The sequence below is a fragment of the Lacrimispora sp. YZC11 genome, assembly GCF_057543815.1.
The window spans coordinates 1-57,671 of sequence record NZ_BAAJYQ010000018.1 but is presented as its reverse complement, the minus strand read 5'-3'; the positions used below and the strand labels follow the sequence as shown (position 1 = coordinate 57,671).

At 43.6% G+C, this 57,671-nt stretch carries 61 protein-coding genes and 1 rRNA gene (1 of these 62 running past the window's edge); 46 read left to right on the top strand and 16 right to left on the bottom strand.

All coding sequences use genetic code 11. The features are described from left to right. The 35 genes from AC27IJ_RS20765 to AC27IJ_RS20595 all read left to right on the top strand — a co-directional run. A protein-coding gene (locus AC27IJ_RS20765; protein ID WP_312447527.1) for a mannose-1-phosphate guanylyltransferase crosses the window boundary here: on the top strand, window positions 1-328 show its final stretch. 743 nt of this gene lie to the left of the window's left edge; only the last 328 of its 1,071 coding nucleotides appear in the window; its start codon lies beyond the left edge, outside the window; it ends in the stop codon at window positions 326-328. Between the two features lie 11 nt (window positions 329-339). Next, window positions 340-1,374, top strand: a complete 1,035-nt coding sequence (gene gmd / locus AC27IJ_RS20760) for a GDP-mannose 4,6-dehydratase (RefSeq protein WP_312447524.1) — start codon at window positions 340-342, stop codon at window positions 1,372-1,374. A 17-nt stretch (window positions 1,375-1,391) separates the two neighbouring features. Continuing rightward, entirely contained in the window at window positions 1,392-2,339 is a 948-nt protein-coding gene (locus tag AC27IJ_RS20755) for a GDP-mannose 4,6-dehydratase (protein WP_312447521.1), read from the top strand. A 19-nt stretch (window positions 2,340-2,358) separates the two neighbouring features. Continuing rightward, window positions 2,359-4,041 (top strand): phospho-sugar mutase, encoded by a 1,683-nt coding sequence (locus AC27IJ_RS20750; protein WP_487150636.1) that lies wholly within the window; start codon window positions 2,359-2,361, stop codon window positions 4,039-4,041. Window positions 4,042-4,631: 590 nt separating this feature from the next. Continuing rightward, window positions 4,632-5,033, top strand: a complete 402-nt coding sequence (gene flgB / locus AC27IJ_RS20745; protein ID WP_330695046.1) for a flagellar basal body rod protein FlgB — start codon at window positions 4,632-4,634, stop codon at window positions 5,031-5,033. A 17-nt stretch (window positions 5,034-5,050) separates the two neighbouring features. Further along, window positions 5,051-5,362, top strand: a complete 312-nt coding sequence (gene fliE, locus AC27IJ_RS20740; protein WP_312447516.1) for a flagellar hook-basal body complex protein FliE — start codon at window positions 5,051-5,053, stop codon at window positions 5,360-5,362. A 25-nt stretch (window positions 5,363-5,387) separates the two neighbouring features. Continuing rightward, window positions 5,388-6,989 (top strand): flagellar basal-body MS-ring/collar protein FliF, encoded by a 1,602-nt coding sequence (gene fliF, locus AC27IJ_RS20735; protein ID WP_312447513.1) that lies wholly within the window; start codon window positions 5,388-5,390, stop codon window positions 6,987-6,989. Further along, entirely contained in the window at window positions 6,979-7,983 is a 1,005-nt protein-coding gene (fliG, locus tag AC27IJ_RS20730; RefSeq protein ID WP_312447510.1) for a flagellar motor switch protein FliG, read from the top strand. Before fliF ends, fliG begins: the two co-directional genes overlap by 11 nt. Beyond that, entirely contained in the window at window positions 7,976-8,779 is an 804-nt protein-coding gene (locus tag AC27IJ_RS20725; protein ID WP_312447508.1) for a FliH/SctL family protein, read from the top strand. The genes fliG and AC27IJ_RS20725 overlap by 8 nt, the downstream gene beginning before the upstream one ends. A gap of 14 nt (window positions 8,780-8,793) precedes the next feature. Continuing rightward, window positions 8,794-10,095: a flagellar protein export ATPase FliI gene (gene fliI / locus AC27IJ_RS20720; RefSeq protein ID WP_312447505.1), complete on the top strand. Its 1,302-nt coding sequence runs from the start codon at window positions 8,794-8,796 to the stop codon at window positions 10,093-10,095. Window positions 10,096-10,117: 22 nt separating this feature from the next. Continuing rightward, on the top strand, window positions 10,118-10,567 hold the full coding sequence (gene fliJ, locus AC27IJ_RS20715; RefSeq protein WP_312447504.1) for a flagellar export protein FliJ: 450 nt from the start codon (window positions 10,118-10,120) through the stop codon (window positions 10,565-10,567). Between the two features lie 72 nt (window positions 10,568-10,639). Further along, window positions 10,640-11,905: a flagellar hook-length control protein FliK gene (locus tag AC27IJ_RS20710; RefSeq protein ID WP_312447501.1), complete on the top strand. Its 1,266-nt coding sequence runs from the start codon at window positions 10,640-10,642 to the stop codon at window positions 11,903-11,905. An 11-nt stretch (window positions 11,906-11,916) separates the two neighbouring features. After that, on the top strand, window positions 11,917-12,522 hold the full coding sequence (locus AC27IJ_RS20705; RefSeq protein WP_312447499.1) for a flagellar hook assembly protein FlgD: 606 nt from the start codon (window positions 11,917-11,919) through the stop codon (window positions 12,520-12,522). A gap of 19 nt (window positions 12,523-12,541) precedes the next feature. After that, window positions 12,542-12,916, top strand: a complete 375-nt coding sequence (locus AC27IJ_RS20700) for a TIGR02530 family flagellar biosynthesis protein (protein ID WP_312447497.1) — start codon at window positions 12,542-12,544, stop codon at window positions 12,914-12,916. 82 nt (window positions 12,917-12,998) lie between these two features. Beyond that, window positions 12,999-14,597, top strand: a complete 1,599-nt coding sequence (locus tag AC27IJ_RS20695) for a flagellar hook-basal body complex protein (RefSeq protein ID WP_312447495.1) — start codon at window positions 12,999-13,001, stop codon at window positions 14,595-14,597. A gap of 62 nt (window positions 14,598-14,659) precedes the next feature. Further along, window positions 14,660-14,863, top strand: coding sequence for a flagellar FlbD family protein (locus AC27IJ_RS20690; protein WP_312447493.1), 204 nt, complete (start codon window positions 14,660-14,662; stop codon window positions 14,861-14,863). A 33-nt stretch (window positions 14,864-14,896) separates the two neighbouring features. Then, window positions 14,897-15,703: a motility protein A gene (locus tag AC27IJ_RS20685; RefSeq protein WP_312447491.1), complete on the top strand. Its 807-nt coding sequence runs from the start codon at window positions 14,897-14,899 to the stop codon at window positions 15,701-15,703. 83 nt (window positions 15,704-15,786) lie between these two features. Next, window positions 15,787-16,554 carry an OmpA/MotB family protein gene (locus AC27IJ_RS20680; RefSeq protein ID WP_312447487.1) on the top strand — a complete coding sequence of 256 codons (768 nt, stop codon included), beginning with the start codon at window positions 15,787-15,789 and terminating at the stop codon, window positions 16,552-16,554. A gap of 23 nt (window positions 16,555-16,577) precedes the next feature. Then, the gene (locus tag AC27IJ_RS20675) at window positions 16,578-17,597 is read left to right on the top strand and encodes a flagellar motor switch protein FliM (RefSeq protein ID WP_312447485.1); all 1,020 of its coding nucleotides are present in this window, start codon (window positions 16,578-16,580) and stop codon (window positions 17,595-17,597) included. Between the two features lie 48 nt (window positions 17,598-17,645). After that, a complete protein-coding gene (locus tag AC27IJ_RS20670) occupies window positions 17,646-18,005 on the top strand; it encodes a response regulator (protein WP_054790120.1) in 360 nt (119 codons plus the stop codon). Window positions 18,006-18,028: 23 nt separating this feature from the next. Further along, the gene (flgC, locus tag AC27IJ_RS20665; RefSeq protein WP_312447481.1) at window positions 18,029-18,475 is read left to right on the top strand and encodes a flagellar basal body rod protein FlgC; all 447 of its coding nucleotides are present in this window, start codon (window positions 18,029-18,031) and stop codon (window positions 18,473-18,475) included. 49 nt (window positions 18,476-18,524) lie between these two features. Beyond that, the gene (gene fliN, locus AC27IJ_RS20660; protein WP_312447479.1) at window positions 18,525-19,808 is read left to right on the top strand and encodes a flagellar motor switch protein FliN; all 1,284 of its coding nucleotides are present in this window, start codon (window positions 18,525-18,527) and stop codon (window positions 19,806-19,808) included. A 26-nt stretch (window positions 19,809-19,834) separates the two neighbouring features. Further along, window positions 19,835-20,185, top strand: a complete 351-nt coding sequence (locus AC27IJ_RS20655; RefSeq protein WP_312447576.1) for a flagellar biosynthetic protein FliO — start codon at window positions 19,835-19,837, stop codon at window positions 20,183-20,185. Window positions 20,186-20,194: 9 nt separating this feature from the next. After that, complete coding sequence (gene fliP, locus AC27IJ_RS20650) at window positions 20,195-20,857, top strand: flagellar type III secretion system pore protein FliP (RefSeq protein WP_312447477.1); 663 nt, start codon at window positions 20,195-20,197, stop codon at window positions 20,855-20,857. 101 nt (window positions 20,858-20,958) lie between these two features. Next, window positions 20,959-21,219, top strand: a complete 261-nt coding sequence (locus AC27IJ_RS20645; protein WP_054741974.1) for a flagellar biosynthetic protein FliQ — start codon at window positions 20,959-20,961, stop codon at window positions 21,217-21,219. A gap of 74 nt (window positions 21,220-21,293) precedes the next feature. Then, entirely contained in the window at window positions 21,294-22,055 is a 762-nt protein-coding gene (fliR, locus tag AC27IJ_RS20640) for a flagellar biosynthetic protein FliR (RefSeq protein ID WP_312447472.1), read from the top strand. A 24-nt stretch (window positions 22,056-22,079) separates the two neighbouring features. Next, window positions 22,080-23,141 carry a flagellar biosynthesis protein FlhB gene (flhB, locus tag AC27IJ_RS20635; protein WP_312447470.1) on the top strand — a complete coding sequence of 354 codons (1,062 nt, stop codon included), beginning with the start codon at window positions 22,080-22,082 and terminating at the stop codon, window positions 23,139-23,141. Between the two features lie 40 nt (window positions 23,142-23,181). After that, entirely contained in the window at window positions 23,182-25,254 is a 2,073-nt protein-coding gene (flhA, locus tag AC27IJ_RS20630) for a flagellar biosynthesis protein FlhA (RefSeq protein ID WP_312447468.1), read from the top strand. Window positions 25,255-25,289: 35 nt separating this feature from the next. After that, on the top strand, window positions 25,290-26,063 hold the full coding sequence (locus AC27IJ_RS20625) for a sigma-70 family RNA polymerase sigma factor (protein WP_312447465.1): 774 nt from the start codon (window positions 25,290-25,292) through the stop codon (window positions 26,061-26,063). Between the two features lie 18 nt (window positions 26,064-26,081). Continuing rightward, complete coding sequence (locus tag AC27IJ_RS20620; protein ID WP_312447463.1) at window positions 26,082-26,885, top strand: flagellar hook-basal body protein; 804 nt, start codon at window positions 26,082-26,084, stop codon at window positions 26,883-26,885. A 13-nt stretch (window positions 26,886-26,898) separates the two neighbouring features. Continuing rightward, window positions 26,899-27,672, top strand: coding sequence for a flagellar hook-basal body protein (locus tag AC27IJ_RS20615; protein WP_312447461.1), 774 nt, complete (start codon window positions 26,899-26,901; stop codon window positions 27,670-27,672). A gap of 29 nt (window positions 27,673-27,701) precedes the next feature. Next, a complete protein-coding gene (locus tag AC27IJ_RS20610; RefSeq protein ID WP_312447459.1) occupies window positions 27,702-28,328 on the top strand; it encodes a chemotaxis protein CheC in 627 nt (208 codons plus the stop codon). Beyond that, window positions 28,321-28,803, top strand: coding sequence for a chemotaxis protein CheD (locus AC27IJ_RS20605; protein ID WP_312447457.1), 483 nt, complete (start codon window positions 28,321-28,323; stop codon window positions 28,801-28,803). Before AC27IJ_RS20610 ends, AC27IJ_RS20605 begins: the two co-directional genes overlap by 8 nt. Before the next feature lie 83 nt (window positions 28,804-28,886). Then, window positions 28,887-29,795 carry a chemotaxis protein gene (locus AC27IJ_RS20600; protein ID WP_312447455.1) on the top strand — a complete coding sequence of 303 codons (909 nt, stop codon included), beginning with the start codon at window positions 28,887-28,889 and terminating at the stop codon, window positions 29,793-29,795. 4 nt (window positions 29,796-29,799) lie between these two features. Further along, entirely contained in the window at window positions 29,800-31,080 is a 1,281-nt protein-coding gene (locus AC27IJ_RS20595) for an EAL and HDOD domain-containing protein (RefSeq protein ID WP_312447454.1), read from the top strand. Here the strand turns inward: AC27IJ_RS20595 and AC27IJ_RS20590 are convergent. Both AC27IJ_RS20590 and AC27IJ_RS20585 read right to left on the bottom strand, forming a co-directional pair. After that, window positions 31,077-31,712: a late competence development ComFB family protein gene (locus AC27IJ_RS20590; RefSeq protein ID WP_312447452.1), complete on the bottom strand. Its 636-nt coding sequence runs from the start codon at window positions 31,710-31,712 to the stop codon at window positions 31,077-31,079. The genes AC27IJ_RS20595 and AC27IJ_RS20590 overlap by 4 nt on opposite strands. A 22-nt stretch (window positions 31,713-31,734) precedes the next feature. Further along, the gene (locus AC27IJ_RS20585) at window positions 31,735-32,508 is read right to left on the bottom strand and encodes a ParA family protein (protein WP_312447450.1); all 774 of its coding nucleotides are present in this window, start codon (window positions 32,506-32,508) and stop codon (window positions 31,735-31,737) included. A gap of 140 nt (window positions 32,509-32,648) precedes the next feature. Between AC27IJ_RS20585 and fliD the strand changes: the two genes are divergently transcribed. The 3 genes from fliD to AC27IJ_RS20570 all read left to right on the top strand — a co-directional run bounded on the left by fliD (window position 32,649) and on the right by AC27IJ_RS20570 (window position 35,968). Continuing rightward, window positions 32,649-35,114, top strand: a complete 2,466-nt coding sequence (gene fliD, locus AC27IJ_RS20580) for a flagellar filament capping protein FliD (RefSeq protein ID WP_312447449.1) — start codon at window positions 32,649-32,651, stop codon at window positions 35,112-35,114. An 18-nt stretch (window positions 35,115-35,132) separates the two neighbouring features. Further along, on the top strand, window positions 35,133-35,501 hold the full coding sequence (fliS, locus tag AC27IJ_RS20575; protein ID WP_312447448.1) for a flagellar export chaperone FliS: 369 nt from the start codon (window positions 35,133-35,135) through the stop codon (window positions 35,499-35,501). Window positions 35,502-35,572: 71 nt separating this feature from the next. Further along, window positions 35,573-35,968, top strand: coding sequence for a hypothetical protein (locus AC27IJ_RS20570; protein ID WP_312447446.1), 396 nt, complete (start codon window positions 35,573-35,575; stop codon window positions 35,966-35,968). Between the two features lie 21 nt (window positions 35,969-35,989). On the opposite strand, the gene AC27IJ_RS20565 is transcribed toward AC27IJ_RS20570, so the two are convergent. Then, entirely contained in the window at window positions 35,990-36,706 is a 717-nt protein-coding gene (locus AC27IJ_RS20565; protein ID WP_312447445.1) for a C39 family peptidase, read from the bottom strand. A gap of 175 nt (window positions 36,707-36,881) precedes the next feature. On the opposite strand from AC27IJ_RS20565, the gene AC27IJ_RS20560 reads away from it, so the two are divergent. Next, on the top strand, window positions 36,882-38,174 hold the full coding sequence (locus tag AC27IJ_RS20560; RefSeq protein ID WP_312447444.1) for a nucleotidyltransferase domain-containing protein: 1,293 nt from the start codon (window positions 36,882-36,884) through the stop codon (window positions 38,172-38,174). Between the two features lie 2 nt (window positions 38,175-38,176). Here AC27IJ_RS20560 and AC27IJ_RS20555 read toward each other — a convergent pair whose 3' ends face one another. The 11 genes from AC27IJ_RS20555 to AC27IJ_RS20505 form a co-directional block, all read right to left on the bottom strand. Then, a complete protein-coding gene (locus tag AC27IJ_RS20555; protein ID WP_312447442.1) occupies window positions 38,177-38,428 on the bottom strand; it encodes a carbon storage regulator in 252 nt (83 codons plus the stop codon). Continuing rightward, window positions 38,403-38,876: a flagellar assembly protein FliW gene (fliW, locus tag AC27IJ_RS20550; protein ID WP_312447440.1), complete on the bottom strand. Its 474-nt coding sequence runs from the start codon at window positions 38,874-38,876 to the stop codon at window positions 38,403-38,405. The genes AC27IJ_RS20555 and fliW overlap by 26 nt, the downstream gene beginning before the upstream one ends. Before the next feature lie 21 nt (window positions 38,877-38,897). After that, complete coding sequence (locus tag AC27IJ_RS20545; protein WP_312447438.1) at window positions 38,898-39,506, bottom strand: DUF6470 family protein; 609 nt, start codon at window positions 39,504-39,506, stop codon at window positions 38,898-38,900. A gap of 21 nt (window positions 39,507-39,527) precedes the next feature. Further along, window positions 39,528-40,541 (bottom strand): flagellin N-terminal helical domain-containing protein, encoded by a 1,014-nt coding sequence (locus tag AC27IJ_RS20540; RefSeq protein ID WP_312447437.1) that lies wholly within the window; start codon window positions 40,539-40,541, stop codon window positions 39,528-39,530. A gap of 10 nt (window positions 40,542-40,551) precedes the next feature. Beyond that, entirely contained in the window at window positions 40,552-42,573 is a 2,022-nt protein-coding gene (flgK, locus tag AC27IJ_RS20535; RefSeq protein ID WP_312447436.1) for a flagellar hook-associated protein FlgK, read from the bottom strand. Continuing rightward, entirely contained in the window at window positions 42,570-42,998 is a 429-nt protein-coding gene (gene flgN / locus AC27IJ_RS20530) for a flagellar export chaperone FlgN (protein ID WP_312447433.1), read from the bottom strand. Before flgN ends, flgK begins: the two co-directional genes overlap by 4 nt. Next, window positions 42,991-43,314: a flagellar biosynthesis anti-sigma factor FlgM gene (locus AC27IJ_RS20525; protein ID WP_312447431.1), complete on the bottom strand. Its 324-nt coding sequence runs from the start codon at window positions 43,312-43,314 to the stop codon at window positions 42,991-42,993. The genes flgN and AC27IJ_RS20525 overlap by 8 nt, the downstream gene beginning before the upstream one ends. Window positions 43,315-43,544: 230 nt before the next feature. Then, window positions 43,545-44,591 carry a protein-glutamate methylesterase/protein-glutamine glutaminase gene (locus tag AC27IJ_RS20520; RefSeq protein WP_312447430.1) on the bottom strand — a complete coding sequence of 349 codons (1,047 nt, stop codon included), beginning with the start codon at window positions 44,589-44,591 and terminating at the stop codon, window positions 43,545-43,547. A gap of 162 nt (window positions 44,592-44,753) precedes the next feature. Continuing rightward, window positions 44,754-45,566, bottom strand: coding sequence for a CheR family methyltransferase (locus tag AC27IJ_RS20515; protein WP_487150623.1), 813 nt, complete (start codon window positions 45,564-45,566; stop codon window positions 44,754-44,756). A gap of 14 nt (window positions 45,567-45,580) precedes the next feature. Next, entirely contained in the window at window positions 45,581-46,051 is a 471-nt protein-coding gene (locus AC27IJ_RS20510; RefSeq protein WP_312447427.1) for a chemotaxis protein CheW, read from the bottom strand. 70 nt (window positions 46,052-46,121) lie between these two features. Next, window positions 46,122-48,263 (bottom strand): chemotaxis protein CheW, encoded by a 2,142-nt coding sequence (locus tag AC27IJ_RS20505; RefSeq protein WP_312447426.1) that lies wholly within the window; start codon window positions 48,261-48,263, stop codon window positions 46,122-46,124. Between the two features lie 125 nt (window positions 48,264-48,388). Between AC27IJ_RS20505 and AC27IJ_RS20500 the strand changes: the two genes are divergently transcribed. The 6 genes from AC27IJ_RS20500 to AC27IJ_RS20475 all read left to right on the top strand — a co-directional run bounded on the left by AC27IJ_RS20500 (window position 48,389) and on the right by AC27IJ_RS20475 (window position 54,166). Beyond that, window positions 48,389-49,810: a hypothetical protein gene (locus AC27IJ_RS20500; protein ID WP_312447425.1), complete on the top strand. Its 1,422-nt coding sequence runs from the start codon at window positions 48,389-48,391 to the stop codon at window positions 49,808-49,810. Next, window positions 49,797-50,144 carry an EscU/YscU/HrcU family type III secretion system export apparatus switch protein gene (locus tag AC27IJ_RS20495; RefSeq protein ID WP_312447424.1) on the top strand — a complete coding sequence of 116 codons (348 nt, stop codon included), beginning with the start codon at window positions 49,797-49,799 and terminating at the stop codon, window positions 50,142-50,144. The genes AC27IJ_RS20500 and AC27IJ_RS20495 overlap by 14 nt, the downstream gene beginning before the upstream one ends. Before the next feature lie 3 nt (window positions 50,145-50,147). After that, window positions 50,148-50,795, top strand: coding sequence for a PilZ domain-containing protein (locus AC27IJ_RS20490; RefSeq protein WP_312447422.1), 648 nt, complete (start codon window positions 50,148-50,150; stop codon window positions 50,793-50,795). Window positions 50,796-51,000: 205 nt separating this feature from the next. Beyond that, the gene (locus AC27IJ_RS20485) at window positions 51,001-52,365 is read left to right on the top strand and encodes an N-acetylmuramoyl-L-alanine amidase family protein (protein ID WP_487150619.1); all 1,365 of its coding nucleotides are present in this window, start codon (window positions 51,001-51,003) and stop codon (window positions 52,363-52,365) included. After that, window positions 52,362-53,420 carry an N-acetylmuramoyl-L-alanine amidase family protein gene (locus AC27IJ_RS20480; protein WP_312447418.1) on the top strand — a complete coding sequence of 353 codons (1,059 nt, stop codon included), beginning with the start codon at window positions 52,362-52,364 and terminating at the stop codon, window positions 53,418-53,420. The genes AC27IJ_RS20485 and AC27IJ_RS20480 overlap by 4 nt, the downstream gene beginning before the upstream one ends. Before the next feature lie 29 nt (window positions 53,421-53,449). Beyond that, the gene (locus AC27IJ_RS20475; protein WP_312447417.1) at window positions 53,450-54,166 is read left to right on the top strand and encodes a lytic transglycosylase domain-containing protein; all 717 of its coding nucleotides are present in this window, start codon (window positions 53,450-53,452) and stop codon (window positions 54,164-54,166) included. A gap of 114 nt (window positions 54,167-54,280) precedes the next feature. Here the strand turns inward: AC27IJ_RS20475 and AC27IJ_RS20470 are convergent, their stop codons facing one another. Both AC27IJ_RS20470 and AC27IJ_RS20465 read right to left on the bottom strand, forming a co-directional pair. After that, window positions 54,281-54,661 carry a response regulator transcription factor gene (locus tag AC27IJ_RS20470; protein ID WP_312447415.1) on the bottom strand — a complete coding sequence of 127 codons (381 nt, stop codon included), beginning with the start codon at window positions 54,659-54,661 and terminating at the stop codon, window positions 54,281-54,283. 21 nt (window positions 54,662-54,682) lie between these two features. Continuing rightward, entirely contained in the window at window positions 54,683-56,413 is a 1,731-nt protein-coding gene (locus AC27IJ_RS20465) for a flagellar assembly protein A (RefSeq protein WP_312503659.1), read from the bottom strand. A 1,165-nt stretch (window positions 56,414-57,578) separates the two neighbouring features. Between AC27IJ_RS20465 and AC27IJ_RS20460 the strand changes: the two genes are divergently transcribed. Then, window positions 57,579-57,671: ribosomal RNA gene (locus tag AC27IJ_RS20460) — 16S ribosomal RNA — on the top strand; the annotation flags it as partial.

Genomic DNA, 57,671 nt, shown 5'->3' with positions numbered 1-57,671 from the left:
CATTGACTATGGAATCATGGAAAAGGCAGAGGGTATTTACATTCTTCTTGGCACTTTTGGCTGGGATGACGTAGGTTCTTGGCTTGCCGTGGAGCGGATAAAAAAGACCAATGAGTTTGGCAATGCGGTAAATGGGAATATCATTACCGTGAATAGTCATAACTGCATCATTCAAGGCGGAAAGAAGCTGATAGCTGCGGTCGGTTTAGATGACATGATTGTGGTGGATACAGAAGATGCCACATTGATCTGTTCAAAAGACCATGCCGGAGACATAAAGAAGGTACTTGAAAACCTGAAAATATGCAACAGGGAAGAATATGTATAGGAGATAAGGCAATGAAAAAAGCATTGATCACAGGTGTAACAGGACAAGATGGTTCTTATCTATCGGAACTGCTGCTGGAGAAGAGCTATGAAGTTTATGGTATAATGAGAAGGAAAAGCGTGGTGGATTATGGGAATGTGGAGCATCTGAAGGATAAGATTCATTTTATCTATGCAGACATGACAGATTTGCCTTCGCTGATTCATGCAATGAAGATATCACAGGCGGATGAGGTATACAATCTGGCGGCTCAGTCCTTTGTGGGAACCAGTTGGGAACAGCCCTTGGCAACAGCGGATATCGATGCACTTGGCGTCACAAATATGCTGGAGGCGATTCGTACCATAAAGCCGGAGGCACGTTTTTATCAGGCCTCCACCAGCGAGATGTTTGGCAAAGTCCAGGAGATGCCCCAGACAGAAAAAACCCCATTTTATCCTAGAAGTCCATATGGAGTTGCCAAAGTATATGGTCATTGGATTACAAAAAATTACCGTGAAAGCTACGATATGTACGCTTGCAGCGGAATCCTGTTCAACCATGAAAGCGAACGCCGGGGTCTGGAATTTGTTACCAGAAAGATAACAGATGCGGTTGCAAGGATTAAATTGGAAGTACAGGATTGCCTCGAACTTGGAAGCATGGATGCGAAACGTGACTGGGGCCATTCCAAGGACTATGTAAATGCAATGTGGCTGATGCTGCAGCAGGAAAAGGCAGACGACTATGTAATTGCAACCAATGAAACCAGAACGGTGCGTGAATTTGTTGAAATTGCTTTTTCCCATGTAGATATTGATGTGGAGTGGAAGGGAACCGGCGTAGATGAGATTGGAATTGACAAAGCGACCGGAAAGACCGTAGTTCGTGTAAATCCTAAATTTTTCCGCCCTGCCGAAGTAGAGGTTCTGTTAGGAAATCCTGAAAAGGCAGAGAAAGCATTAGGCTGGAAACGGGAAATACCTTTCTCAGAGCTGGTAAAAAGAATGATAGACAATGACATGAAGCTGATTGAGAAAGAAATTAAAATTGCCAATATAAAATAAGTATTGAGGAGAGCACTATGAAGAAAGCATTGATTATCGGTGCTGCAGGCTTCGTAGGAAGCTATTTAATAGACCATATACAGAAAAACTGCATATGGTCTATTACAGTTACGAAGATGGAGCATGAAAGAATCTCCCAAACAGGAGTGGGCATTCGGGATTTGGACATTCTTGACTATAGCCAGGTGGCAGCTTTGTTGAAAGATGTAAGGCCTGACTATATTTTTCATCTGGCAGCCCAGAGTTCAGTGGAATTGTCATGGCAAAATCCTGGGATGACAGTAGATGTAAATATAAAAGGAAGCTTGAACGTCCTAAATGGCATTTTTGAATTGGATTACAAACCCCGTATTCTTCTTATAGGGTCTGGAGAGGAATATGGCCGAGTGAAGGAATCTGAAATTCCCATTATTGAGGATAACGCAGTAAGACCGGGAAATCTTTATGCAGTCACAAAGGTTTGCCAAAATATGATAGGAAGCATATATGCCCAGGCATACGGGATGCAAATAATGATGGTAAGGGCTTTTAACCATATTGGTCCTAATCAAACTCCCCAATTTGTAGTATCTGATTTCTGTAAGCAGATAGCAGAGATAGAAAATGGATCTCAAGAACCGGTGGTTCGTGTTGGAAATCTGGGTGCACGTCGGGATTTTACTGATGTAAGGGATATTGTGAGGGCATATGTGCTATTGATAGAAAAAGGAGTACCGGGAGAGCTTTATAACGTTGGCTCTGGACAGGCGGTATCAATCCGGGAGATACTGGATAAAATCATTCAATTCTCCGACACACCCGTTTCTGTAGAAATAGATCCTGCCAAGATGCGCCCTGTGGATGTGCATGTAATTGAAGCCGATATAACAAAACTTAAAAAATGCACAGGATGGTTCCCGGTGATTCCTTTGGAGACAACGCTGAAAGAAACTTTGGACTACTGGAGAAGAGAACTGCTGAAATAAGGAAAGAGAGCCTGAGAAAATGGATGAAAACATACTGAGCTCATGGGAGAAATGGAGAAATCAGAAATTAGCTGATAAAGATTTAACTGCAGAATTGGAAAGCATAAAGGGATTGGAGTCAGAGATTTTCGACCGTTTTTACAAAAACCTGAAATTTGGCACAGGCGGTCTTCGCGGTGTCATTGGAGCAGGAACTAATCGCATGAACATTTATACGGTGGCAAAAGCCACTCAGGGATACAGCAATTACCTAAAGAAGCGAGAGGATTTTCCGTCTGTGGCGATCGCTTACGACAGCCGGATAAAATCAGATGTGTTTGCTAAAGTTGCGGCAGGGGTATTTGCGGCAAATGGAATATGTGTACATATCTATCCGGAATTAATGCCAACACCCTGTCTGTCATTTGCAGTTCGGCATTTAAAATGCTCAGGGGGAATTGTGATTACGGCCAGCCACAATCCTTCTAAATATAATGGCTATAAAGTCTACGGAAGTGATGGCTGCCAGATTACAACGGAAGCAGCGGCTTCTATTTTAGATGAAATAGAGACTTTGGATATTTTTAGGGATGTGAGAGAACTGCCGTTTGAAGAAGCCTTGTCACAAGGAAAAGCTGATTATATTCGAGAAGAAGTGGTTAGAGATTATCTTAATGCAGTAGCTTCACAGACATTGTGCAAAGATGGAATAGATAAAGGCGTTTCCATTGTCTATACTCCTTTGAATGGTTCAGGACTAAGGTGTGTGACTCAGGTACTGAAAGACAACGGATTCACTAATATTTCTGTAGTAAAAGAGCAGGAAAAGCCAGATGGGGCATTTCCAACCTGCCCCTATCCCAACCCGGAGATTAAAGGAGCACTGGAACTGGGGCTGAGGGATGCGAAAATGCTGGGGAGCGATTTACTTTTAGCAACGGACCCAGACTGTGACCGTGTGGGAATCGCTGTGCGTAACCATGAGGACTATGTGCTTTTGAGTGGAAATGAAGTGGGAATGCTGCTTTTAGATTATATATGCAAGCGTAGGATCGCTCTTGGAATAATGCCAGACAAGCCTATTCTGATCAAGACCATCGTCACGGTTGATATGGCAAAAAGCATTGCAGAAAATTATGGGGTGCAAATGATTGACGTATTGACCGGCTTTAAGTTTATAGGAGAGCAGATCGGTATATTGGAGATGAACGGAGAAGACGAGCGTTTTATTTTCGGGTTTGAGGAAAGCTATGGTTACTTGACAGGTGGATATGTGCGTGATAAGGATGGAGTGAATGCTTCGTTGATGATATGCGAAATGTTTGCCTATTACAAAACACAGGGGATCAGTTTGGTTGATGTGCTGGATGGGTTATATCAGAAATATGGATATTGTTTAAATACCTTACATAACTACACGTTTGAGGGCGCGGAGGGGCACCAAAAGATGCAGATGATTATGCAGGAGATGCGGAAAACGCCTTTGAAGAGGATTGCAGGCAGAAATGTAATTGAAGCGAAAGATTATCTTACAGGTATTAATAAGCTTCCTAAATCGGATGTATTAAAGTATGTGTTGGAGAAAAGCACCTCTGTAGCAATTAGGCCATCGGGAACCGAACCAAAGTTAAAGACATATCTCTCTATAAGTGCAGAGAGTTCTGAGGCTGCTGAAAAAATAGAGAGTTTTATAGTGAAGGAGCTAGAAGTGCTGTTTAATTAATTCAATTAATATGTTATTCAAGTAACAATGGCGGACATTTATCGCTGATAGAATGTATTTCTTCAGGTCTGGTATATACTGCAAGCATAGATTTTGTTGATAGAAAGGCCTATCGCAACAGATAATAATGAATTGTTTAAGTGTCAACGCAATAATTTAGTATCCAGAATTTTTGAAAATATCCTTTATTGGTGAAACTATTCCCCAGTGATGTAATCGAGTCTTTCCTGGAAATGTCAAAGAATCATTGGGACTTGAAATGCTTAGGCGACTAACGTAACTGTTAAATTATAGATTTCCTATCCTGATTCCGGCTGTAATCGGCCCCGTCCCCCCCTTCAGGGCGGTCTGGTTACAGCTGGAATCAGTTTTTTTATGGCTCTTTATGAGCGTCAAAAATCTATGCGCTTACCTTTCTTAAGATTCATAGAAATTTTCCTGTCAACTTTCTTGACAAATTCTGTAAATAAATGTAGAATATAGTAAGAAAAATTACAGAAAAATAGGGAAAAACAAAAAAACCTGTCGAAATTTAACTGAAAAGGGGTAATTTTTTTGTAACGAAGGATAATTCCCATATAACCAAGGGAATGAAAGTGAGGAACAATCGGATGAACGGTATATTTGGGAATAGCATTTCAATGGCTGAGAAAACTTTGGATTATCTGTGGTCAAAGCAGCAGGTAACGTTGAATAATATTGCTAATGGAGAAACCCCAGGCTATAAGGCCCGTTATGTTACATTTGAGGACGAATTCCGCAAACGTTTGCTGGCTGGAAGAGAGGGTACGTCAAAAGACATCGGGGAGGCCATAGGCAGTTCCAGACATTATGTCCATGAAACAAAGGATGAATCAGCAAGAATGGACGGTAATAATGTCAACATGGATGTAGAGAATGTGGAACTGGCAAGGACAACGCTTCAGTATCAGTATCAGATGAACGCATTGAATAGTGAAATTAGCAGACTTCGTACGGTTATTAAAGGTTAAAACGGGAGGTATTTGAGATGGAGCAGATGTTTATAAGGCCTATGATCCCAATGGAGTCCATCGGGAATATAGGAATCGAAAAGAAAGTAACAACCGGACAGGATGGCGGTTCGGTGTTTCGTGATATATTTAACGAAGCTATTCAGAATGTGAGAACCACAGATGGAGATTTGACGACACAGGAATACTTGCTGTCAACAGGCCAGATTGACGATGCACATACAGTGCCCGCGGCAGCAGCAAAAGCCCAGTTATCTGTAGAACTTTTATCATCTCTTCGGAATAAGGCGCTGGAAGCCTACAATGAGATTATAAGAATCGGCGTTTAAGTAGATAACAGGGCGGACGGATGCGATGGAAAAGATAAAGGAACTTTTAGAAAAACTGAATGATAAAGTAAAAAAAGCCATAATCATCGGCACTGTTGGTGTGGTGGTTGTGGCGGGAGCAATTGTGCTAGCGTTGTCCATGCGGGAGAAGCCTTACGAGGTGATGTTTCCAAGTGTCAGCAGCGAAGAAGCGAAGCAGATCATTGGAAAATTACAGGAAGACGGAATCGATTATCAGTATCAAAACGGTGACATTCTGGTACCTACGCCCCAGTTGGACACTACCAGGGCAAAGCTGGTTTCGGAAGGATATCCGAAAAGCGGTTTTACATATGATGTATTTAAAAATAATGTAAATTTGATGACTACGGATTCAGACCGGCGGAGGTTTGAACTGTATGATCTGGAAACCAGAATCGGTTCCACAATTAAGGTCTTTGATGGCGTGCAGGAGGCATATGTAACCATAGCTTTGGGAGAAGCCTCCAAATATGCACTGTCTGATGACACGGTGCAGGAGCCCAGCGCCCAGGCTGTTGTGGTTATGAAAGATGGAGGATCTCCGACGGAGGAGCAGGCAAAGTCTATCCAGCTTCTCATATCCAGAAGCATACCTGGAATGGTCATTGACAATGTCTCTGTATTTGACGGAAACGGACGGGAAGTTACCACTGGTTCCGATGATGAGGACATCAACACCGGCAAGGCCGGAGAAGAAATTACAAGGATGATCGAAGACCAGATTTCTGCAAAGGTCTTGAATATCCTTGGCCCTGTATACGGAAACGGCAATGTCCGTGTATCCGTAAAAGGCACAGTCAATATGGAAAAGCTGATTCGGGAGAGCATTGTTTACAATACGCCCGAAAAGATCGATGAAAAAGATAAGACCGGTCTTACTTCCGAGGAATCCATATTCAAGGAATATTCCGGAAGCGGACAGAATGCTTCCGGTGTGGCTGGTTCAGAAGCTAATGCAGATATCCCTCAGTACAATGCAGGAGGAACAGATGCCGAGAGTGCATATGGTTCCAGCAGCCTGACCAGGAAATATCTTTTAAACCAAATAAAAGAACAAGGCCAGGTCAATCCGGGAACCTTGGAAAACCTCACTGTTTCCGTAGTAGTAAACGGAACCGGATTCGGCAGCATGACCATTGACGACATAAGGGATCTTGCCGGAAATGCGGCAGGAATCCCTCAGGGAGAACGTGCGGAAAAGATAACAGCTGTGGCTGCCCCATTCTATACCGTGGAAGTACCTAAGGCACCTGAAACCCCTGTAGAAGCAAATACCGGCGGCATTTTGATTAATCAGTGGATTCTGATTGCTGCTCTGGCAGGAGTGCTTCTCCTTATTCTGATTATAATTTTGGCAGTAAGACACAGACGGAAGAAAAATGATCTTATGGAGGCCATGGAGATAAGCCAGGAAGATGTACCGGAACTGCCGGTAATGGAGGAAATGAAGGAGGAAGATGAACAAGATCAGGTAATTCTAGAACCTGAAGAAGACAGGGGAGCAGAGCTGCGCCAGAGCGTCCGAGAGTTTGCAGAGCAGAATCCTGAGATATCGGCTCAGCTGCTGAAAGTATGGTTGAATGGAGGCGGTAACAATGGCAATTAATCTAACGCCCGAACAAAAAGCGGCAACAGTGGTTGTTTCTCTGGGAGTGGATAAGGCTTCCAAAGTATACAAGTATTTAAGCGAAGACGAGATTGAAAAATTAACTCTTGAAGTGGCAAAGCTTGGACATGTGGAAGCAGAGCAAACGGAAGCCATTTTGGATGAGTTTTATAAGACCTGTCTGACTCAAAAGGTGGTCACTGACGGAGGTCTGGAGTATGCAAGAACTGTTCTGGAAAAAGCCTTCGGTGAAAGCACGGCCAACAGCCTGCTTCAAAAGGTTACTCAGTCTCTGAAATCCAGATCCTTTGGGTTTATCCGGAAAAGCGATGTAAAGAACTTACTTTCCGTCCTCCAGCATGAAAGAGCCCAGATCATTGCTCTGGTTCTTTCTTATACAAATGAGGAGATGGCGGCTCAGATCATTTCAGAGCTTGCTCCTGAAAAGCGCATGCAGGTAGTGGAGTCTATTGCCAGAATGGAGAGTGCTTCTCCTGAAGGGATTAAAATCGTGGAAGAGGAGATCAAGAAACGGTTCTCCGGCATCCTTACTACCGACTACACCAGCGTGGGCGGTGTTGATTACATAGCAAACGTCATGAACCACATAGACCGGAGCAACGAAAAGCTCATCTTCGACGAACTGGGAAGAAAGGATGCGGAGCTGGCGGATACCATCCGCAAGAAGATGTTCGTATTCGAGGATATCATTACCATGGACAACCGTTCCATCCAGCGCTTTATCAGAGAGTGCGATATGCGTGACATGGTTTATGCCCTTAAGAATGCAAACGAGCAGATTACAACAGTTATTTTCTCTAATATGTCAACCCGTATGAAGGAAAGCATCCAGTCCGATATGGAAGTTACAGTTAATGTACGCTTAAAAGATGTGGAAGAGGCTCAGCAGAGGATTGTCGGTATCATAAGGCGTCTGGAAGAAGAGGGCGAGCTGATCATCAATAAGGGCGGAAAGGATGATGTCATTGTCTAATATTATAAAGGCTGTGCAGATGGCAGATCATGTTCTGGATTACGGATTTACCAGGGAATTTGAAGAGATCAAGGTAAAAGAAAAAGGGAATCCGGAAAAGGAATCGGAGCAGGAAGAGTCTGCAGACCAGGGAAATGACAGGTATCTTCAAACTACTGAGATGTACGAGGATGCCATAAGGAAGTCCCAGATAATTCTGGACCAGGCCAGGTCAGAGGCGGAAGATGTCCTCAGCCAGGCTAAGTCTGACGGAGATAAAATCCGCGCTCAGGCCATGGAAGAAGGACGTAAGGCCGGATATGACGCGGGATATGAGGAGGGCTTTAAAAAAGCCTTTGAAGCTCATAAAGAGGTTCTTGAGGTGCGTCAGGAGGAGTTCCTGGATGCCATGAAAAACGCGATTGAAAGCGTTACGCAAGAGAAGGAAAAGATACTGGATAAATATATTGATGACTTAAAGAAAGTCACTCTGACCATTGCGGAAAAAGTGATTCAGACCAGTCTGCGATCCAGCGGTGAGATCATTAAACGCATGATCGTGGCTGCTGCGGGAAAGCTTAAAAAAACCCAGTGGGTGAAAATTTATGTATCTCAAAGGGATGCGGGAATGATGATACAGGGAGATGTGGGACTGCTGAGTGAATTGTCTCACATTTCCGGAAATATTAAAATCATAGCTATGGATCATGAGGAGGACGGAGCCTGTATCATTGAGCTTCCGGAGGAGATTATTGATGTCAGCGTGAATACCCAGCTGGAAAATATTAAGGGAATACTTAATAACGCCAGACTGTAACAGGAGGAGCCTGCATGTTTAAGGAATTGACGGATCTCATTACAAAGACTGAGACAATCGACCATATCGGGAAGATTGAAAACATTGTGGGGATGTCCATGGAAGCCTCCGGTGGAAGGGCCAGTATCGGAGATATAGCCTATATTTACAATGAAGACCGGCAGGAGCAGATACCGGTGGAAGTGGTGGGCTTTAAGGATGATAAAATACAGCTTATGGCCTATGAAAATATGAATGGCATTGCTGCGGGCAGCTTTGTTCGAAACACAAAACGCAGGTTGAAGGTACCGGTAGGAGATTTTTTGAGAGGTCGGATCATCGATGCAAAGGGAGAACCAATGGATGGGAAAGGACCTTTTGAATCTCCCCGGTACTATTACGTAGAAAATCCTTATATCAATCCCATGACCCGTCCGCCCATTACGGACAAGCTGGAATTTGGGGTCAAGGCCATTGATGGCTTAAATACCATTGGAAAAGGCCAGCGTATTGGAATTTTTGCAGGCAGTGGAGTGGGGAAAAGTACCTTGCTTGGCATGATTGCCAGGAATGTGAAGGCGGATATTAACGTGGTTGCCCTGGTAGGGGAGCGTGGAAGAGAAGTCCGTGAATTCATAGAAAAAGACTTAGGTCCGGAAGGAATGAAACGTTCCGTATTGGTGGTAGCCACCTCAGACCAGCCAGCTATGCTTCGTATGAAGTGCCCATTGGTTGCCACCACCATAGCCGAATACTTTAAGAATCAGGGCAAGGATGTATTGCTTATGATGGATTCCCTGACCCGTTTTGCCATGGCACAGAGAGAGATTGGGCTTGCAATCGGAGAGCCTCCGGTGGCAAGAGGCTATACTCCCTCTATTTACGCGGAGTTTCCCAAGCTGCTGGAACGAAGCGGTAACTTTGGAGAAGGTTCCATTACGGGAATCTACACGGTTTTGGTGGAAGGCGATGATACCAATGAGCCTATCGCCGATACGGTAAGGGGTATTGTGGACGGCCATATTGTGCTGAGCCGAAAGCTGGCCAATGCCAACCATTTCCCGGCAATTGACGTAAGTGCTAGTATTTCACGTCTGATGACCAACATCGTTTCAGAGGAACACCGGAAATTAGCTTCCCAAATCCGGGATATGTTAAGCCTTTATGAGAAGAATGAGGACCTTATCTCGATTGGTGCTTATAAAACCGGCAGCAACCCAAAGCTTGATATGGCTATATCCAAAATTGATAAGATCAATCAATTCCTGTGTCAGGGAATACAGGAACAGGCCAGTTATGAAGAGGTCATAAAGAAAATGAAGATGATTTTAGCATAGATGCTGAAAGGGGAAGTGGAGTATGAAAAAGTTTAATTTTCCACTTAATACAGTATTAAATTACAAGGATCAGGTCCTGGATAATTTAAAAAACGAGCACGCCCAGATTGTGGATAAGGTAGCCAGACAGGAAAAAAAGGTTGAGTCCTTGTCGGACCGGAGAAGAGAAGCCTGTGTCCAGTTTCAGGAGGAGATTGGCCAGGGCATTGCCGTTAGTATGATGCGGGAATATGAGACCTATATCACCTTCATGCATCAGAAAATTCTTGCCGAACAGGGAGTTCTTCATAAATTGCAAAAAAAAGAGGAACAAAAGCGGGAGGAAGTGGTGGAGGCCAGAAAAGAAGTGGTTTCCATTGAAAAATTGAAGGAAAAAAAGCTTCTGCAGTATAACAAAGAGCTTCAGCGCAGCGAGGAGCTGTTCATTGAGGAATTCGTATCCAACACGACCTCGGTTCATGGGAGCAGGTAATCCTGCCGGAAAACATCTGGCAGTTACCATAGAATCAAATGCCTGAAGGCATGAAAAGAAAGGAGTGAGAAGATGACAGAGATAAAAAACAGCAGTGTGGATCTGCTGTCCAGACAGCTGACCGGCAGTAGGAAAAAAGAGGAAAAGACGGCTGACGGCTTATCCGAGTTTAAAGCGATGCTGAAAAACGGCACGCAGAAGAAGGATGGCAAAAGCCCGGAACCAGGAAAGTCCTTTGAAGAAAAGCATCCTGCAGCAGAAGTTGCATCAGAGGCCGCTGCTCTGGCTGCTGCGGCCGAAATGGCGAAAGTGCAGGTGCCGGAGGAAAAGTTTCAAATGGCCGGACAGGAACCAGAGGCCCAAATGATGGAAGCCGTTGGAGCGGTAGTGACTCCGGTTTTGGTGCCGGAAGAAAGCGGAAAAATCCAGACGATGGATTTGTTTCGTGCTCTGGATCAGTTCCGTTTTCAGCAGCTTGCGGATAATGGCATGGGAACAGAAGACATTAATCAGGAAATCCCGATGACCTTAACGGATAGTCCAAAAGAAAAGCCGGAATCCCTTTTCCCGGATGCAATGGCAACAATGCAAAAAACAGGGAAAAAGGAACCTGTAATTCAGAATATAGCCGGACAGAACCCGGAAGCAGCTGTAAACCCAAATGGGAAAAAGGATGTTTTATCGGAGCAGCCTTTTGTGAAAGCAGCAGAGACAGTTTCTGGTTTGGCAGAAGAGGAACCGGCTGCGATACTTCCCAGGAGCAATTCTCAGGAAAAACCAGGTCCTGTGGAAGAAGACCAGGACAATATCGGGAAAAGTCTTCCGGAAAAGCCCTTTGAGCCAGAACGTCTCTGGAATGGCCATCTTGTAAAGTCTGAGGAAGTCCATACGGCCATAAGAGCAGAGAATCCGAAAGAGCTGGAAGCAAAGCTGTCGGAACAGATTTTAAAACAGATCCGCGAAGGAAATGGGGAACTGGATATCCAATTGGAACCTCATAATCTGGGTAAGATCCGGATCAAAATTTCCTATGAGGATAATCAGATCAGTGTTTCCCTTCTGTGTACGGAAAGCAGAACCCTAAAGCTATTATCCCAGTCAGCGGGCGATTTAGGTTCCATTCTGGAAACTAATTTAGAACGGCCCTTCCAGGTTCTGGTAGACAAGCATGAGCCAGATTACTTAAACCAGCAGCAGGAGCAGGGCGGCAGACAGGAACAGCGTGGACAGCAACAGGAAAGCCAGAGGGAAGAAAACCGCGAGGATTTTATACAAAAGCTGAGGCTCGGAATTTTTGAGTCAGAAAGCGCTGAAGAAAGCGGCGCTGGTTACAGATAAGGAGACAAACAATGTCAAATGTAAATGGAGTGAATTCATATAATTCACTGGAAGCTTTTGCGGACAGAGCGAAATCCACCAGTAACAGTGAATTAACAACAGAGGGATTTTTCAAGCTTTTGGCAGCACAGCTTCAAAATCAGGACATGTCAAACCCAATGGATAACTCGGAGATGATGACTCAGATGACTCAGATCGCCATGATGCAGGCCATGAACAACTTCTCCACAGCAATGGGAGATTTTGCCCAGGTCAATACAATCAATTATGGAACCTCCATGATGGGAAAAGAAGTTATGGTTGCAGTCCAGGAGAAAAACGGGTCAGTTAAAAAAATCACGGGAACTGTGACGAGAGTCGATATTTTTGGTGGTGTGCCAACTCTTTATATCGACGACGATGATAAGACAGGCTATCCGGTTTCCAGCATCATGTCTGTTTATGAAAAAGGGCATAAACCTCCGGAAGAATCAGGTGAGACAGGCAAGGACGATGAAGTCAAGGAGCCGGGTACAGATAATAATACCGATGGAGCCGAGGAGCCGGGTACAGATAATAATGTCGATGGAGCCGGGGATCCGGATACAGATAACAAAACCGATGCCAGTACCGATTAGAATGCGAAGGTGATGATCAATGCTAGGCAAAATAAATCAGCATGAGGAATTAAGGCAGCTAAAGCTGCGGAATGCTGCTGCAATATCAAAACCGTCAGGCAGCTTTAATGAGATACTTCAAAGCAGGATTGACAAAAAGGAAGAGCTCCAGTTTTCCCGCCATGCTGCAGAGCGGGTCAATCAGCGCGGAATTGAAATGTCGGATTCATTTTTACAAGATCTGCAGTCCGCAGTGGAAAAAGCCCGTTCCAAAGGTGCAAAGGATGTGGTGATTATCAGTGACAGGGGAGCGTTTATTGTAAATGTACCCAATAATACTGTGGTAACAACCATGTCCGGAAATGAAATGAAAGAAAATATTTTTACAAATATCGACAGCGCCGTCCTATTATAGCTGGACCATTTATGGAGGCTTTTCCTGTGTGTCCGACTGACAGCAGGAGGAAGGCGAAAAAAAACGAAGGAGAATAACAACTATGGTCAAATCAATGTTTGCCGGTGTGGCAGGTCTTAGAACCCATCAGGCCAAAATGGATGTTATCGGTAATAATATAGCTAACGTAAACACATGGGGATTTAAAGCGGGCAGCATGTCCTTTAAAGATACCATGTACCAGAACACCTCATCTGGTTCAAAAGGCAGTACAGCTGCCGGCGGCTATGGAGGAACGAATGCCAATCAGATAGGATATGGCGTAACTACAGGAAGCATTACCTATGATTTCTCTATGGGAAGTCCGTCACCTTCCTCCAGAGGCCTTGACTGCTATATTGACGGTACAGGGTTTTATATTGTAGGTCCTATGGTTGGGGACGGAGAGGGCTTTTCCCTGGAGGATTCAGATGTCATTTCCTCTAAGGGCCTTAGTCTTTCCAGAGTAGGAAAGTTTAATGTAGATAATCAGGGATATCTGGTTGATGATTCAGGAAATTATATATATGGATTTTCAAATACCAGCGGGGATTATTCCAGCGGAGATACCTTTGATACCACTTCATTAAAACCGCTGAGGATTCCCATGGAATCAGATATGGCGGCTATAGGAAATAAGAAGGCAGGGACTCGGGTAGAAGAAGCCAGAAAAGCTCTTGAGGAAGCCAGAGCAAATTTAAGTAAACTGAATTTGGATATGGGAAAAGCAAGAGAAGAATATATTGCGGCAGATAAGGCCTATGGGGATAAAAGTACTTCACTGGATATTAAAACATTAACTACAAATCGTGATGATGCAAAGACAGCCATGGAAAAGGCCTATGCGGAATGGCTGGATGGCAAAAATGATCCGGCACATGCTGATGATTTGAAGAACACTTATGACACAGCGAGAACGGCTTATGAGAAAACAGTATATAAGTTGATTGAAGGCCAGGCAGGACTTCGCGCGCCGAAGGCACTGGCGGATAATGCTTCAAAGATGCCTGGCGTCTGGGATGCCTATGAAGCAGCTCTTACTACTTATAACGCCAGCGGTACAACAACAGATAAGGAAGCATTGGATACGGCGAGGAAAGCGTTGGATGATCTTCAGGCGGCTTTAAGCAAAATCGAACCTGATTCTCTGGAAGGCAAACGGGACACCGCCAACCAGGCCGCAAAGAAAGCCGAAGCCATGGTGAAAGCAGCCGAAAATGAGGTAACAAAAGCCGAAAATAGTCTGGTAACAGCTCAGAAAGATTCTACGAGCACGGAAGTAGGCAATGCCGATGCAGGCGAAGGGCTTGCCAAGCTGACCAACTATACAATCCAGCAAGATGGTACCTTGACCGGCACTTCCGATTCCGACGTTACAGTTATCATCGGCAAGATTGCTTTAGCCGGTGTCCAGAATGTCAATGGTCTGGAAAAGACCTCGGGCTATTACTATGTCCCAGGCGGTAATGCTGGTAACATAAGCATTTATGAAGCCGGAGGCACCCAGGGCCGGATCATGTCAAATTATCTGGAAATGGCAAAGGTAGACCTTGCGACTGAGATGACAGATATGATCACTACACAAAGAGGATTCCAGGCCAACTCAAAAATCATTACAGTTACGGATCAGATGCTGGAAGAACTGGTTAATATTAAGCGGTAATTAGCTTGTGCAGATTCGGGGAGGCGGTGACTGCCGCTTCCCCTAATGAGAGGAGTTGAGCCATGATTCGTCTTACAAGGCTGAATGATGAGGAATTTGTAATCAATTGTAATCAGATTGAGCGGGTTGAAACAATACCGGAGTCCAATGTTATAATGGCTAATGGAAAACATTATGTGGTAAAAGAAAGTGTTGATGAGATCATTGACCGGGTGATTGAATTCCAAGCCCAAATATATGCGCGTGCGCAGAAAAAGAACGTTTAATCCAGGTACTGCCTGGAATATAGGAGGTTACTTATGGATGTATCATTGATCGTTGGCTGGGTGCTGGGAATCATATTGATTGTCTACGGAATCGGCGCTGAGAAGCTGATAAATTTCTTGGACATGCCCAGTGTTATCATTGTAGTCGGAGGTACGGCGGCAGCGTTGATAGCCAGCTTTCCATTTAAAACCCTGGCGCAGATTCCAAAACACATCGGAATAATGATCAGCTCCAATCGGTACAATTCGGAAGCCGTTATTCATACCCTGGTGGATATGGCGAAAACGGCAAGAAAAAAGGGGCTTTTGGTTCTGGAAGAGCAGGCTGCTGCCATTAAGGATCCTTTTCTAAAACAGAGCGTAATGCTGATTGTAGACGCCATGGATGCGGAAAAGATCAGAGAGATGCTGGAAAGTGAAGTTGCAGCCATGATGGACCGCCACGAGCAGGATGTCAGTATCTATGATAGGGGGTCAGGAGTGGCTCCGGCCTTCGGAATGATTGGCACGCTGGTAGGATTGGTTAACATGCTAAAAGGTATGGATATGTCGGGAAACGGATCGAACAGCCTTGGGGCTGACATGTCTGTGGCATTGATCACCACCTTTTACGGTTGTATTCTGGCGCATCTGCTGTTCAATCCTATGGGCAAGAAGCTGCGTATCCGGAATGAGGAAGAAGTTTTGTATAAGCAGATTATTATTGAAGGTGTTTTGTCTATTCAGGCGGGAGATAACCCTAAGTATCTGGAGGAAAAGCTGTTATCTTACCTGTCTCAGAAGCAGCAGGGAAAGATTACAAAGAAAAAACCAGAAGAAGGAAGCGTAAATCCTGAATAATCGGATTGCAAAAGGGGAGCACTTTAAGGGCATACCTTGATGCCAAAAGAACATGGGTAGGAAAGAGGAAAACAGGTGGTTGTATGATAAAGAGAAATAAGCAGCCGGAAGAAATTGGAAGCTGGATGGATACATATGGGGACATGGTTACATTGCTGCTGTGTTTCTTTGTACTTTTGTATTCCATGTCCTCCATGGATCAAAGCAAATGGAAGAAACTGGTACAGAGCTTTAATCCCAGTGCTCTGGAAAGCATAGAGTCCAAAGCCAATGAAAGCGAGGGGGAATTCCGTGGAGACCCGACAAAAGAAGAGGTCACGGATTTTGATGCACTGTATACGGCTCTGAAACAGGTAGTTGAAGAGAGAGGAATGCAGGAATCCGTAGAAATTACCCGCGGAGACGGTTTCACTTTTATTTCATTCCGCGACAAAGTATTTTTTGACGGGGATAGTTCTGTGCTCCGGCAGGAAGGCAAGGACATCCTTGAGCAGTTTGCCGCCGCTATGACGCAGGTGGATTCTTCCATAAAAGAAGTGCAGGTATTGGGGCACACCTCCCAGGGAGACCCAAACAGGCCCAATAATGTCCGCAATGACAGGATGCTTTCCGCTCAGCGTTCCGCTGAGGTTGTTATCTTTCTCCAAAGCAGACATGCTGTTTCACCGGAAAAACTGGTGGGCACCAGCTATGGCCAGTTCCGTCCCGTTGCGCCTTTTGATACGGAAGATGGGAGGGCGCAGAACCGCCGCGTGGAAATATTGATAACCAAGAATGATACGGTAGAAAAATCCCTGGAAGAGTATTACAACCAGATATATCAGGATTATCAGAACGTGCCGGGTAATTAAAAAATGAAGCGGGAGTGAAACAAATGGCTGAAGTATTATCCCAAAATCAAATTGATGCGCTGCTCAATTCCCTGCAGGGAACAGATGAGCTGAGCCAGGAGATTGAAAAAAAAGAAGATGAATTAAAATATAGGAAATATGATTTTTACAGTCCTAAAAAATTTACGAAGGACAGGCTTAAAGTTTTAGGCAGTATATTCGACAATTATTCCAGAATTGCAGGTTCCCAGATCAACAGCCTGTTTAGGACTTCCAGCGAACTGTCAGTTGTTACGGTAGAGGAGCAGCGGTATTATGAATTCAGTAACGCCCTCAGCGATAATGATGTCCTTACCCTTGTCAATGTGTCTTTGCCGGATCATTCCAAGAATCCGCCGCTTTTGATCAATACAAGTATGCCATTAATGCTTAGTTTAATCGACCGCATGCTTGGAGGCGTGGGGAAGGAAACCAATGTTGGCCTGTCCTATGCCTATACGGAAATTGAGATGGCCCTGTACCGCAGAGTGATCCAATATGTGATAGGACCATTAAAGGATTCCTGGTCAAGTTATATTAATCTGAATTTTGAACTGGACAGGCTGGAGGAAAATCCCGGCATGTTTCAGGAAATCGGTGTGGATGAAACCATAGTAATTGTCGTCATTGATGTGGAAATGGAAGGCTGCTCTGGAAGACTCAGTCTCTGCATTCCGGGAAATCTCCTTATGAATACATTCAGCATTATAGATAAGCGGAGAGCCAGTGCCATGGGAGATGAAGAGAACAGCCAGGATACGAAGCTTGAAATCTTAAACAACATCAGGGCCTCTGACTTAATGATCCGTGCTAAGGTTGGAGAATCTGCCATTACTCTTGATGATGTTTATAATCTTCATGTGGGAGATGTCATCAACTTAGGAACGCCTAAGGAATCCGACATCAAACTGTATGTGGAAGACCAGCCATGGTTTAAGGGACAGTTAGGTGTTCACAAAAGAAATACGGCGGTACGTATTGAAGGTCTTGTAGAAGAAGGAAATAACCAGGCCGGTGAAAGCTGAGTCAGGGATTATATAAAGAATTAAGGATAATAAAGGAGATGCAAAAAAATGGCGAAAATATTATTGGTAGATGATGCGGCATTTATGAGAATGATGATTAAGGATACGTTGTCAAAAAATGGATATACCGATTTATACGAGGCGTCTGACGGAGCTCAGGCTGTGCAGATGTTTTCTGAAATCACACCGGATCTTGTAATCATGGACATTACAATGCCTAACATGGATGGTCTGGAAGCATTAAAATTGATAAAGGCGAAATCCCCGGATGCAGCGGTTGTTATGTGCTCTGCCATGGGACAGGAGAGCATGGTAATCGAAGCGATCAAATCAGGTGCTAAAGATTTTATTGTAAAGCCCTTTAAACCGGACAGAATTCTTAAAACTGTCACAGGCATTATCGGTTAGTTATACCGTAGAGGAGGGGACAAATGTCATTTTTAAGTTCCATGAACATTAGTGCGTCGGCAATGACCGCCCAGCGTCTTCGGTTGGATGTTGCATCGGAGAACATTGCGAATATTGATACGACGAGGACAGAAGCAGGTGGGCCTTACCAGAGAAAAATGGTGGTGCTTGAATCCAGGAATGAGAATAACTTCCGAAAAATTATGATGAATGCAGCCGGCATAAGCAGGCAGCAGAGCACAGGAGGTGTCAGAGTTTCACAGATAGTGGAAGACACCAGTCCCTTAAAGTCCGTTTACAATCCGGAACATCCGGATGCGGATGAAAACGGCTATGTGCAGATGCCTAATGTGGATTTGCTAAAAGAAACAGTAGACAGTATGTCTGCATACCGGTCCTATGAGGCCAACATAACAGCATTTAATGCCATAAAGATGATGGCCTCCAAGGCATTGGAAATTGGAAAGTAAGGCGTGACTTGGCATAGAGGGCTAATGAGTATAAAGGGAGAAAAGTTGTATGGATTCAAAGAATTTTAGCGCATTTGAAATTGATGCCATAGGTGAAATACTGAATATAAGCCTTGGTGCCTCGGCCACTGCAGTATCTACCATGCTCAATGCCAGAGTTGATATTACCACACCGATAGTAAGGGTATTATCAAAGGAAGAATTTGAAATTTCAAACCTGGAACCGGCAGTAGGGGTGGAGATTACATATATTGCAGGACTTAGCGGAAGCAATCTTATGCTTTTAAAGAGGCATGATGTAAAAGTGATTGTGGATATGCTCATGGGCATGGAAACGCCGGAGGAAGAATTTGAATTAAATGAACTGAATATCAGTGCCATCTGTGAAGTTATGAATCAGATGATGGGGGCCTCTGCCACGGCACTGTCCGAATTTTTAGGCAAGGTCGTTAATATTTCGACGCCCAGTTCTTTTGAGATCGGTGATGTGGAGGATTTCAAAGAAAAATATTATAACACTGAAGAATTCATGGTGGTGGTCGGGTTTACCTTAAAAATTGCGGACCAGTTGGAAAGTGAATTTATTAACGTAATGTCTCTTGATCTTGCAAAGGATCTGGTTAGGGGATTTTTGCCCGAGGATATGCTGGAACCGATTCCGGAGCCTGAACCTGAACCAATCCCGGAACCGATACAAATTCCGGAACCAGTCATAGAGACGAAAACGGAATTAAGGGAGCCGGCTTCAGGCGGAGTCTTATCTCAGGAAGAGATTGAAAAGCTGTTGTCAGGCAGCTTTGGAGGCGAAGAGCCGATAAATGCTGTACAGCCTGCCGACAGGGAGACGGCTGGAGGAAGTCATGAAATACCTCAGACGACAGGAGATAACCAGATGGCAGTACAGCAGATGATGGATCAGATACAGAAGCAGCAGCAGATGATGAGTCAAATGCAACAGATGATATCGCAGCTGCAAAGCGAACAGCAAAATATGAAAAAAACAGGATCTCCGGAACCTAAAACCATAAATGTGAAACCTATCCCCCAAAACAGCTTAAGAGACGGGGGCAATGGATTTGAGGAGCAGGAAGAAAACCGGGAACTGATTATGGGAGTGCCTCTTGAGGTGTCTGTTGAAATCGGCAGAACCAGAAAGCTGGTAAAGGAAATTCTTGAATTCACCAAAGGGTCTCTTGTTATCCTTGATAAGCTGGCAGGAGAGCAGGTTGATTTATATGTAAATGGCCGCTGCATTGCGAAAGGCGATGTTGTGGTTGTAGATGACAATTTTGGCATCCGTATTACAGAGATTACTAAAAAGAGCGGAGAATAGAGAGGAAGTGGCTGCATTTGAATAGCGTGATTAGTCTGTTATCAGCGCTGCTCCTTACCGTTGTAATCCTATATTTGAGCTATGTATTTACCAGAAGCCTTGGAAAAGGAATTGGGCTGAAGCGGGGAGGAACCTGTATGCAGATGTTGGACAGGCTTCCCCTGGGACAGGATAAAGCAATTGCAATCGTCCGTGCAGGGAGTCACTATTATCTTATCGGCATTGCTTCTTCTCAGATAACTCTTCTTTCTGAACTTTCGGAAGAGGACATACCAGAGGGAGTTTCAGCTCAGACCCCATTTACAGGGGCAGAAGGGTATGAAAGCTTTAAAAAACTGTTAAAAAAATATACAGACAGACACAGGGATGATGTGTAAGGAGGAACCATGAATACAGATGCCTTGATTAATATTAATGGCGGCCGGGTGCCGACTCTGGAGATTTTCCTCATTTTGACCATCATTTCCCTGCTGCCATCGATCCTGGTGATGATGACTTCCTTCACAAGGATTATCATTGTTTTATCTTTTACCAGAAATGCCTTGGGCGTTCAGCAGAGCCCTCCGAATATGGTTCTGGTTGGAATTGCATTATTTCTGACACTGTTCATTATGGACCCGGTGTTAAAGGATGTGAATACCAATGCTTACCAGCCTTACATCAGGGAGGAGATAAACCAGAAAGAGGCACTTAACCGGGCGACGGTTCCCATGAAACGGTTTATGCTCAAGCAGACGAAGACGGACACACTGGATCTGTTTATCGATTTGTCCAAAACCGACAAACCGGAGAACGTTGAGGATCTTCCTATGACCGTAGTGATTCCGTCATTTATGACCTCAGAGCTGGAGCGGGCTTTTACGGCTGGATTTATGATTTTTCTGCCGTTTTTACTGGTAGATATTATTGTGTCCAGTACCTTGATGTCCATGGGTATGGTCATGCTTCCGCCGGCTATGATTTCGCTTCCATTTAAATTACTGTTGTTTGTAACGGTTAATGGATGGGAGCTGCTGTTTTCTAATTTGGTTAACAGCTTCCATTACTGACAGGATTCTTTCAATCCTGAATTTTCGAACAGCGTGCCCCGCTTTATCGGGCATCAACTGGATATGCAAGCATATCCGCTTGATTCATTAGGAGGCAGAATATGACGGATGTTGCAGTGAACAGCCTAATGTATGAGTTATTTGGGCTGGTGGTCAAGCTGGCCGGTCCAGCGCTTATTGTCAGTATGATCATCGGTATCATTATTTCCATTGTGCAGGCAGCGACCCAGATCCATGAACAAACGATTACCTTTGTTCCAAAGCTGATCGTTATAGGCCTGATACTTTTGATCATGGGTGATCATATGATGACCACTCTCAGTGATTTTACTATCAATATTTTTAATACCATGCTGAAATGAGAGGGACATGAAACACCTAAAGTGTCTCATGATGTCCGAGAGACATGGCCAAAGAAGAGGAAAGGAAGATTTAGATGCCGGAAATAGGACAGGTGATGCTGTTTTCTCTTATTTTTATGAGAATGTCAGGTTTTATTCTTTTAAACCCCATTTGGGGCAGAAAAAATATTCCTGCACAGGTCAAGGGCGGCATGATCATGGTATTTACGCTGCTTATTTATTCTTTTTCCTCAGCTCAGGTGCCGGAGCCTGTGAATTCCATTGAATTTGCAGTGCTTCTTCTAAAAGAGTTTGCCGTTGGTTTTTCCATTGGCTTTGTTATGGAATTATTCCTTATGGTCATTACTTTTGCAGGGTCAGTCATGGATTTTCAAATGGGTTTGTCCATGGCAATGATTTATGACCCCCAGACCAACGCTCAGATTGCTCTTACAGGAACGCTTTATCAGGCGTATTTTATACTGTTGTTCTTTGCGGTGAATGGCCATCTGGCACTGTTTAAGCTTCTTATAAAGTCGGCAGAAATGGTTCCTTACGGACAGGTTGCTTTGGGAAGCCGTGCGGCGTGGGCAATGATGGAAATTTTTATCCAATGCATCGCTATGGCTGTTAAGTTTGCATTTCCTATCATTGCAATTGAGTTTTTAACGGAGATTGCAGTCGGGGTTTTAATGAAAATAATTCCTCAGATCAATGTGTTTGTTGTGAACATACAGGCAAAGATCGTAATTGGTTTCATTATGCTGATTTTTCTGTTTTCTCCTATGACGGATTATGTAAGCGGTGTGATAAGCCAGATGCTTTTAACAGTTCAGGATATAATCAGACTTTTATAAATGCAAAGGATGTGATGAACGGCAATGCAAGATCCTTCAAAAACCGAAAAGGCCTCACCGAAAAAGCGGCGGGATGAACGAAAAAAGGGTCATGTTGCCATCAGTAAGGATGTAGTTATGATAGCTTCCTTACTTGGAACCTTCGTGCTGCTGAAAATGTTATTTCCTTTTATGTACCGGACCATGCGGGATTATATGATAAAATATTTGAGCATGGCTCCCGGGGTGGAGAATTTATCTGATTATTCCGCCGGAATTTTTGTAGATACAGCGTGGGCGGTTTTAAAAGCGGCTCTCCCCATTCTTTTGGCAGGTATTGTACTGGCGGTACTGGGAACTGGAGTGCAAACAAGATTTTTGTTTACAAAAAGCAATTTAGCACCTAAGTTTAGCCGGCTCAATCCATTCCAAGGGATAAAAAATATAATTTCTATGAAAAGCCTGATAGAACTTTTGAAAAACCTGCTGAAGATTACCATACTGGGAACAATCCTGTTCCAGATCATAAAAGGGGATTTAACGCCAATTGCAAGAACCATTGATATGGACTTAAATGATTCTGCCGTGTATGTGCTGAATGCCATTATGGATATGGTTTTCAGAGTTTCTCTTATATTTCTGGCCGTTGCCGGTTTTGACTTCTTTTATCAGCGGTGGGATTATGAACGTCAGATTAGAATGTCAAAGCAGGATCAAAAAGAGGAATTTAAGCAGACAGAAGGAAATCCTGAGATTAAGGGGCGTATCCGCAGCCTACAAAGAGAGAGGGCCCGTTCCAGGATGATGCAGTCGGTCCCTGAAGCGGATGTAATCATACGTAACCCCACCCATTTTGCGGTGGCTCTGCGCTATGACATAGAGAAGGATAATGCTCCCGTTCTGGTGGCCAAGGGCCAGGATGAACTGGCCTTGAGGATTGTGGCTATAGGCGAGGAACATGGGGTATATGTGATTGAAAATAAACCTTTGGCAAGAGGCATTTTTGCCGCCACCCAGGTAGGAGCCGAGATTCCTTCGGAATACTATGGTATGGTCGCTGAAATCCTGGTATATGTATACCGCATGAATAACAAGATCATAGAATAAAGAAAAACAGCAGAGAAACTGAAAGAAATGGTGTAAAAGAATGAAGACATTACTGAAAAATTCTGTAGTAGTATTTGTCATTTTGATCGTACTTCTATTGATTATTCCATTGCCTCCGTTTTTTGTGGACGTAATGATTATTATAAATATTTCTCTTTCCATGATTATCCTGCTGATAACCATGAACATAAAAGAGCCTTTGGAATTTTCCATCTTTCCGGCCCTGCTTTTGGTGACCACCCTGCTGCGTCTGGGATTGAATGTGTCTTCCACGAGAAATATTTTGTCCAATCAGGGGTCCTCGGGACAGGTAATCAAAGCCTTCGGTGATTTCGTTTTACAGGGAAATGTTGTTGTTGGTTTTATCATATTCCTTATTATCGTTCTGGTAAACTTCCTGGTTATTACAAAGGGAACGGAACGTGTATCAGAAGTTGCGGCCAGGTTTACCTTAGACGCCATGCCCGGTAAGCAGATGGCCATTGACGCGGATTTAAGCTCCGGCCTGATCAATGAGCAGGAAGCAAAGCTGAGACGGTATAAGGTTCAGAAGGAAGCGGATTTCTACGGTGCTATGGATGGTGCCACGAAGTTTGTAAAGGGAGATGCCATCATGTCCCTGATCACCACCGCCATTAACTTTATTGGAGGCGCCATTATCGGTATGGTGCAGTCAAATCTGGAGTTTGGCCAGGTGATGTCCATATATACCATTGCTACGGTTGGTGATGGTCTTGTTTCCCAGGTTCCGGCTCTTCTGATCGCTACAGCTACCGGTATGGTGGTGACCAGAGCCGTATCGGAAGGCACCTTAAATGACGACGTATCCAGCCAGTTCATGGCCCAGCCCAGGGCTATTATGCTCACTGGTTTTGTTATGATCGTGTTAATGCTGGTGCCTGGAATGCCTAAGATTCAGTTGGCAGCTATGGCAGCGGTGCTTATTATATCCGGATATCAGTTAGGACATAAGGTTCGTCTGTCAGCCTCCGGCCTTCCGGAAACGGCGGCAGCCATGGCCGCGCCCGAAGAAGCGGCACAGGGGGCTTCCGATGAAGAGTCCTACTACCGGGATGTGAACAATGTTTACGCTCTTATTAACGTAGAACCTATTGAAATGGAATTTGGCTATAGTTTGATCCCTCTGATCGATGAGAGCAGCGGCGGGAAGATGATCAACCGGATCGTTATTTTCAGAAGACAGTATGCTCAGGACATGGGACTTGTCATTCCCTCTGTCAGGCTCAGAGACAGTTCCAGTTTAAACACTAACCAGTATGTCATAAAGATCAGAGGCGAAGAGGTGTCCAGGGGAGAAATTCTGGTAGATTATTATCTGGCACTGGAACCCCCCTCTATTTCCGGTGAAGTAGACGGAATTGAAACGGTGGAACCGGCTTATGGAATTCCCAGTAAATGGATCAGGCCTGAAAACAAGGAAATGGCGGAAATTTACGGCTATACCGTTATTGATCCACTTTCTGTTATGCTGACCCATTTATCAGAGACCATCAGGCAGCACGCTTATGAGCTGTTAGGACGGCAGGAAGTCATGCAGCTGCTGGAAAATGTGAAGAAACACTCTCCGGAGCTGGTGGACGAACTGTTCCCTAGTCAGTTTACATATGGCAGCATTCAGAAAATTCTCATTAACCTTTTGAAGGAAGGGGTTCCGGTCAAGGATATGGAAACGATTCTGGCAACCATAGCAGATTCTCTTCCGACCACAAGGGATATGGATGTGATTACAGAGAACATCAGAATTGCTTTAAAGAGAACCATAACCAGAATGTTCTGCGAAGGAGGACAGATGAAGGTACTCACCCTGGATGCAGAGCTGGAGAAAAATATTATAGGCAGTATGGCAAAAGGAGAACAGGGCATCTATCTGGCCCTCAGCCCGGATGTGATGCAGTCTGTGATTGGACAAATGGGAGAACAGATGAAGAAATTCTCGGATTTGGAACAGAAGCCGGTGGTTCTTACAAGCCAGGTTGTCAGGCTCTATTTCTACCGGTTGATTGAGCAGTTTTATCCCAATGTATATGTCCTTTCCTTTAATGAGATTGCAAATAATATTCAGATTCAGGCAATCGGGAATATTACCCTTTGACCGGATTTTGTTACAGAAAGGCAGTGTTAGTCGGAATGGAACAGGATTTAAGCCAATATACCAATGAAGATTTATTAATTAAATACAAGCGGACAAAAGACATCAGCGTCAAGCATGAACTGGTGATGCGGTATATAAATATGGTCAGGAACATATCTCTCCAAATGCGGGATGTATATTTAAGCTTTGCACAGGTGGAGGATATTGTTAACGAAGGCGTATTGACGATTATGAGCGGAATCGAAAAGTTTGATCCGGAATTAAACGTAAAGTTTGAAACCTATATTTCCAAGCGGATTCGTGGAATGGTTATTGATATGGCGAGAAAGCAGGACTGGATTCCCAGGAGTGTAAGAAAAAACGCTAAAATGATGGACAATGCGGTCGTAGAATTGTGCAACCGTCTGGGCCGTTTTCCTACCACAAAGGAAACGGCGGATTACATGGACATCACCATGGAAAAATACCAGGAGACTCTTGGCAAGACAAATGTTTACAGCGTCATTTCCCTGGACATGGTTCTGGAGGCAGGAAGTGATGATAAAAAGTCAATGCAGCTTCCCTCAATGAGCGAACATGACCAGCCTGAGAATCATTATCTCCAGAAGGAATTTAAAGAAATTCTGGTTTCCGCTATCAATGATTTAAAAGAAAATGAACAAAAGGTTATCTCATTGTACTATATGGACGAATTAAATATGAGGGAGATTGCACAGATCATGAAGGTCAGTGAGCCAAGAATCTCCCAGATTCATTCCAATGCGCTTCAAAAGCTCAGATTGAATCTGACTAATTTCATAAATGAGTAGTAGGAAGGGAGAAAAGAAATGTTTCAAGGATTCTACAATCTGGCATCAGGAATGCTGTATCAGACCAGGAACTTAAATGTAATCGGAAACAATATGGTCAATAGTGCAACACCGGGGTTTAAACCTGACCGCATGGTCAGCACTACGTTTCGGGATGAAATGCTTTACCGGAGCGGAAATCGTGACAAAAGCAATCCCGTTCAGATTGGGTCCGTATCAATGATACGCGCTTCCAGAAGCACAGTGACCAGCCATAATCAGGGGGCGGTGGAGGAAACCGGAGGAAATCTGGATTTCGCTCTGACAAAACCAGGATTCTTTGCCATTCAGGATTCTGCCGGAAATCAGGTTTATACGAGAAACGGCTCTTTTACGATTGATGAAGATGGATACCTTACTTCACCTTCTAAGGGCAGGGTGATTGGGGAAGATGGAAACCCCATTGAGCTTCCTTCAGACCATATTACGGTGGATCAGTCAGGCAATATTTATGAAATGCCCATAAAAGGACTGAAAAACGGTGAGGACGACGGGAATACGGAGGAACAGGAACCAGTCCTCTTAGGAAAAATCCGCGTTGTGGACTTTGCTGATTACACTCAGCTTGTAAAGGGAGATAACGGAGTCTTTACCACGGCGGCTGCAGGGAATGGAGTGGATGGAGGAATCCAGTGGAAGTCACTGGAGCGGTCCAATATTGACCCCATTGAAGAGATGACTCAGATGATTACCAGCCAAAGGGCAACTCAAAGCGCTGCCCAGGTACTTCGGTTATATGACCAGCTTATGGGCAAGGTATCCAGTGAGATAGGCAGAGTATAAGGGGGAAGAGTAGATGAACCAGTCTTTTTATATTGGAGCTTTGGGAGCCTTAAATCAGCAAACAAAGCTTAATGTGGTATCCAATAATATTGCTAATGTAAATACAACAGGCTTTAAACCTCAATACAGTGTGTTTTCAGATCTGATTTATGCCCAGGCGAGAAGCACTCAGGGCGGCAGTGCGGCGCAGATGGGCAGTGGAACCAGAGTAGATCTTTTAAAGACCGATATGACCGATATGCCTTATAAGGAAACGGGACTTGAGAACGACCACGCCATAGAGGGAGAAGGTTTTTTCATGTTAAAGGACCCGGTTACAGGGGCAATTACCTATTCCAGGGACGGGCATTTTCAGCTTTCCATGATGGGAGACAATTATTATCTGGTGAATTCTTCAGGAAAGAGGGTCTTAAACATGGACCAGCAAGAAATCACCTATCCTGTTAAACCGGCTGTTTATCCCGGATCAGAAGAGGAAATTGAGGAAGAGGAAGAAGAGCTGGAAGAAGATGAGCATGATCCAAAAGCCATAGGTGTGTATAGCTTTGCAAGAAGAGACGGAATTTCCGACATAGGAAATAACGAATACGCTGTAACGGATAAAAACGGAGCTCCCATTCTGCTTGAAAATGCAAAAGTGGTCAAAGGCGCAGAGGAAGTGTCCGGCACGGATTTTGCCAAAGAAATGACCAGAATGATGGAGGCACAGAGAGCTTATTCTTACTCCCTTAAAATGGTGCAGACCTCCGATGAAATTGAAACAACCATAAATTCACTTCGGCAATAGGATAGCTTATCAGGAAGGAGGGTGATATCATGAAGATAACACGATACGATGAAATGAGTGGATTAGGACTGGACTTAATCCGGGAGATAGGCAGCATAGGCACAGGAAATTCGGCCACAGCGCTTTCCTCCATGTTAGGAAAGACTGTGCGCATGACTCTTCCGGATGTGCAGATTCTCGGTTATAATGAAGCCATTAAATTTTTGGGAGACCCGGAAGAAATTGTGGCAGCTATATTGGTAAAGATGTCCGGAGAGATCAACGGGCTGATGCTGTTTGTCCTGAAGCTGGATTTTATCAATCAGGTCTTATCCAGCCTTATGCAGGAGGAAATTGAAGATTATTATCAATTAAATGTTTTGGAAACCTCTGCACTTGAAGAGGTGGGAAATATTATCATATCTTCTTACGTCAATGCAATCTCCTCCCTCAGTGACGTCTCCATTAATTTGTCTGTTCCTGATACAGCGATAAATATGCTGGGGGGAATTTTAAGCGTGCCCATGGTGGAATTTGGCTATCAGACGGATAAAATGATGATGATCAGCGGCCAGTTTATCATAGGGGGCAAGGTGCTCCACAGCGATCTTCTGATGATGCCGGAAATTCAGTCATTGAACTTTTTAATGGAAAAGCTGGGGATTATCAATGGATAAAAATCTGACGGTTGGGATCGCAGACATGAAGTTTGCCAGGCAGGAAGGGATTTTGATCACTTATGCCCTTGGCTCCTGTATTGGGATCAGTTTGTATGATCCAATGATTAAGCTGGGAGCGTTGGTACATATTATGCTTCCGGAGGTATTCGGTTCAGGTGATGGGAATATATTTAAATACGCAGATACCGGACTGGCTGAGACGCTGCGCAAGATAGAGATTATGGGAGCAAGAAAGCCCAGATTGATTGCTAAGATTGCCGGAGGAGCCAAGATGTTTGAATTACAGGGAAACAGTACTCTTGGTAATATCGGCGCCCGTAATATTGTCAGTGTGAAACAGATTCTTCGCTCAGAGGGAATCCGCCTAGTGTCAGAGGATGTGGGAGAGAACTACGCACGGACCATGACTTTTGATGTGAGTACAGGAGGAGTCAGAATCAGGACATACGGTAGGGCGGAAATTGATTTGTAAACATTATGAACCGGAGGAAATATGCCGATATTTTATTAGGCAGATGTTTTTGCCGGATTATATTGAGATAAAGGAGAAGAAGTATGGCAGAAACAGAGATTTTGTTAGAGTCAGGAACCAATGAGATCGAAATAATGGAATTTACCATTTACGGTGAATTATATGGCATTAATGTGGCAAAAGTACGTGAAATCATGATGTCAGATAAAGTGAAGCCCATTCCTCATGCTCACCCTTCTGTGGAGGGAATATTCAAGCCCAGAGATATCCTTCTCACTGTAATTGACCTACCCCATTACCTGACAGGAAGCAAAACGGAGCAGCAGCCGAAAGATTTATTCATTATTACAAACTTTAACAAGCTGCATATTGCTTTCCGTGTTCACAGCGTGGTGGGAATAAGCCGCATTTCATGGAAGGATATACAGAAGCCGGACAATACCATCAGCCGGGGGGAGGAAGGAGTGGCAACAGGCATCGCCCAGTGTGGGAAGGACCTGGTGACAATCCTGGATTTTGAAAAAATCGTAGCGGAAATTGCTCCGGAGACAGGGATCCAGTTGGATGAAATTAACAAGTTTGAAGACAGGGAAAAGAATGGAAGTCCAATCCTGATTGCAGAGGATTCTATTTTGTTGACCAGGATGATAGAAGCTTCACTCAGGAAGGCAGGCTACCATAACCTGACTTTTAAGAATAACGGACGGGAAGCATGGGACTACTTAAATCAGATTCGGAATGATTCGGACTTTGCTAATAAATTAAGCCTGATTATTACGGATATCGAAATGCCGGAAATGGATGGACACCATCTCACAAAGCTGGTTAAGGAAGATGGGGCGTTACAGCACATCCCGATTATTATTTTTTCTTCCATGATCAATCAGGAATTAATGATCAAAGGAAAAAAGCTGGGTGCAGATGAGCAGTTGTCTAAACCGGAAATCGGACATCTGGTAGAAGTGATTGACCATTTGCTTCAAAGGAGGTAAAACAATGGATAGATATGTCACCCGGCAGCCTATTAAGGCACTTAAGGAGGACAGGATCATTGGATACGAGGTGCTGTTTCAAAAAGATTATGACGCCCTCTATAATAGTTCCGATGTAGCGGCAGCAGATACCATTGCAGGTTTTCTTATGCAAAACACGGAAAGGATTTTCCAGGATAAACTTACGTTTGTAACATTTACTCCTTCATTATTATTCCGAAACATGCCGAAAATTTTTGATAAGGACAAATTGATTATCCAAATTGAAGATCATGTAATGATCCATCCCTTATCGCCTGCCATAATCAAAAGATACCGCACGGAAGGCTATATATTTGCCATCAATGACTTCCAGTTTTCTCCCAAGTATTTTACCATGCTGGACTATGTTACCTACATAAAAGTGGATATCAGCAGTAAGCACGAAGGAAGAGAACGGATTTCCTTAAATAATCTTGTCAACACCATGAAAGGCTTTGATAAGAAATGCATCGCAACCGGAGTCAATACCAAGGAGGACTATGAGCTTGCCATGGAAATCGGCGCTGACTATGCGGAAGGCAGCTATGTGGCAGAAGCCATGGCCAGGAAAGTAAAGCGTCTGGAATTTTTGGAAGGAAACTTCTTCCAGCTTGTTGTGGAAGTGTCTAAAGACGAACCGGATATTGAACGGATAGAAGAGGTTATAAGCCATGATGCGGCATTAAGTTACGCTCTTCTTAAAATTGTAAATTCTGCTTATTTTGCCCTGCGCAGAAGGGTATCCTCCATCCGCCAGGCACTGGTGACCATGGGAATCAGTCAGTTAAAGCAGTGGGTATATCTTTTAAGCTTTAACAATGATTTTGGAAGTGATGAGTCCCGTGAGGCCATGATGAAGCTGTCCTTCCTTCGGGCCAATTACGCTATGGTCCTTTCCGACTATATCAAAAACCTGCCCATTATCCGATCAGAGGTTTATATGATGGGAATGTTCTCAACCCTGCAGTACATGATTGATGCACCTTTGACGGAAATACTGGAAGAAGTGCCGGTTGCCCAGGAGATCAAGGATGCACTGCTTAATCAGGAAGGGATATGCGGAGCGCTTTACAAACTCATTCTCAGCTATGAAAATGCGGATTGGAAAGCTGTAAAATCACTGTCCAATGAATTAGGCATTCCTTCTTCTCTGCTGGCGCAAACCTACATGGATTGTGTGGAAACGGTAAATGAGATATGGGAAGGGGTTATTAGCAGCGCAGACCGGGAATCAGAAAATATAATAAAAGAAGCCCACACCTAATGGTGTGGGTTTTCTTTTACCGTAGAACAGGCTTTGGTTAATTCTACAATCACCTGTTGGGAAAAACGGGTGGAATAAAAGTTTAAAAGAGGAGAAGCAGTGGCTTGCTCCGCAACAATATATTTGGGAGGCAGATGGGACAGAGCCAGGGCCTTTACATCGGCGACGCACCGTTCACAGCTGCATACATCGAATTTATCCATGTATTCTGATACCGAATTCTTTATGATGTGTTCCATGACATTCAAATATTGAAATGATGGAATCAATGGTTCCGGGGCCTTAGGTTCTGCGCTCTGGTCAAGGGACGGAGCCTCCAGGTCAGGAGCAACTTCCGTAACTTCCGTATCCTCCATATCTTTCGTATCCTCCATATTTTCCGCCTCTTCTAACTGTTCTCTGATCAATTCTGCCACCGGGTCGGGAGCAGAAGATGACATGTCTATAATGGAAATAGGTGTTGGGGGAGAAGGCGGCTGATTTGAATCCGTAAGCTCCCTGATCTTTTCCGTGGAATCAGAGGTTTGTCTGGCGGCAAGATTTTCCCTGGCAGCCTCTTCTTTTGAGGATTCCGAATCTTCCCCTGCTAACAGATTCATAACATGAGCTGTTTTACTGCTTTTTCTGGCCATAATTGAAACTCCCTTCAAGTAATTAATTTTTACGTTGTTTAATCAATTCCAGAACCTCGGAAATCAATTCCCTGTAGTCCTGGGCCGGATTGGATCTGGGAGCATAATCCAGAAGATTTTCTCCCTGGGCAGGGGCCTCCGCCACGCAGACGCTGGATCGAATATGGGTGTTAAATACCGTGGAGTTGATCTGTAAGGCGATTTTCTGTGCCATTTCCTTTACCTCTTTGGAAAGGAGGGTTCTGGGATTATATTTGTTAAGCAATATTCCAAGGACCACCAAATCCGGATTGACGGAGGAACGGACGGTGCTGATGGTATCTTTAATCTGGGAGACTCCCAAAAGGCTTAGAATTTCCGGAACCATGGGAATGATCAGATAGTCGGCAGCCGCATAAGCATTTACAGTGAGAATATTTAAAGCAGGGGGAGTATCAATAATTATGTAATCGTAATATCCTGCCACAGTAGAGAGAATATTTTTCAAAATACATTCCCGCTGCTTTCCCGTAAACTCCAGCTCAGCTCCGCTTAACAGGATGTTGGAGGCAATTACATCACAGCGCTTTGTAGACTGGATCGCCTCCTGTAAGGAAGCGGTTCCCTTTAAAACTTCGTATATGGTTGCGCCGGATTCGATCTGCAGCCCAAGGCTGAAGCCCAAGTTGCCCTGAGGGTCTAAATCCACTGCCAAAACTCTTTTATGATTCATGGCCAGGCCGCAGGCAAGAGCACAGGAAGTGGTTGTTTTGCCTACGCCGCCTTTTTGATTTGTAATTGCAATGACTGTTGACAACTTCTTTTCCTCCAATCGTAAATTGAAATAAAACTATTATCTTTAGTATACAATATGTCGATAAATAAGTATAGTAAAAACAAGAAAAAACTGTATTTTCGAGAATCAGATGATGTGTGTATTTAGAAAGGAGCTACATTATGGCATCAGTATATAATAGTGTGACAAATAGCAGCTATTCTTCTTCTGTCCGCGGCTTTGGCGGCCTTGCCAGCGGCTTAGACCGGGATAGTCTGATTGAAGGAATGACCGCCGCCACAAGAGCAAAGATTGCGAAGCAGGAAAAGAGCAAACAGACCCTGCTGTGGAAACAGGATACTTACCGCTCCATCAGTACCAAGCTGATTGAGTTTTCAGCAAAATATACTTCTTATACGAACCCTGATACAAATATTTCCAGCGCTGCTTTCTGGGCAAGAAGCAGTGTTACGCCGATAGGAACTAACAGCAAGTATGTCCAGGTATCAGGAAGTCCTTCAAACTCGAGTGCTGCTTCCGTTGTAGGTGTGAAACAGCTGGCCCAGAAGGCCTCTGTGGTTTCCGGCAATTATGTTACCGAAGGAAAGTTAAGTACTGGAGAAATCGATTTAAATGAAATCAAGACAGTCAGCACCCTGGAAGGGGAGAGTTTAAAATTTCAGATTGGAAACAAGACGTTTAATGTTCCGTTAAATAGCGGTACGGATCAGGATGGGAATCCATATGATTTTTCCAATGGAACGCAAACCGTGAAATCCATTACAAAAGCACTGGAAGGGATTTCTATAGGAGGAGGCAAGACTCTTGCCGATATGATTGAGGTAACAGCAGACCCTGCTGGTACAGCAAACGATCCAGCAGGAACCCCATTTAAGCTGGATTTTAAATCCAAGGATACCGCAGAAAATGAGATTTGTCTGGCAGGAGGAAGCCTGGGGGCATTGAAAGCCTTTGGTATTGAGAATGGTGAGGCCCTTGTGGAACTGGGAAAACAGGGCAAGACTGTCATCACTGCAAGCGGAATGGCGGATGAATTAACGACAAATCAGAATCTTTTTAAACCTCTGTCCTTTCAAGAGCAGGTTGATGGCAAAAAGATGTCCTTTACATATAACGGAGTTACAAAATCCATATTGCTTTCGTACAAGGCTGGGGATAGTATGGCTGATCTTGCGAAGGATATTGAGGGAAAACTTGCAAAAGAATTTGGAACAGGAAGAATTGAAGTGAAAGCCACCGATGTGACAGGGGATAAAGGGAAGCTCCAGTTTACTACCCAAAACCCTGATGGGACGAATGACAGATCTTCAGACCTGGCAATCTCCTCTGCCGATTCAGGAGTCATAGGAAAGGGCGGTGCCTTAAATGTGGCAGAAGGGGAATCAAACCGACTGAGGATGAATGCCACCTTTTTGGAATCCGGATTGAATACTGACCCTTCCAAGTCGAAAACGGATCCTTTGAACATTACCATCAATGGTGTGGATATCAAAGGGCTGACTTATGGAAGCAGTATAAGTGAAATTGTCAATAAGATCAATGCTTCTGATGCCGGTGTAACTGTGAGCTATTTAAGAAATGCGGACAGGTTTTCCATTGTATCGAAGGAAGAAGGAGCATCCGGAAAGATTGAGTTTAATGCTAAAACTACAGATGGTCAGAATACGGATAATGTGAAACTGTTTGGATCCTTAGCCGGAACTCAGGATCCTGTTACTGGAGTGGTAACTCCTCCGGCTGCGGTTAAAGGGGAAGATGCCGTTATCTACGTGAAATACGGCGATTCATCAGCTCCGGTCGAATTGACCAGGGGAAGCAATTCCTTTAACCTGGATGGCTTAAATGTTACCGTAAGCGGAACCTTTAATGAGACAGGTGTATACGATAAAGATCAGGAAGTTACCTTTAATGCCAAAACAGATACAGATAAGATTGTAAAAGCTATTTCTGATATGATTAAAGACTATAACGATATCATTAAACAGGTAAATGATCAAGTTTCCACAAGGCCAAACCGCAAATATGAGCCGTTGACGGATCAACAGAAAGAACAGATGAAGGATTCTCAGATTGAGAAATGGGAAGAAGAAGCCAAAAAGGGACTGCTTTTTAATGATCCTGAGCTAAGAAGCCTTTCTGACAGTCTGCGTTTTGTATTATCACCTGGTTCCGAGGATCAAAGGAAGCTGGAGTCTTTTGGAATATCCACAAGCAAAGATTATTCAGAGCAGGGAAGCCTTGTGCTTGACGAGACAAAATTCAGAGCAGCTTTGGAAAATTCTGCGGAAGACCTGAAAAATCTCTTTATTAAGAAAGCGGATAAGACGACAGGAGAAACAGGTGGTTTTATGTCCCGTCTTACTACCATAACCGATAATTATGCCTCTACAAAAGGAGCAGTCAAGGGCAGCCTGATTGAGAAAGCGGGTTCCGCCTATTCTCCCAACAGCATTCTGTCCAATACCATTAAAAAATCCATTGACGGAATAGATAGTATTATTGAGCGCCTTCAGTCCCAGCTTCAGACAGAGACAGACCGGTATGTAAAGCAGTTTACCACTTTGGAGACATTGATTTCCCAGATGAATTCTCAAAGCAGTTGGCTGAGTTCAGTCGGCGGGCAATAAAGGATGGCGGTGCATAATATGAATGCGAATGGTTATCAGAATTACAAAGCCCAGGCGGTAAATACCATGACTCCAGGAGAGATGCTTGGTCTCCTGTATGATGAGTTATTAAAGCGTCTGACTAGAGCGGAACTTGCCCTGGAAAAAAAAGATTATGCGCTTTTTGACCAGTCCATGCAGCGTTCCAATGACATTGTCAATTATTTAAAAAATACCCTGGATCATAAATATGAAATAAGCTCCGAGTTAAAACGGCTGTATAATTTCTTTCTTTATGAATTCAGCCGGATTAGCGCAGGGAGAAATCCAAAAGTAATTGCAGAGGTCAGACCCTTGATTGCAGAATTGAGAGATGCTTTCAAAGAGGCGCAGCGGTTAAGCAGTTAAAAATGGTGCCGGAGGGAAAATTTTCTCTCCGGCTATTTAACATTCAGTTATGGGTATGAGGGAGGATGAACATGGAAGATTCCATGCTGGTTGAAATTCTTAAAGAAATGCAGAAGAAATATATGTTTATTGTTGAAATTGAGCGCATTACCCGGGAGATGGGAGATGCCCTATCCCGCAATGACAGGGAATCAGTTCAAATGTTATTAGGAATGCGACAGGATGAAATGAACAAAGCGGATGTATGTATGAGGAACATAGAATGCCTGGTATCCGCCCTGTCACCGGAAGAAGGCAGTCAGGTAAGAGAGTGGCTAAATGGCAATGGAGGCAGGAATCCTGACAGTCCTATGGCGGAGAGAGTGGCAGAGAAGGGAAAGAGTATTCAGCTCGCTTTAAACCGTACCATTGAAGCGGATCGCTACATAAGCATACGGTTATCAGGAAAGGACTCTTACTATCAATAATTATCAGGGAAGTTCGATTGTTTAACTCGGAGGACCGATCATCCAAAGGGGCCCTCCGTTTGAAGCATGGTAGTTTAATTCTTTCAATATAAGAGAGGGATCCCAGTCTAATTGAGAATTATCGTATAGATTGGCATCGGCAATTTTTACCATTCCTTCTTCCGTAAAGCGGGTAAGTATAATAAAATGACCATTCTGGGTAAAATGGCCCTTTTTCATAAGAGCGACGACCAAATGGCCGGAATTTAATGCATTTGCCAGCCCCTGGACCGTATAATCTTTAACTGGTGCGGCAGTAAGGCCATAAGCCAGGGCACTGTCTATTATCAGGCGGTGATAGGAACCCTGACCGGGTGCCCAGGACTTATTTGCTGCTGCCCACGCAGCCATATCAGGAGGAAGCACCTGATTGCCGGTAAGGCTTGTGACAACCATGGCCATAACCGTGGGACCGCAGCCATAGGTTGAAAGAGGATCCTTTCCACCATATAGAAAGCTGCCCCATCTTGTATCAGACTGGTTGTAGTAGGTAAGAGGGCCGCATACGCTGTCCAGCATGAGGTCATATCTTCCCTCTTGAGGAAAATCGGCTGTTGGCGTTTTAAGGATTTCATTTTCAGAATAATCTGAAATAACTGCCGTTTCATCCGGGATCGCCTGATCAAAGGAAGGGGAGGCCATAAAAGGAATTACAGACAGAAACATGGTTCGGAACAGGATATATTGGATGGTATTCAACACATTCACCTTTTCTATAATAATATTTATTTCTATGTTATTTATCGAACTACTGCCTGATAAAGTTAAGATTGCTGTAAAAAAACCGATATATAGTATATAAGGTGTTATTTTTCAGCGGTAAAAAATAAGCTGACAGCAGGGAAACGTATATTGATTAAAGGTGGAATCGTGAATGAGTAAAGGATACGAAGAACGGTATTTAATGACATTGCTGTCATCAGTGATAAACCAGAAGGAATCACCGGAGCCGCTGAGGTACTTAAATTGGGATAAGATGTTTCGGATTGCTGATTATCATCGTGTGGCTCATGTTGTCTATTACGGGATTATGGGATTAGATGTAGAGATTCCTCAGTCTATCCGTCAGCGTTTTTTTGGCAAATATTTAGAATCCGTCCATCGGGTTGAACGTTTACGTTCAGCAGAAAGGCAGGTACAGACCCTTCTGGAAAGGAACGGGATAAACTGCTTTTTTTTAAATTATTCAGATTTTGTTAAATGCTATCCCATTGAAGAAATGTGCTGCAGGGAATTTATAGAGATCGGCACGGAAAAGAAGTATGCCCAGGTCATCAGAACACTTCTTTGGGACGCGGATTTTGAAGAACGATATACGGAAATTCGAGGGGAACTTTATTATCGGGTTCCAGGTAATAAAGTTTTGTGTTTCAACCAAACCATGTTCTTCAGCAGATCAATGCAGAAATTTTATATCAATCTGGTTCGTTCCCTGCCAAATAAAAAAGGCCAGAACCATATCAAGGAGATGAATGCCAGTGAGACGTATTTATTCCTTATGTGCAGGCTGACGGATTCTTATGCCAGAGGGGATATCAGTCTGAGCCAGATTATGGATTTTTGGGCATTTTATAAAACCCAGGGGGAATTCTTTTTATGGCCTTATATTTACGAACGTTTGAAGGAACTTAAAATAGAGGAATTTGCAGAGCGTCTGGAATATCTTATCCTTCGCTGGTTTGGCACCGGAACGGGAATTGAAAATGTGGAAATATACGATAATATGGAATCTTACATCTTCAGCAAAGGAACGGAAGGGCGCGAAGTCAGTGAGCAGTTCCTGCCCTTGATCAAAACGGTTGCTGATTGTTACTCCAGGGATAGGAAAAAGGAAGAATTGGGAAGGCTGGTAGCGTGGCTGTTTCCGGATCGGGAATACATGGAAACCATATATCCGGCATTAGAGAAAGCCGGCGCACTTCTTCCCGTTTTTTGGCTGATCCGTCTAGAGAGATATTTCAGAAGGATGGTTGGCAGCAGAATGGAAGAAAAGTTCCGGATCTCTAAAAAGACGCTTTTTCGGTTTATGTGGAGAAAGTATCAGGGAGTAAAAACGGAAGAGAAAGTAGAAAAAGAAGAGAAGAAGGAAAGAGAACAAGAAGAGCAAAAGGTACAGAAAGAACAAGAAGAACAAGAAGAACAAAAAACAGCGGAAATACCTAATTAATATCAGGTATCTCCGCTGTTTTTTGATTTGTTCATCAAGTCCTTGATTTTGGAAATAGAGCCTTCGTTTAGATGGGAGGAAGCGGCCTCCTGATTGGCTGAGGCAGCTTCCAATAACTCGGTACGAAGAATTGAAATTTCTTTTGGTGCATCGATGGCTAACTTTACCCAGTCATTTCCAATTTCAAGAATTGTAATATTGATATTGTCACCAATCGTAAGGGACTGGCTATTTTTTCTTTGAAGAATCAGCATACGAATCCCCCTTTTTTATAAAATCCTTAAGCGGGTGACGGAAGCGGTAAAGTGGATTATCCAAAATTATCTGTCTGGCTTCCCGGGTTTCTGTATTTACCGCAATAGGAGCCTTTAAATTTACCGTGCTGTTCTCCATGGGGTCATGGATTACACTGATGACATAATAAGAAACCTTATCTTCGCTGTCCTCAGTTTCTAACAGTTTTTGATCCTCCTGAGATAATTCCGGTTCATACTTCTCATAAAACTGGAATGGATTCATAAGAATAAAAGATACGCTGAAATCATCTACGGATTGCAGGCAGATTAAAGCATCGCTGTTCTCCTGAAAGGCCAGAGGAACATAATTCTTTAAGTCATTAAAACCAAACAGCCCGTCAGAAAAATGTATGAATTCTTTTTCTGAACATGAAATCTTGCCAAAATATTGTGTATTGATTTCCATAAATACCTCCAGAGTATAGGGTTAAGCGAGAATATCTACCGGAGTATGATTGAAGTAGCTGGCCGCGCTGGGCGGAACATAAAGAGGCTTGCCGATATATTCAATATTCACGTCAGGCATTTGAGTGATTGATAGCTCAACATTTCCCGGTATAAACTCAAAGTTTCCATTTGCCACCTTTATGTCAAAGCTTAGTTTATCCATTTGGTATTGCATGGATAAATCCGGATCAGACCATTCGATATCAGGGCCCGTAGTAGGAAGAAACCGTAATCCGAATTCTCCCGTAGGCTGCTGGGCACGCTGGCTGAATATCTGATCAAGGGGATTTGTAATCTTGGGGTCTAACAACATGGCACCTTCCTTTGCATATGTAGCAGTAGCCTCCAGAGCGGCGGACTTACCCTTGGCAGCGGCTTGGCGCACGCTTTCCATTGTAGTAGGGCAGACTGAATTACGTGCATCGTACGTATCCAGATGTAATTTAATGGGGCGATTTTTTATGGTCAGGCCGCCCTTGATTCTGTCGGTTATCAGTTGAGATTTAGAACTGGAATATTCCAGTCTTGCACCATGAACTTTCAGTTCATATTCAATAGGTATGGTAGTAATCTTCAGCAATGGTTCCATTATAACACACCTCCATCAATTTTACTTCATGAAATCAATAAAAGATGGAGATAAGATGCTGGTTCCTACCTTTAGGGCGGCATTGTACGCGTACTGATTCCACATATAATCGGTAATAGCAGCTGCAGGATCCATTCCTTCCACCTTTAACATCTGTTCTTGCAGAGAAATATCGTTATTTTCAAGTCGGTCCTTTGTGGTATTTAAAAATTCTGATTTAACGCCTAGATTCGTAACTTCATTTAGTACGTTGGTTCCTAAGTCTTTAAACTTGTTCATAAGCTTTCCATAAGCCTCTGTATCAAAATCATCTGCCTCCAGGGCATCAGCCAGCTGGCCGGCTAATAAAATGACATTATCACTCAACCCATCCGCATCTTTTCCGAATCCAGTGGCTTTTATGCCGGGAAGAGAAAGGTTAAATGCGCTGGAAGGCACGACACGGTCAACGCCATCGAGAGAAAGGCCCATCCCTAAATCAACATAAAGGTTTTCTTTGGACAATTTAGTAAGATCTTTATAATCTTGACTGCCAGGTGCGGCATCCACATTAATACCCCGGTAAGTAAGGGTTTTTCCATCCTCGGACAGCACAAAGGGTGGATTCTTTCCATCTGCTCCGGCAAATAAAAACGTGTCCTCATAGGTGGAGTTTAGGCTTAAGGCCATGGATTTTTGGAACTGGCGGATGGCAGAGGCAAAAGTCTGCCGGGTTTCCGGCGTCTGCTTGTCACCGCTCATAGCCTGTATGTTATAATCAGAACTAATGATTTTCATCGCATTGGATATCTGCATGAGGGCATCTTCCTGTCCATCCTGTCGGGACTGAACGTCCGATAAGGTGCTTAGATTATCCAGATTCTTGTAATATTTGCGGTGAAGCTGGGATGCGCGGGCTGCAGATGCAGGATCCTCCGAAACTTTGTTAAAGCTTCGCTGAGTCATAACATGGTCTCTGGATTTATTTAAGTTGGCTATGGAAGCTGCAAGATTGCTTTTATAATTCCGTATAATCGCATTAGTTGAAATTCTCATTGGAAACCTCCTATCTTCCTACAATGCCGGTATTGTTTATCAATATATTCAGTGTTTCGTCTAAGGTTGTCATTAGACGGGCAGCAGCTGAAAAGGATCTTTGGTACTGCATCAGGTTGATGCCTTCCTCATCTAAGGAGACACCTGATACGTCATCCTTGCTGTCCGCAGTCTGCTGAAGCACAGAGATGTGGTTATCAAGGATTGCCTGGTTGGCAGAACTGTCTATACCCTGAGTGTTTTCCAGATTAGAGTAGCACTGGGAAAAGTTTCCGGTATAGTGGGTAATATATCCGGCTTGGGCAACCCCGTTGTTGTCCATGTAGGTGTATTCATATTTGAAAACCCGCTCATCGGTCAGGGATTTCAGCATTTTTATAATGTTATCATTGGCAGTGGAACCAGCATCCTCTTGATGGGAAGAGATGATGTGAATGGTGTTGTTCATCCAGTCATCGGATATTTTAATGTTGCTGGCGGTAAAGCGGTTGCTTCCATCGGAGGTTTGGAATAAATCAAAGTTTCTGACATTGACAGGGTTTGCTTTATAGCCAAGGGATATAGCTTTTCCATCGGGGGTCTTGATGCTTTCCACATCCGTTGTTATACCATTGTCACTGCGCCATTCCAGCTTTCCGGAAGCATAGGACCATGTGCCAGCTTCGCTGTTGCCATCTACCAGCATTGATTTAGTAGTTGGGTCGGCATTCAATTTGGTAACCAGGTTGTTTATACTATCCTCAATCGTCGCTCCAATGGGTATTTCGCCTGTACCGTTGCCGAATGTGTATTTCGTACCATTGACTGTAATGGTTTCTCCCCTTAAGAAGTTTCCTGTTGTCTTTGAGAAATCCATGCCGAATACTGCTTCGCCAGTGGCAGAGTCTTTTGATGCTGTGCCCATATCCGGCAGCGAAGTCACGCCTGTATAAGGTTTTGTATTGACATTCAGTTCATTAAAGGTCCTGGCAAAAGTCTGGACAAAAGCTTCAAAAGATTTTTCGTAATATCCGATTCCTCTGTAATCTGTGGCAGGGTTGTCCATTTCTCCGGATTTATTCAATACATCCACAGTCCCTTTTAAAGTTCCTTCTTTCAGATAATTGGTAATATCCGTTTTCAGGGAGCTTACATCCGCGCTGCCAGGGAAATTGCTGGCAGGAATCATTGATATGGAAACTGTGCCGTCAGGCTCCCCGTTTATGCCTTTGTTCCGTTCCATAGAAAGTGAAGCGACATTTTCGCCATGTTCCCCTGCCGTAAGAGGATAGGTCATGCCATCACTGCCACGGAATTTTACAACCGGATACTCAAATTTAGCTCCTGTGGCAACGACCACATCATTGTAAGTAACGGTGATGGGAAGGTAACCGGCAAGCTCATCGAATTTTTCATTTCTCTGATCCAAAAGCTCAAGAGCGGGATTGCCTTGTACCTGGCTCTTCCAGATGGCGTCGTTTAACTCTCCGATGTCGGAAAGAAGACTGTTGATGGCAGGAATATCCGTATTCTCCAGGCCATTAACGGTTTCGTCACGGACACTTTTAAGGTCAGAAGCCTTTTGATGGATGTAATTTACAATGACCTGAGCCCTGGAACGGACAATGCTGTCAAACTCGCTGTTATTTGCATTGGAGGATAACTGGTCTAGGCTGGAACTTAAATCGCTGAGCGCTTTTTTTAATGCATCCTTATCGGTCTCATCAAAAATATCGGCTAATTGATCTAAGGTAGCCTGTCTAGCATCTGCTGTCCCCACCTTGGCAATCTGATTCCGGAACTGAACATCTAAAAATGGATCCCTGATCTGGGAAATGCCGGTAATCTGAACGCCGTAACCTATTTTAGAACCAGGCCCGGTGCTTACGTTATCGCCGCCTCTTGTATTAAAGCTTACCAGATCCACTCTCTGTCTGGTGTAGCCCTTTGTATTAATATTTGCTATATTCTGTCCGGTCACGTCAATGGCGCGCTGGCTGGCAGTCATGGCCAGTTGGGCAATGGTAAATCCGGAGAAAGTTGAGCGTGTCATAATAGTCCCTCCCATTTTGCTTTGTCTGGAGCCATTTCTCTTTGGGAATTCTGAATGGCTTTGTCTATCATGTGAAGATTGATTTCAATCATGGTTCGTGCGCCGTCACTTATTTCCTGAAACAGCCGGACCTGGTAGGTAAGCCTGTCAAACAGTTCTTTCATCCGGTTGCGCACCTCGTCCTCTGGGATTTTCGAAAGAATCTGCTGAAAGGTATCCCCCTTCATTCCAAGCCGTTCCTGGCAATCCTCCCGTTTTTTATCAAGGCCTCTCAGCTTTAATATGGCGGCCTGTTCCTTGTTCATGCAATCTTCTACATAAGTGACCCGGTTCTTCTTAGCGGCCTCCAGTTTTACCTGTTCAACCTGTATCAGATCCTGAAAAAGCTGGATCATATCCTCAATTACTGCGGTAAAATCATTCATTGAAATCTGCTCCTTTGTATAAAAGAATCCTTTCGGCGATCTTGTTTGCATCTACCTGATAGGTTCCGTCCTCAATCTTCTGTCTTAAGCTGTCCAGCTTTTCTTCTGATGCGGTCTGCTTAATTTCTTTCATAAGGGCATTTTTAAGGGTTGAGATGAATTTGGAATCCATTGCTTCCTGGGGAGCAGAACGGATGGTGATTTCATCGTAATTGTTCTTACCGGATTCAGAAAGGCTGATTTCGTTCTGGTCCTGGTTCTGCCGTGTCGTGGAGGAATTATACAGCGTACTGTAATAGTTCGGGGAAATACGCATTTACTTACTCCTTTCTAAGAATGTTATAAGGAAGTTCGATTTGCCTGCTGGTTCATCGAACGGCTGATTTTCTAAATGACCTAAGTACCCTTTGTGGGTATTATGGATAAGATTCAGGCGGCACTCTCGTTTATCGTTATTAAGAAAACCAAACCACGGAAATTTTTTTATTACATCTATAATATCGTCAGTTTTGAGAAAATATTAACTTCGGGAATAGAATTTCTCAATTAAAGTGAACTTAGATGCTTCATCAGGACGCCAGCTATATTTGCGCAGGACACCTGTCTGGTGACAGCTCCTATGTTGTAGGCAACCATTGGCATTCCGTATACAACGCAGCTTTCCGCATCCTGCCCAATGGTAAAAGCCCCCTTTTTTTTCATTTTGAGCAGTCCCTCGGCTCCGTCCCTTCCCATGCCGGTCATGATGATCCCCACGGAGGAGGCCCCGGCCGTGTCAGCTACGGACTGGAACAGAACATCCACGGAAGGACGGTGTCCGCTTACCTTTTCACCGGGATAGCAGTTTACCGTGTAACGGCTTCCCATTTTGACTACCTTCATCTGCAGGTCACCGGGAGCAATCAGAACTTGTCCCCTTTCTATGGTATCCCCGCTTTGGGCTTCTTTTACGTTCATGGTGCAGAGCCGGTTTAAACGGTCTGCATACATTTTGGTGAAGCCCTCCGGCATGTGCTGGGTGACCACAATTCCAGGCGTGTCCGCAGGAAGGTCTTTAAGCACCTGGAGAGTGGCTTCTGTTCCACCTGTAGAAGCGCCTATGGCGATTATGGTATTGCAGGCATTCATGGAGAAGGCCGTTTTTCCCATGACAGGCTTCCCTGGTTCTATGGGGGGAGGGGTAGAAGCCGGGACCTTGATGACAGCACGGGAAGCAATAAAAATTTTGCTGATCAGGGTATTTAAAAATGTGCTGGCAGTATTACTGCTGGACATGTCAGGTTTTCTTACAAAGTCCACAGCGCCTGCAGAAAGGGCTTCAAACACGTTTAAATTAAGAGAAGAGACTAAAATGACTGGAACCGGATGTTTGGGAAGAAGCTTTTTTACAAATTCAATACCATTGACCATGGGCATTTCCACATCAAGTGTCACTACGTCTGGTTTAAGTACAGGAATTTTACGTTCCGCGTCAAATGCATCAACAGCATATCCGATCACTTCTATATTGGGATTTTGAGAGAGATTATCCATTAATACCTTGCGAAACAGCAGGGAATCATCTACTATGAAAACTCGGATTTTATTGGCCATAATTATTCCTCCTGTTATTTCTTTTGCCTGCCCATGCTTTATTGGCAGAGCCACCCCGCTTTATCGGGTGTAAAGAGATACCCGATGGGTATTACTATCCGTGTAATATAAAATCCATTTACTGAAATGGGGAGACAGTAAATAGATTTTATATTACGCAGATCATTCTTTTCGGTAAGTAGCCGGCATTAAGTACCGGTAGGGCGTTTTTTCTTTGTTGATTGTTTCAGAATGCCCGATAAATAAGTATCCGCCTGGGGCAGTTGCATCATAGAATCGCTGAATCAGCCCGTCTTTGGTATTCTGATCAAAATAAATCATGACATTCCTGCAAAATATTATATCGAATTTTAACCGGAACCGAATGGGGTCCATAAGATTAAAGGTCTGGAAAATAACATTTGATTTAATCGCCGGAGCTACGGAATACAATCCCTGCTCCGGGGATTTGACAAAGTATTTGGATCTCCAGCCAGGAGATAAGTTCTTTAAGGAATCCGCATCATACACCGCTTCCTTTGCGGCCCTTAATGCATTTTGGGAAATATCCGTGGCAAGGACCCTGGTGTCCCAGAGGGCGGCCTGGGCCCCCAGGGTATCCTTGATAATCATGGAAATAGTATAAGGTTCTTCGCCGGAAGAACAGCCGGCGCTCCAAATACTTAAAACTTTATTTTTTTTTGTGCTTATTAGATTAGGAAGAACGGTATCCCGAAAAAAATTAAAATGTGCCTCTTCCCGCATAAAATAAGTGTAGTTGGTTGTAAGCTTGTTGAGCATTATTTCCAGATCAGCCTGATTCTTTGACGAAAGAATGTGATCTACATAATCTGTAAAGGAAGTGAAACCCATGGAAATGATGGTGTTTGATAATCTTCCCATAATGAGCTGCATCTTTTTAGATAAGTCGATTCCATAATTTTTTTTCATGAAATCAACCAGCCGTATGAAATCATGCTGCGAAATTGTTAACATAGGGTGGCCGTCCTTTATGAGTTATTGACTAAGGTTTCGCAGTCCAGAAGAAGGACAATATGGTTATCCGAAACGGATATCATGCCGCTGACCAGTTCTTCCCGGTTATTGGCCGGAACCGGTGAGATTCTGGAATAGTCAATGTCAAGAACCTGCTCCACTGAATCCACGATGATTCCTATAAAAACAGAATCCACATTCAGAACAATGATACAGCTTGAGCTGGTATATTCAATGTCCGGTTTGCCAAGTCTTGAACGGATATCCATGATGGGAACGATCTGTCCCCTTAAGTTGATGATTCCTTTTACATAGCCTGGTACCATGGGCATGGCAGTAATTGTATGGTTGGTGATAATTTCAATGATATAATTGGTGCTCACACCAAAGGTTAAGTTCTCTGTACGGAAGGTTAAATAGCGTTCCGTGGTTTCTGTCCGTGCGGAAGTAAAAACTTCGGATGTAGCTGTATTTTCTGCTGGCATTTGTATTCCTCCGATTTCAATTTGCTTGCCCATGCTTTCTGGGCATAAAGGTATACCAAGGGTATTTCAATTAATAGTACTGGTTCTGTGATGCGGCATACAGGTTTAAAACGTCTAATATAATGCTGATATTACCATCACCAAGAATGGTACAGCCGCTGATACCTGAATCCTTAACATTGAAGCTGTTTAAGAATACCGGAAGCGGTTTTACAACAACCTGCTGTTCTCCTAAGAGTTCATCGACAAAGAGACAGTAAGATTTGTCACCGGATTCCACCCAAACCAGAATTCCGTCTTCAATGCTTGTAATTTCTGTTTCAATGTTATAAAGTCTGTGAATGCGGATGATGGGATAGAACTGGTTCATGCACTTAACGATCTCATTGCCTTCCGTATCGTAGATCACTTCTTCATTCTTCACCTTAAAGGACTGGCGGATGTTCGCAATGGGGATGGTAAAGACAGATTTTCCCACTGAGATCTCCATGCCATCCACAATGGCCATGGTGAGGGGGATTTTCAAGGTAGTGCACATTCCCTTGCCTAATTCACTGGAAATACTTATGGTACCTCCGATATTCTCAACATTTTTCTTAACCACATCCATACCTACTCCACGGCCGGAAAATTCAGTGACCACTTCATTGGTAGAAAAGCCGGGAGCCAGAAGAAGGTTTAAGATTTCCTTTTGTGAGTATTCGCTTTCCGGTTTGGTGAGAATGCCGTTTCTCTTTGCTTTTGCAAGAACTCCTGCCGGATTCACACCCTTTCCGTCATCGCTGATGGTAATGATGACTTCGTTGGTTGTATGGCTTGCTGAGAGAGTCAGTTCTCCCTGAGGATTTTTACCGGCAGCAATACGTTCCTCGGCAGTCTCTTCAATTCCATGGTCCATGGAGTTACGGACAATGTGCATGATGGGATCCCCGATGCTGTCTACGATGGACTTGTCAACTTCCGTATTTTCACCGATAATGGTTAAACGCACGTCTTTTTTGAGTTTTTGCTTCATGTCCCGGACGATGCGGTTCATTTTCTGGAATACGCCGGAAACAGGAACCATGCGAAGGGACATTACAATGTCCTGCAAGTCATCGGTCAGCTTGCGAAGCTGTCTTGTGGCCTTTAAAAAGCTGTCAAGGTTCTTTAAATTCTGAATCTCAGGCGATGAAGTCACCATGGATTCCGTAATGACAATCTCACCGACGATTGCCACCAGGTTGTCCAGCTTTGTCAGATTTACGCTGATCAGATTCTGTTTGTTCGTCATCTGATGAGCGTTTCCTGGGGCAGGAGAACCGGTGACCGGGGCACTTTCACCGGCAGATGGGGCTGAAACGGCTGTAGTATTCTTCGTTTCTGCACTGGGAGCGGCCTTGGCACGGGGATTTTCAATCAGTTCATAGGAACGGATGCTGCTTATATTGTTGACCTGTGATATGGCTGAGTCCGCCTCCCCACGGGATTGGAAGGTCATGAAAAAGCCTTTCTCAATAATAGCCCCGCTGCTTTGGCTGTTGGTCTCCACATCGGCAGGATAATAGCCGAACTCCAGCCCGGATTCTTTTAATGCGCTGATAAGCATAAAAGCCCGAAGGTTTTCCATTCCGCAACCTTCATCAAAGAAGATACGAAGGAAAAAGGCAGCCGTGTCATCCCGGCATTCTGCTAAGTCCAGACGTATTTCTTCCAAACTGGTGGCTGAAACGGGAGAGGATACGACCGGCGCTGGCTGGGAAGCTTCTTTTGGTCGGGAAGTGACCGGATGTTCTTTTTCCCCGGCAGCGGTTGGATTATCATCGCTGATTTTTTTCAGGAAGCTATTAATTTCTTGAGTCAGATGGTCGACATTATCACTAAGCGGCTCATTGTTTTCTACTTTTGAAACTTCAGCGCGAAGCATATCAGTAGAGCGGAACATTAAGTCAAAAAGAGTGCCTTTGTGGGAACTGTCAAGGGAATCCAGACCATTCTCACGGATAAAAAAGAATAAATCTTCAATACGATGAGCTATCTGCATCAGGGACGAAAATTCCATCATAGCGGAAGAACCCTTGACAGTGTGCATGATGCGGAAGATTTCATTTACGTCATCTACTGTAAAATCTCCTGCTTTTTCGGCTTCTATCAGGAGCTCGTCTAATTGCTCCAGGAGGGAATTGGTTTCAAACAGATACATATCAAGCATATTATCCATGCCGTTATCCATAATATTTACACCGCCTTGTCTAGTTTAGTATATATCTATTTATCGGTATGGTTGGATAAAAAATAATAGTAATTTAAATAACCTTTCGAAAAATATATAAAACACCAGTTAAATGGAGGCATAGTATGGCAGATATTTTAAAAGTTACAACACCCCTTTCCGGTTATGATAATTCCACGATAAAAAACAACCCCCAGGCTGGTCAGGGAATCCATATTCAGAATCCCGTAGACCCTTCAAGAGTGATGAGAGGGGATAACCGGACTGATTCCGGGGGAAACGGGGAACAGCAGCTGGCATTCCAGTACGGGTCGAATTTCGGTGCATTTCTAAATCAGGTAAAAAACATACCCGATCTTTCCAAAATTTTTACCGATCTTTTCTTTCAGGGCGAAGAAATGCTGACGGGCGGAATCATGGGAGAGGAAGCCGCACAGAAGATCGCTTCCTTTTTTGAAGCGGCCAAGATGCAGGGGGAAGAGATTCTGCCCTTTTTAAAGGAACAGGCCGAATCAGCAGTCCGTTTTAACGGAGGTATTTTTGACCAGCTGCGTCATGTGATGGCAGAAACAACTTCTGTGGATTTGAAAGCAGAGATTTTAAATTTTGTTAGAAAATTCAATGATATGTCTTCCGGTAAGCATATACTTCATGATATATTTAATACAGTAAAGGATATGGAGGGGTATGTTTTTAAGCAGACAAGAGAGCAGATAGAGGCTTTGCTTAAGGAGCTGGACTTATCTGCACCCGAAGGTCAGACTGCCCAAAACAGCGCGCTCTTAAAGGAAAAGCTCCTCCCTTTCCTGGGCCGTTATATCGCAATGAATCACGACATGGGCACCATACGTGATAAGATATCTCTTTTAACGGTATTAATGGCCAGGTATGAAAATGGGAACAGGGAAGAGGTTTTGCAGTCCTTTTCCAGGCTTACGGGATATCAGGGCTTTCGTAAATTTTTTGGATCCATGACAATGGAGCAGTTCGATGAGCTGCTTAATCAGGTTGATTTAGAGCAGGCGGCAGGGAAAAACCAATGGGCGGATAAGTTCATTGATTTTCTAAAGACTGGTGTGGGTGGAGGTACAGGCCTTGAGAATAAGCAGATGTTTCAGAATATGCTGCAATCCCTGGTTTTAAATGAAAGTGTTTATATGCCCCTTTTGCATCTGGCATTCCCCATGAATGTTGACGGGCGGAAACTGTTTTCCGAAATGTGGATTGATCCGGACGAGGAGGGCAGCAGCACCCAGGCAGGGGCAAAGCATACAACCAGAATTTTCGTTAAGTTTGATATCAGGGAATTAGGCCAGTTTAAACTGCTGCTTTTTTATGGGGACAATGCGGCCTCTATTCAGCTTTATTATCCGGAAAAGATGCAAAAATCAGAGGGCAATATTCATAAGGAGATTAAAAGTATCCTTGACCGGTATCATTTCCGGGCAGACAGTATTTACCTCCAGGCAGGGGGCGGACCCTCCTCACCGGTAGAAGTATTTCCCAAAATCCAGGAAAGGAAAAATTCAGTTGATGTCAGAATTTAAAAATACGTTAAATAAAAAGGCGGTCGCGTTGAAATATGACGACGCAAAGAATTCTGCTCCGGTTATCGTGGCCTCCGGTATGGGATATATGGCGGAGAAAATAATAGAAACTGCCAATGAAAGCGGTGTACCCGTTTATGAGGATAATTCACTGGCAACCATTTTAACCCAGCTTGAACTTGGAAGTCAGGTGCCGGATGAATTATATCAGACTATTGTGGACATTTACCTTTATTTCCTGAATTATGTACCTGGTCCGGTGGAAAAACCGGAACCGGAGCCCATAGAGGAAACAGAGGAAGAGGAAATAATAATAGAGGAAACGGTGGAGTAGGTTATGTTTATTGAATGTGAAAAAGCAAGTGTTTATTCCTTAAATGGTGTCTTTATCGCAGAGGTAAAGGTAGTTGATTCTCACAAGGACAGTATGGGCCTTATCTTTGAAGAGGAAGATATGGATAAGGTGAGTACAGAATCCGTGATCGTGTTTTATGACGGGGTTCAGGGGCTTGTTACATGCAAATGCCGTTTGTCCGGAAGGGTAAAGATCAATGGCGACGAAATCGGAGAGATTGCAAATGCGATCTATAAGGTTCCATGCTTAATTGACGAATTGATCGGTATAGAACAAAGGCGTCGTGACCTTAAGGTCAGGATTTCTTTACCGGTTACTTTAGAGACGGCAGATTCAGACGGAAAGGTCACACATATACCCGCTAAAATAAAAGATATTAGTGCAGGCGGTATCGGGCTTGAATCGGCTGTTGAATTAAAGCAGGAGCAGATCTTTTCTTTTCTGTTTGAAACTGACAGCGACTGTACCAGGCTAAAAGGCAGTATTTTATGGGTGGATAAACTGTCGGGTGAGAATGACCCGCCCCTCTACCGATATGGCAGCCGTTTCTTTGATATGACATCTTATCAGGAATCCATGGTCAGAAAATTCACTTTTTTGGAACAGCTGAAAAGAAGAAAAACACTGTAATTGCTTATTGGGTAATAGGAATTTTAACTGCTTTTTATGGTTGATGAAACGGGGGATAAGAAGATGTCACTGAATGTAAAAAGGCCTGCATTTGCATGATTGAGCAGCTAAAGGTAATGAAACCATAGCATTGCTGTATATAGCTTAATGATAGAAATCTACAAACTGCAGAACAAAGTTGTATTTTTAAAAAAGGAGCGATTTCATGAAACAACAAAAGAGGGGATTGGCAATAGCCATTATTGCAGCTTTTTGCCTGTGTCTCTTCCCTGAAAAAGCAATGGCAACAGAGGCAATCAATTCAATCAGCATTAAGGTGGTACTTAATATCGAGGCAGGAGACCGTTTGCCTGACATACAGATTAATAAAACCAATGGGGAATGCTATGTGAACTCCGGTGATAAAAAGTACACTGTCAGGGAGGCGAAGTGGGTCACCTCCACCTCAAAGGATATGTCAGTAGGGGAAGAACCCAGGATGAATGTTACCCTTACCCCTTCCGATGAATACGATGCTTATTTTAAGTCCTCTTATGAGGCTGCCAAGATGAAAATCACGGGAGGCTCCTATGTCAGCGCAAAGCGAAATGGCAGTGACTTAGTTGTCACCTTAAGGACGAAGCCTGTCAAAGGCCTGTACGCGGAACCGGAAGACGTGGGCTGGAAGGATACAAGGCTTGGCCAGGCTGTCTGGTCCAAAGGAGATAATACTTCTGGCGCTTATGAATTATGGCTTTATTGCGGTAAAAAAATTATTTTAAAAAAGGAACAGGTAAAGGCCACCTCCTATAACTTCTATCCGTATATGACAGAGGAAGGGACCTATTCTTACAAAATCCGTTCTGTTCCCTTTAAACAGGATGAACTGAAGAATGGAAAGAAAAGTGGATGGGTGGAGTCAGACGAACTGGTTATCAGGGACCGGGATGTATCCGATGGTACAGGAAAAGACTCGGATACAATTGCCGGTACAGCAAATGGCTCAGGAATAAAAGAGGGCTGGGATCAGCAGTCCGGAGTTTGGTACTACCGTTATGCTGATGGAACGGTTCAGGCGAATTCATGGATGGAACTTGATGGCGTATGGTACCGCTTTGACCAGGATGGAAAGATGGTGACCGGCTGGTTTATCCTGGATTCTGATATCTATTATATGAATTCCAAAGGAGCCATGGTGACCGGCTGGAATAAAATTGACAATACATGGTATTGTTTTTATCCGGACAACGGCTACGAGGCCCCCATGGGAGCCGCCGCAACGAACTGGCAGGTCATAGACGGCTATTATTATTATTTTAACAACCAGGGTGCTATGCAGAAGGACTGGATCAATCAGGCAGGAAGATGGTATTATTTAAATACCGTACAGGGAAACCTAGAGGGCGCTATGCTAAAGGGTTTAATCACCCGGAATGGGCATACATATTTTACCGGGGAAGACGGAGTCATGGTAACCGGCTGGCAGAAGATCGATGGACTGTGGCGATATTTTAATCAGGATGGCACGATGGCTGTTAATACGGTAATCAATGGATTTCCGGTAAATGAAGATGGAGTATGGGTACAATGATGAGAGATAAGAGAAGAAAACTGCATTCTATGTTTTTTGCAGTGTTGGTGGCAGCATTTACATGCTTGCCGGCTGTTATGTCCTTTGCTGCCGATTCTGTTGTGATTCGAAGCGTAAATCTTAAGTTTGACAGCCAGTATGGGAATGAAGAAATACTGATGCCTGGAATTTCCACAACCAATGCCGGAGTATCGGTTAATGAGGTTGTCTGGAAACGGGATATCAGCAAATGGAAGGCAGCGAAGAATGAACGGGTCAGCGTGTTTTTAACATCAGACACCTCGATATTTGCTGACGCCTACAACCGGACAGAGTGTAAGATCACAGGGGCAAAGTTCGTTTCCGCCAAAGCGCTTGATAACAATACACTGGAAATAAAGGTGGATTATGTTCCTGTAGTTATTTTAGGAAAAACAGCCAGGGCAGGCTGGAGCGACAGCAAAAAGACAAAGGCTGTGTGGGAAAAAGTTGAATTTGCTACGGGTTATCAGGTTGCTCTTTATGCAGATGACAAGCTGAAGAAGCGTATTTCCGTAGAAACCAATATGGTGGATCTTTCTGAATACATGGATAAGGATGCTGTATATTACTATGAAGTCCGGGCTATCGGCTATACTTCCGATGACCGGAAATATATGAAGGATGGGGATTATGTCACTTCCGATGATACGATTATGGAATATGACGGCGATACATCAGGTGCATGGAAGGGAAATACCTACAAGCAGGAGGATGGAGGAATCGCCAGGAATTGCTGGAAACAGATATTAAATGACTGGTATTATTTTGACGGGAATGGAATTTACCAGACAGGCTGGCTCCTGTCAGGTCAAAGATGGTATTATTTAAATCCCAAGGATGGAAAACTACTCATGGGCTGGCAGTTTGTCAATGGGAAATGGTATTATTTAAATCCGGGCGGAGGAGAAATGCTGACGGGTTGGATACAGCCCCAGCCAGGGATCTGGTATTATTTAAATCCGGATGGCAGCATGGTAAGCAGCACAAATGTGGGCAATTATTGGGTGGATGCTTCAGGAAAATGGATTCCGTAAAAGTCGGAGATTGACGGGAGGATTAAATTTTGGCAACGATAGACCAGTTAAGGCTGTCTGCACTTACTAATGCAAAAGCAGGGCAGGCAGGATATACGGCAGCTTCATCTGCCAAGGGGAATTTTAAACAGATTTTAAAATCAGTAGTAAAGGCTCCGGAAAACCTTGAAGCTATATTCACGGAGGCGTCTAAAAAATATGGTGTTTCCGAAAAACTGTTAAAGGCGGTTGCTAAGGCAGAATCGAATTTTAACCCATCTGCCACTTCAAAGAAGGGGGCTGCCGGAGTAATGCAGCTGATGCCTGCCACTGCCAGATCCTTAGGAGTGGACGATCCTTATGATGCAAGAAGCAATATCATGGGAGGAGCTAAGTATTTAAAAGAAAATTTAGAACGGTATAAAGGAAATGTAGATCTCACCCTGGCGGCTTATAATGCCGGCGGCAATAATGTGAGCAAATATGGAGGAATCCCTCCTTTTAAGGAAACCCAGGAATATGTAAAGAAGGTTAAGAATTATATGGGCGATTCCGAAACATCAGGATATTCGACGGATATATCAAGTGCTTTGCAATATCTGTCAAGTCCTTCATTGGAAGGAGAAAGCGGAAGTCTTGTACCGGCTAAATCGGATTATCTTTATTTGATCGAACTGATGAAGCTTCGGATGCAAATGGCTTCCTACAGTATGTCCAATCAGTTTGGCTCCGATGATTCAACGGTTGAATCAATCTATAATTTATAAATAAAAAGCCTAATGGAAAATCGAAAGAAATAGATTTTCCATTAGGCTTTTCCTATGTAATAATAATTAACATATCATTCTAGTTATGTATAAGATCTGCCTATTATGAAGACCTTACTTTTTAGAAATCGCATCACTTACTTTTACCAAAGCCTCAATAAAATATGATTTCTTAATAGGCTTAAAAACAAAAGGAACAGAGGGACCCAACTCTTGCACCATCTGCTGTGTTTTATCATAGACAAGAGAACTGATGATGATAATTCCTGCATCTGGATGATGCTTTAATAGGCGTTTGGAAGCTTCGATACCATCAATTCCAGGCATTATGATATCCATGGTCACAATATCAGGTCTTTCTCTTTCATAGGCTTCCAGAGCCTCTTCCCCACTTCTGCACTGATAGATTACATCAAAATTTGTTCCTTTAAGTAATTGCTCTATCTCACTGCGTGTCACAATTGAATCATCGACAATCATAATTGTTTTTTTCATAATAGCTACCCTCCTTCTGATTTAATTACTTCCGATCGTAACTTCACTTTCGCTATTTTTATAAATAATGCTTCTGGAGTATTCCTCCTGAACCAAAAGGCTGGAAGAACCGATTCGGATGCGAACCACGGGCAGCAGCTGCTGGCATTGAATGATTCCGGACTGTTCCTTGTCAATTGTGTTTATTTCCTCCAGGCGGTTTATGATCTCCTGTTCCCGGAGGTTTAAATAAGTAGAAGCCTGCTTTAAATTATCCAATAGATGCTGTTTATCCTGCCTTTGGGTGGTTTCGAGATAGGTGATATTTTTTCTCACTTCCGACATGTTATGATGAAGCTGTTCCAGTTCCCTGGCAATACGAGAGGATTCTTCCACGTTTTTAGGAACATTTGCAATAATTAATTCGGTAATGAGCCGCCGTACTTTGGAACCGATAATACGGGCATTGATGCTGTTCGCAGCCAGAAGTGTGCCGCCGATAATGACTCCCATGCCGGAGGTAACAATAATATCCTGACCGCTTTCAATTTTGGAGTTGATTATGCTTTCTGCATACACATTACCTTTGGCGGTAACCGTGCAGTGCTCCAGGTAGCGGCATTTGACATCAGAGTCAGAAGTCAGAGTACCGCGGCCGTTTCCCGACATTCCGCTGGCAATGGTAATGGATCCCTGCGCTATAATCTGGGCGCCTTCTACGGAACCTCGGATGTCAATGTTTCCGGTAGCCTTCACCGTAAAACCGTTCCTTACATCTCCAGTAATCAAAATATCACCGTCATAGTCCAGGTTTCCTGTACTGTTATCAATATTACCATTTATCTTAAGGATAGGATCTACCTGGAACTTTCCATTAACAAATGTTACATGGCCTGTTTTTTGAGAAACGAGCTGAGTCCGGTCTTCCGTAAGCTTAGTATTGCGGCCTACAGGTACGGGAACGTCAGTTCCCTTAATAGTACAGGGATAGGGTTGCCCGGTTATAGTCATACCATTTTCGCCCGGAACAGCAAGAGCTATACTACAGATCACTTCTCCATCTCTGACAGACTGGATGTTATTTAGTTTTTTGTAATCCACGGATCCATTTTCATCTTCTATAAATTCAAGCTTAAGATCACGTTTAAAATGATCTTTAATAAAACCATCAATTCCATTACGTGCAAGAACTCCCTTTGCAACCAGTACGGCCTGGCCATAGACCTGATCTTCAACAATTGATTTCAGAGACTCCTCCATAATTCCGGTATTTACATGCTCCTGATTGAGGAGTGATTTTAGGTCTTCTTCCTTTATTCCCTGGCCGTCGTTAAAAGGAGGAATCACATAAAACCACGCAGCCATTCGATCTTTTGAGATATTAATATAGGCCTGAGCCGCCTTTGGCTGGGGAGCCTGCTCTTGTGCGGCTTCGGCTGTCCGTTTAAAAACATTGGATAATGATTGCATTTTACTGGTAAACTGAGCGCATTCACTGCATAATGCCTCTTCATCGATCCGTACAATAAGCGGATCATCGGATGGATCCCATATAAAAGAAGCAGAGGGAGCAATCGTTTCAATTTCGGGAAATACGGTTGTTGCGGCAGAATCTTTTTGTGCGGTTGGATCGGCTGCTGTTTTATTCAAATCTTCATTTGGGGATTCTTCAGGTGAAACAGCAACACTTGCAATGGATATCTCTGAAGATTCCGCTGAACGTCTTACATTTTGGAAAAGGCTAAAGAATCCTTTTTTAGTTTTTTCTTTCATTTTCTTCCCCTAACATTAAAAAATACCTGCTACTATTAACCTGTATGCAAGTAATTGGCTGATTTGTATCGTTTCTTTGGCTGGAGTCAATAGACGTCAGGATATGATGTTATTAGCTTCACAACCAAAGAAATGCTGACTCAGGTTTCTGGTCATTCCATTCCTATGTATATATAGTCAGATGAAATTGATCTTGAGCCTTTTTTAATCAGATTACCTGGACCGAGCCATGAGAATCTATTTCGTTGGACGTTGGATTTAATCCTGCCCGATCTTTTTGAAACTACATTCCTTGGATTATCCATTGATGATAAGAATTTGTCATGCTGATTGCCAGGCATTGAATTACGGGGTATCGGAATCCTTGATCCAAGACGCGTCATAGGAACACCTCCTTCTTAATTACAAATCGACTTTATTATTATATCGGCAAACTGTACTATAAATATAACATAATAGTTGCCCTTTTGGTTACTTAATTTAAAATAAATATATTTGGTTACATAAAATAGTTACTGAAATTCTAAGGCGCGTAACTATTCCCGCTCTGCAGGAGGGCACCAAGACTTAGTTTGCCGATGTGCCACCAGGTTTGCAGGAGGAATACAGCCTCTTTTGATACTTATGGCTTAATAGCCTTATGGCAAAATAATTGTATTAGAAAGAACAAAGGTCATAATTGTTTTTAAACCTTACGGAGCCAATAGTATCTATTACTAAAATATATATTTACAATGACCAACGCATTCTATTAAGAGGTTTTATTCTCAATAAAATAAATTTTAAAATAAATGTTGACTTTTGTCCAATGCTTTGATATGATGTAACTCGCCGCTGAAAACGGCGGCAAATTTTCCCCAAAACACATCGATGAACGATGAAAAAAGTTTTGAAGAAAATGAAAAAAATGGTTGACAAAAACAACCGGCTATGATATCCTTTAAAAGTTGCTGCTGCGACAGTAACACAGAAAAAAGCACTTTGAAAACAGAAGATTGAACAGTATGTAAAACCCTGAAAATTCTAATAAAACAAGTCATGTTTGATGACTTTGAATGAGAAAATTTCAGAACGAATACAAGCAATTGTATACGAACCAAACAACAAGTAAAACGGGAAATAAATTAGCTAGTTAGTTGATTTTGACCCCGGATTGAACACCATTTAATTTGAGAGTTCGATCCTGGCTCAGGATGAACGCTGGCGGCGTGCTTAACACATGCAAGTCGAGCGAAGCGATTCAAAAGAAGTTTTCGGA

Coding starts and splice junctions, on each gene's coding strand:
- AC27IJ_RS20710 (WP_312447501.1), top strand. CDS start 10,640: ATGACAGAGATAAAAAACAGCAGTGTGGATCTGCTGTCCAGACAGCTG.
- AC27IJ_RS20470 (WP_312447415.1), bottom strand. CDS start 54,661: ATGAAAAAAACAATTATGATTGTCGATGATTCAATTGTGACACGCAGT.
- AC27IJ_RS20695 (WP_312447495.1), top strand. CDS start 12,999: ATGGTCAAATCAATGTTTGCCGGTGTGGCAGGTCTTAGAACCCATCAG.
- flhA (WP_312447468.1), top strand. CDS start 23,182: ATGAAGACATTACTGAAAAATTCTGTAGTAGTATTTGTCATTTTGATC.
- AC27IJ_RS20685 (WP_312447491.1), top strand. CDS start 14,897: ATGGATGTATCATTGATCGTTGGCTGGGTGCTGGGAATCATATTGATT.
- AC27IJ_RS20485 (WP_487150619.1), top strand. CDS start 51,001: ATGAAACAACAAAAGAGGGGATTGGCAATAGCCATTATTGCAGCTTTT.
- fliS (WP_312447448.1), top strand. CDS start 35,133: ATGAATGCGAATGGTTATCAGAATTACAAAGCCCAGGCGGTAAATACC.
- AC27IJ_RS20600 (WP_312447455.1), top strand. CDS start 28,887: ATGGCAGAAACAGAGATTTTGTTAGAGTCAGGAACCAATGAGATCGAA.
- fliF (WP_312447513.1), top strand. CDS start 5,388: ATGGAAAAGATAAAGGAACTTTTAGAAAAACTGAATGATAAAGTAAAA.
- AC27IJ_RS20620 (WP_312447463.1), top strand. CDS start 26,082: ATGTTTCAAGGATTCTACAATCTGGCATCAGGAATGCTGTATCAGACC.
- AC27IJ_RS20495 (WP_312447424.1), top strand. CDS start 49,797: ATGTCAGAATTTAAAAATACGTTAAATAAAAAGGCGGTCGCGTTGAAA.
- fliE (WP_312447516.1), top strand. CDS start 5,051: ATGGAGCAGATGTTTATAAGGCCTATGATCCCAATGGAGTCCATCGGG.
- gmd (WP_312447524.1), top strand. CDS start 340: ATGAAAAAAGCATTGATCACAGGTGTAACAGGACAAGATGGTTCTTAT.
- AC27IJ_RS20480 (WP_312447418.1), top strand. CDS start 52,362: ATGATGAGAGATAAGAGAAGAAAACTGCATTCTATGTTTTTTGCAGTG.
- fliD (WP_312447449.1), top strand. CDS start 32,649: ATGGCATCAGTATATAATAGTGTGACAAATAGCAGCTATTCTTCTTCT.
- AC27IJ_RS20595 (WP_312447454.1), top strand. CDS start 29,800: ATGGATAGATATGTCACCCGGCAGCCTATTAAGGCACTTAAGGAGGAC.
- AC27IJ_RS20705 (WP_312447499.1), top strand. CDS start 11,917: ATGTCAAATGTAAATGGAGTGAATTCATATAATTCACTGGAAGCTTTT.
- AC27IJ_RS20510 (WP_312447427.1), bottom strand. CDS start 46,051: ATGCCAGCAGAAAATACAGCTACATCCGAAGTTTTTACTTCCGCACGG.
- AC27IJ_RS20605 (WP_312447457.1), top strand. CDS start 28,321: ATGGATAAAAATCTGACGGTTGGGATCGCAGACATGAAGTTTGCCAGG.
- AC27IJ_RS20515 (WP_487150623.1), bottom strand. CDS start 45,566: ATGTTAACAATTTCGCAGCATGATTTCATACGGCTGGTTGATTTCATG.
- AC27IJ_RS20755 (WP_312447521.1), top strand. CDS start 1,392: ATGAAGAAAGCATTGATTATCGGTGCTGCAGGCTTCGTAGGAAGCTAT.
- AC27IJ_RS20525 (WP_312447431.1), bottom strand. CDS start 43,314: ATGCGTATTTCCCCGAACTATTACAGTACGCTGTATAATTCCTCCACG.
- fliI (WP_312447505.1), top strand. CDS start 8,794: ATGTTTAAGGAATTGACGGATCTCATTACAAAGACTGAGACAATCGAC.
- AC27IJ_RS20520 (WP_312447430.1), bottom strand. CDS start 44,591: ATGGCCAATAAAATCCGAGTTTTCATAGTAGATGATTCCCTGCTGTTT.
- AC27IJ_RS20625 (WP_312447465.1), top strand. CDS start 25,290: ATGGAACAGGATTTAAGCCAATATACCAATGAAGATTTATTAATTAAA.
- AC27IJ_RS20555 (WP_312447442.1), bottom strand. CDS start 38,428: ATGCTGATTCTTCAAAGAAAAAATAGCCAGTCCCTTACGATTGGTGAC.
- AC27IJ_RS20490 (WP_312447422.1), top strand. CDS start 50,148: ATGTTTATTGAATGTGAAAAAGCAAGTGTTTATTCCTTAAATGGTGTC.
- AC27IJ_RS20465 (WP_312503659.1), bottom strand. CDS start 56,413: ATGAAAGAAAAAACTAAAAAAGGATTCTTTAGCCTTTTCCAAAATGTA.
- AC27IJ_RS20690 (WP_312447493.1), top strand. CDS start 14,660: ATGATTCGTCTTACAAGGCTGAATGATGAGGAATTTGTAATCAATTGT.
- AC27IJ_RS20570 (WP_312447446.1), top strand. CDS start 35,573: ATGGAAGATTCCATGCTGGTTGAAATTCTTAAAGAAATGCAGAAGAAA.
- fliR (WP_312447472.1), top strand. CDS start 21,294: ATGCCGGAAATAGGACAGGTGATGCTGTTTTCTCTTATTTTTATGAGA.
- AC27IJ_RS20590 (WP_312447452.1), bottom strand. CDS start 31,712: ATGGCCAGAAAAAGCAGTAAAACAGCTCATGTTATGAATCTGTTAGCA.
- AC27IJ_RS20615 (WP_312447461.1), top strand. CDS start 26,899: ATGAACCAGTCTTTTTATATTGGAGCTTTGGGAGCCTTAAATCAGCAA.
- AC27IJ_RS20610 (WP_312447459.1), top strand. CDS start 27,702: ATGAAGATAACACGATACGATGAAATGAGTGGATTAGGACTGGACTTA.
- flgC (WP_312447481.1), top strand. CDS start 18,029: ATGTCATTTTTAAGTTCCATGAACATTAGTGCGTCGGCAATGACCGCC.
- fliW (WP_312447440.1), bottom strand. CDS start 38,876: ATGGAAATCAATACACAATATTTTGGCAAGATTTCATGTTCAGAAAAA.
- AC27IJ_RS20560 (WP_312447444.1), top strand. CDS start 36,882: ATGAGTAAAGGATACGAAGAACGGTATTTAATGACATTGCTGTCATCA.
- AC27IJ_RS20500 (WP_312447425.1), top strand. CDS start 48,389: ATGGCAGATATTTTAAAAGTTACAACACCCCTTTCCGGTTATGATAAT.
- AC27IJ_RS20645 (WP_054741974.1), top strand. CDS start 20,959: ATGACGGATGTTGCAGTGAACAGCCTAATGTATGAGTTATTTGGGCTG.
- AC27IJ_RS20750 (WP_487150636.1), top strand. CDS start 2,359: ATGGATGAAAACATACTGAGCTCATGGGAGAAATGGAGAAATCAGAAA.
- flhB (WP_312447470.1), top strand. CDS start 22,080: ATGCAAGATCCTTCAAAAACCGAAAAGGCCTCACCGAAAAAGCGGCGG.
- AC27IJ_RS20700 (WP_312447497.1), top strand. CDS start 12,542: ATGCTAGGCAAAATAAATCAGCATGAGGAATTAAGGCAGCTAAAGCTG.
- flgB (WP_330695046.1), top strand. CDS start 4,632: ATGAAAGTGAGGAACAATCGGATGAACGGTATATTTGGGAATAGCATT.
- fliJ (WP_312447504.1), top strand. CDS start 10,118: ATGAAAAAGTTTAATTTTCCACTTAATACAGTATTAAATTACAAGGAT.
- AC27IJ_RS20505 (WP_312447426.1), bottom strand. CDS start 48,263: ATGGATAACGGCATGGATAATATGCTTGATATGTATCTGTTTGAAACC.
- flgK (WP_312447436.1), bottom strand. CDS start 42,573: ATGACACGCTCAACTTTCTCCGGATTTACCATTGCCCAACTGGCCATG.
- fliP (WP_312447477.1), top strand. CDS start 20,195: ATGAATACAGATGCCTTGATTAATATTAATGGCGGCCGGGTGCCGACT.
- flgN (WP_312447433.1), bottom strand. CDS start 42,998: ATGAATGATTTTACCGCAGTAATTGAGGATATGATCCAGCTTTTTCAG.
- AC27IJ_RS20545 (WP_312447438.1), bottom strand. CDS start 39,506: ATGGAACCATTGCTGAAGATTACTACCATACCTATTGAATATGAACTG.
- AC27IJ_RS20680 (WP_312447487.1), top strand. CDS start 15,787: ATGATAAAGAGAAATAAGCAGCCGGAAGAAATTGGAAGCTGGATGGAT.
- AC27IJ_RS20670 (WP_054790120.1), top strand. CDS start 17,646: ATGGCGAAAATATTATTGGTAGATGATGCGGCATTTATGAGAATGATG.
- AC27IJ_RS20675 (WP_312447485.1), top strand. CDS start 16,578: ATGGCTGAAGTATTATCCCAAAATCAAATTGATGCGCTGCTCAATTCC.
- AC27IJ_RS20540 (WP_312447437.1), bottom strand. CDS start 40,541: ATGAGAATTTCAACTAATGCGATTATACGGAATTATAAAAGCAATCTT.
- fliN (WP_312447479.1), top strand. CDS start 18,525: ATGGATTCAAAGAATTTTAGCGCATTTGAAATTGATGCCATAGGTGAA.
- fliG (WP_312447510.1), top strand. CDS start 6,979: ATGGCAATTAATCTAACGCCCGAACAAAAAGCGGCAACAGTGGTTGTT.